This is a genomic window from Microcoleus sp. A2-C3 (assembly GCF_036706065.1).
In the GTDB taxonomy this organism is placed as follows: domain Bacteria; phylum Cyanobacteriota; class Cyanobacteriia; order Cyanobacteriales; family Microcoleaceae; genus Microcoleus.
Genome location: NZ_JAUBVX010000005.1, coordinates 115344 through 173014, shown reverse-complemented (window position 1 = coordinate 173014; position 57671 = coordinate 115344). Strand labels below are relative to the sequence as shown.

Annotated in this window: 48 protein-coding genes (2 of these 48 cut by a window edge); 30 read left to right on the top strand and 18 right to left on the bottom strand. The window is 47.2% G+C overall.

What is annotated here, in order from left to right:
* From ppsA to QUB66_RS05285, 4 genes are all read left to right on the top strand, one after another.
* Positions 1-2305, top strand: partial view of a phosphoenolpyruvate synthase gene (gene ppsA, locus QUB66_RS05300; protein ID WP_332966590.1) — the 3' portion only. Its footprint begins 173 nt before the window's first position; only the last 2305 of its 2478 coding nucleotides appear in the window; its start codon lies off the left edge, out of view; its stop codon occupies positions 2303-2305.
* A 384-nt stretch (positions 2306-2689) separates the two neighbouring features.
* Positions 2690-3010, top strand: coding sequence for a DUF6464 family protein (locus QUB66_RS05295; protein WP_265233356.1), 321 nt, complete (start codon positions 2690-2692; stop codon positions 3008-3010).
* Between the two features lie 1285 nt (positions 3011-4295).
* Positions 4296-10850 carry a DUF4347 domain-containing protein gene (locus QUB66_RS05290; RefSeq protein WP_332966592.1) on the top strand — a complete coding sequence of 2185 codons (6555 nt, stop codon included), beginning with the start codon at positions 4296-4298 and terminating at the stop codon, positions 10848-10850.
* A 396-nt stretch (positions 10851-11246) separates the two neighbouring features.
* Entirely contained in the window at positions 11247-12056 is an 810-nt protein-coding gene (locus tag QUB66_RS05285) for an AMIN domain-containing protein (RefSeq protein ID WP_332966594.1), read from the top strand.
* A gap of 34 nt (positions 12057-12090) precedes the next feature.
* Here the strand turns inward: QUB66_RS05285 and QUB66_RS05280 are convergent, their stop codons facing one another.
* The gene (locus tag QUB66_RS05280; RefSeq protein WP_265233353.1) at positions 12091-12690 is read right to left on the bottom strand and encodes a DUF3172 domain-containing protein; all 600 of its coding nucleotides are present in this window, start codon (positions 12688-12690) and stop codon (positions 12091-12093) included.
* A gap of 848 nt (positions 12691-13538) precedes the next feature.
* Here QUB66_RS05280 and clpS point away from each other — a divergent pair.
* On the top strand, positions 13539-13820 hold the full coding sequence (gene clpS, locus QUB66_RS05275; protein ID WP_265233352.1) for an ATP-dependent Clp protease adapter ClpS: 282 nt from the start codon (positions 13539-13541) through the stop codon (positions 13818-13820).
* Between the two features lie 252 nt (positions 13821-14072).
* On the opposite strand, the gene QUB66_RS05270 is transcribed toward clpS, so the two are convergent.
* On the bottom strand, positions 14073-14417 hold the full coding sequence (locus QUB66_RS05270; protein ID WP_332966596.1) for an RNA recognition motif domain-containing protein: 345 nt from the start codon (positions 14415-14417) through the stop codon (positions 14073-14075).
* A gap of 286 nt (positions 14418-14703) precedes the next feature.
* Positions 14704-15981: a hypothetical protein gene (locus QUB66_RS05265; protein WP_332966598.1), complete on the bottom strand. Its 1278-nt coding sequence runs from the start codon at positions 15979-15981 to the stop codon at positions 14704-14706.
* Between the two features lie 496 nt (positions 15982-16477).
* On the opposite strand from QUB66_RS05265, the gene QUB66_RS05260 reads away from it, so the two are divergent.
* Positions 16478-17860, top strand: a complete 1383-nt coding sequence (locus QUB66_RS05260; protein WP_332966600.1) for a UDP-N-acetylmuramoyl-tripeptide--D-alanyl-D-alanine ligase — start codon at positions 16478-16480, stop codon at positions 17858-17860.
* A 135-nt stretch (positions 17861-17995) separates the two neighbouring features.
* Positions 17996-18634 carry a Uma2 family endonuclease gene (locus tag QUB66_RS05255; RefSeq protein WP_332966602.1) on the top strand — a complete coding sequence of 213 codons (639 nt, stop codon included), beginning with the start codon at positions 17996-17998 and terminating at the stop codon, positions 18632-18634.
* Between the two features lie 93 nt (positions 18635-18727).
* Here QUB66_RS05255 and QUB66_RS05250 read toward each other — a convergent pair whose 3' ends face one another.
* Both QUB66_RS05250 and QUB66_RS05245 read right to left on the bottom strand, forming a co-directional pair.
* Entirely contained in the window at positions 18728-19669 is a 942-nt protein-coding gene (locus QUB66_RS05250; RefSeq protein ID WP_332966603.1) for a tetratricopeptide repeat protein, read from the bottom strand.
* A gap of 27 nt (positions 19670-19696) precedes the next feature.
* Entirely contained in the window at positions 19697-21061 is a 1365-nt protein-coding gene (locus tag QUB66_RS05245; RefSeq protein ID WP_332966604.1) for an NB-ARC domain-containing protein, read from the bottom strand.
* Between the two features lie 421 nt (positions 21062-21482).
* Here QUB66_RS05245 and QUB66_RS05240 point away from each other — a divergent pair, with 421 nt between their 5' ends.
* Positions 21483-22397 (top strand): PEP-CTERM sorting domain-containing protein, encoded by a 915-nt coding sequence (locus QUB66_RS05240; protein ID WP_332966605.1) that lies wholly within the window; start codon positions 21483-21485, stop codon positions 22395-22397.
* A gap of 34 nt (positions 22398-22431) precedes the next feature.
* On the opposite strand, the gene QUB66_RS05235 is transcribed toward QUB66_RS05240, so the two are convergent.
* The 6 genes from QUB66_RS05235 to rpsB all read right to left on the bottom strand — a co-directional run bounded on the left by QUB66_RS05235 (position 22432) and on the right by rpsB (position 31832).
* Positions 22432-23076: a Uma2 family endonuclease gene (locus QUB66_RS05235; protein ID WP_332966606.1), complete on the bottom strand. Its 645-nt coding sequence runs from the start codon at positions 23074-23076 to the stop codon at positions 22432-22434.
* 292 nt (positions 23077-23368) lie between these two features.
* Positions 23369-25453 carry an elongation factor G gene (gene fusA, locus QUB66_RS05230; protein ID WP_332966607.1) on the bottom strand — a complete coding sequence of 695 codons (2085 nt, stop codon included), beginning with the start codon at positions 25451-25453 and terminating at the stop codon, positions 23369-23371.
* 504 nt (positions 25454-25957) lie between these two features.
* A complete protein-coding gene (gene recG / locus QUB66_RS05225) occupies positions 25958-28444 on the bottom strand; it encodes an ATP-dependent DNA helicase RecG (protein ID WP_332966610.1) in 2487 nt (828 codons plus the stop codon).
* A 372-nt stretch (positions 28445-28816) separates the two neighbouring features.
* Positions 28817-29791: a hypothetical protein gene (locus tag QUB66_RS05220; protein WP_332966611.1), complete on the bottom strand. Its 975-nt coding sequence runs from the start codon at positions 29789-29791 to the stop codon at positions 28817-28819.
* Between the two features lie 220 nt (positions 29792-30011).
* Positions 30012-30674: a translation elongation factor Ts gene (gene tsf, locus QUB66_RS05215; protein ID WP_265233341.1), complete on the bottom strand. Its 663-nt coding sequence runs from the start codon at positions 30672-30674 to the stop codon at positions 30012-30014.
* Between the two features lie 327 nt (positions 30675-31001).
* Positions 31002-31832, bottom strand: coding sequence for a 30S ribosomal protein S2 (gene rpsB / locus QUB66_RS05210; protein WP_265233340.1), 831 nt, complete (start codon positions 31830-31832; stop codon positions 31002-31004).
* A gap of 614 nt (positions 31833-32446) precedes the next feature.
* Between rpsB and QUB66_RS05205 the strand changes: the two genes are divergently transcribed.
* The 5 genes from QUB66_RS05205 to QUB66_RS05185 all read left to right on the top strand — a co-directional run bounded on the left by QUB66_RS05205 (position 32447) and on the right by QUB66_RS05185 (position 37427).
* Positions 32447-34651, top strand: coding sequence for a cation:proton antiporter (locus tag QUB66_RS05205; RefSeq protein WP_265233339.1), 2205 nt, complete (start codon positions 32447-32449; stop codon positions 34649-34651).
* 89 nt (positions 34652-34740) lie between these two features.
* On the top strand, positions 34741-35301 hold the full coding sequence (locus QUB66_RS05200; RefSeq protein WP_332966614.1) for a hypothetical protein: 561 nt from the start codon (positions 34741-34743) through the stop codon (positions 35299-35301).
* 30 nt (positions 35302-35331) lie between these two features.
* Positions 35332-35487: a hypothetical protein gene (locus QUB66_RS05195; protein ID WP_265233337.1), complete on the top strand. Its 156-nt coding sequence runs from the start codon at positions 35332-35334 to the stop codon at positions 35485-35487.
* Positions 35488-35592: 105 nt separating this feature from the next.
* Positions 35593-36219: a DUF3038 domain-containing protein gene (locus QUB66_RS05190; RefSeq protein WP_332966616.1), complete on the top strand. Its 627-nt coding sequence runs from the start codon at positions 35593-35595 to the stop codon at positions 36217-36219.
* A gap of 2 nt (positions 36220-36221) precedes the next feature.
* Entirely contained in the window at positions 36222-37427 is a 1206-nt protein-coding gene (locus tag QUB66_RS05185; RefSeq protein WP_265233335.1) for a DUF4335 domain-containing protein, read from the top strand.
* Positions 37428-37609: 182 nt separating this feature from the next.
* On the opposite strand, the gene QUB66_RS05180 is transcribed toward QUB66_RS05185, so the two are convergent.
* The gene (locus tag QUB66_RS05180) at positions 37610-39688 is read right to left on the bottom strand and encodes an abortive infection protein (protein ID WP_332966617.1); all 2079 of its coding nucleotides are present in this window, start codon (positions 39686-39688) and stop codon (positions 37610-37612) included.
* 5 nt (positions 39689-39693) lie between these two features.
* Positions 39694-40365, bottom strand: coding sequence for a hypothetical protein (locus QUB66_RS05175; RefSeq protein ID WP_332966618.1), 672 nt, complete (start codon positions 40363-40365; stop codon positions 39694-39696).
* 356 nt (positions 40366-40721) lie between these two features.
* Here QUB66_RS05175 and QUB66_RS05170 point away from each other — a divergent pair, with 356 nt between their 5' ends.
* Positions 40722-41636, top strand: a complete 915-nt coding sequence (locus QUB66_RS05170) for an OmpA family protein (protein WP_332966619.1) — start codon at positions 40722-40724, stop codon at positions 41634-41636.
* A 251-nt stretch (positions 41637-41887) separates the two neighbouring features.
* Here QUB66_RS05170 and QUB66_RS05165 read toward each other — a convergent pair whose 3' ends face one another.
* On the bottom strand, positions 41888-42994 hold the full coding sequence (locus QUB66_RS05165) for an AI-2E family transporter (protein ID WP_332966620.1): 1107 nt from the start codon (positions 42992-42994) through the stop codon (positions 41888-41890).
* Positions 42995-43074: 80 nt separating this feature from the next.
* On the opposite strand from QUB66_RS05165, the gene QUB66_RS05160 reads away from it, so the two are divergent.
* Together QUB66_RS05160 and QUB66_RS05155 are read left to right on the top strand one after the other, a co-directional pair.
* On the top strand, positions 43075-43389 hold the full coding sequence (locus tag QUB66_RS05160) for a helix-turn-helix domain-containing protein (RefSeq protein WP_332966622.1): 315 nt from the start codon (positions 43075-43077) through the stop codon (positions 43387-43389).
* A 24-nt stretch (positions 43390-43413) separates the two neighbouring features.
* Positions 43414-44370, top strand: coding sequence for an alpha/beta fold hydrolase (locus QUB66_RS05155; protein WP_332966624.1), 957 nt, complete (start codon positions 43414-43416; stop codon positions 44368-44370).
* 40 nt (positions 44371-44410) lie between these two features.
* Here QUB66_RS05155 and QUB66_RS05150 read toward each other — a convergent pair whose 3' ends face one another.
* Positions 44411-44629: a hypothetical protein gene (locus QUB66_RS05150; RefSeq protein WP_332966625.1), complete on the bottom strand. Its 219-nt coding sequence runs from the start codon at positions 44627-44629 to the stop codon at positions 44411-44413.
* Positions 44630-44743: 114 nt separating this feature from the next.
* On the opposite strand from QUB66_RS05150, the gene QUB66_RS05145 reads away from it, so the two are divergent.
* Both QUB66_RS05145 and QUB66_RS05140 read left to right on the top strand, forming a co-directional pair.
* Positions 44744-44974 carry a DUF433 domain-containing protein gene (locus QUB66_RS05145; protein WP_332966627.1) on the top strand — a complete coding sequence of 77 codons (231 nt, stop codon included), beginning with the start codon at positions 44744-44746 and terminating at the stop codon, positions 44972-44974.
* Complete coding sequence (locus QUB66_RS05140) at positions 44971-45303, top strand: DUF5615 family PIN-like protein (RefSeq protein WP_332966628.1); 333 nt, start codon at positions 44971-44973, stop codon at positions 45301-45303. Before QUB66_RS05145 ends, QUB66_RS05140 begins: the two co-directional genes overlap by 4 nt.
* A gap of 103 nt (positions 45304-45406) precedes the next feature.
* On the opposite strand, the gene cysS is transcribed toward QUB66_RS05140, so the two are convergent.
* Together cysS and QUB66_RS05130 are read right to left on the bottom strand one after the other, a co-directional pair.
* Entirely contained in the window at positions 45407-46936 is a 1530-nt protein-coding gene (gene cysS, locus QUB66_RS05135; RefSeq protein ID WP_332966630.1) for a cysteine--tRNA ligase, read from the bottom strand.
* A gap of 71 nt (positions 46937-47007) precedes the next feature.
* Positions 47008-47583 (bottom strand): Uma2 family endonuclease, encoded by a 576-nt coding sequence (locus QUB66_RS05130; RefSeq protein WP_332966632.1) that lies wholly within the window; start codon positions 47581-47583, stop codon positions 47008-47010.
* Between the two features lie 128 nt (positions 47584-47711).
* On the opposite strand from QUB66_RS05130, the gene QUB66_RS05125 reads away from it, so the two are divergent.
* From QUB66_RS05125 to QUB66_RS05095, 7 genes are all read left to right on the top strand, one after another.
* On the top strand, positions 47712-48002 hold the full coding sequence (locus QUB66_RS05125) for a type II toxin-antitoxin system Phd/YefM family antitoxin (protein WP_265233325.1): 291 nt from the start codon (positions 47712-47714) through the stop codon (positions 48000-48002).
* 387 nt (positions 48003-48389) lie between these two features.
* Positions 48390-48668 (top strand): hypothetical protein, encoded by a 279-nt coding sequence (locus tag QUB66_RS05120; protein WP_265233324.1) that lies wholly within the window; start codon positions 48390-48392, stop codon positions 48666-48668.
* Between the two features lie 85 nt (positions 48669-48753).
* Positions 48754-50172: a DUF4912 domain-containing protein gene (locus QUB66_RS05115; RefSeq protein WP_265233323.1), complete on the top strand. Its 1419-nt coding sequence runs from the start codon at positions 48754-48756 to the stop codon at positions 50170-50172.
* Between the two features lie 129 nt (positions 50173-50301).
* Positions 50302-50538: a hypothetical protein gene (locus QUB66_RS05110; RefSeq protein ID WP_332966635.1), complete on the top strand. Its 237-nt coding sequence runs from the start codon at positions 50302-50304 to the stop codon at positions 50536-50538.
* A 181-nt stretch (positions 50539-50719) separates the two neighbouring features.
* On the top strand, positions 50720-52036 hold the full coding sequence (locus QUB66_RS05105; RefSeq protein ID WP_265233321.1) for an ABC transporter substrate-binding protein: 1317 nt from the start codon (positions 50720-50722) through the stop codon (positions 52034-52036).
* A gap of 181 nt (positions 52037-52217) precedes the next feature.
* Complete coding sequence (locus tag QUB66_RS05100) at positions 52218-53117, top strand: carbohydrate ABC transporter permease (RefSeq protein ID WP_265233423.1); 900 nt, start codon at positions 52218-52220, stop codon at positions 53115-53117.
* 80 nt (positions 53118-53197) lie between these two features.
* Positions 53198-54061, top strand: a complete 864-nt coding sequence (locus QUB66_RS05095) for a carbohydrate ABC transporter permease (RefSeq protein ID WP_332966702.1) — start codon at positions 53198-53200, stop codon at positions 54059-54061.
* Here QUB66_RS05095 and QUB66_RS05090 read toward each other — a convergent pair.
* Positions 54028-54216: a hypothetical protein gene (locus QUB66_RS05090; RefSeq protein ID WP_332966636.1), complete on the bottom strand. Its 189-nt coding sequence runs from the start codon at positions 54214-54216 to the stop codon at positions 54028-54030. The genes QUB66_RS05095 and QUB66_RS05090 overlap by 34 nt on opposite strands.
* Here QUB66_RS05090 and QUB66_RS05085 point away from each other — a divergent pair.
* The 5 genes from QUB66_RS05085 to QUB66_RS05065 form a co-directional block, all read left to right on the top strand.
* Complete coding sequence (locus QUB66_RS05085; protein ID WP_265233319.1) at positions 54215-55297, top strand: ABC transporter ATP-binding protein; 1083 nt, start codon at positions 54215-54217, stop codon at positions 55295-55297. The two genes, QUB66_RS05090 and QUB66_RS05085, sit on opposite strands and share 2 nt — an antisense overlap.
* Positions 55298-55627: 330 nt before the next feature.
* Positions 55628-55993, top strand: a complete 366-nt coding sequence (locus QUB66_RS05080; RefSeq protein WP_265233318.1) for a hypothetical protein — start codon at positions 55628-55630, stop codon at positions 55991-55993.
* Positions 55994-56212: 219 nt separating this feature from the next.
* Positions 56213-56653, top strand: a complete 441-nt coding sequence (locus QUB66_RS05075) for a DUF3574 domain-containing protein (RefSeq protein ID WP_265233317.1) — start codon at positions 56213-56215, stop codon at positions 56651-56653.
* 93 nt (positions 56654-56746) lie between these two features.
* On the top strand, positions 56747-57004 hold the full coding sequence (locus QUB66_RS05070) for a hypothetical protein (protein WP_265233316.1): 258 nt from the start codon (positions 56747-56749) through the stop codon (positions 57002-57004).
* A gap of 254 nt (positions 57005-57258) precedes the next feature.
* Positions 57259-57671: the 5' portion of a hypothetical protein gene (locus QUB66_RS05065; protein WP_265233315.1), read on the top strand. Its footprint extends 97 nt past the window's final position; only the first 413 of its 510 coding nucleotides appear in the window; the start codon lies at positions 57259-57261; its stop codon lies beyond the right edge, outside the window.

Here is a 57671-nt window from a genome sequence, read left to right as displayed (position 1 = left end):
CGGATTTGCAACTACAGCACACGCTTACCGCGACTTCATCGAATCAGCGGGTTTAGAAGCTAAATTGCGCGCAATTTTTGCCGATTTAGACGTAGAAAATCTCCAAAACCTGCGACAAAAAGGCAAGCAAGCGCGGGCATTGATTCTGGATACACAGTTTCCGCAAGACTTGCAAACGGCGATCGCCCATGCTTACGATCAACTGTGCGATCGCTACGGCGAGAATACAGACGTAGCAGTGCGTTCCTCCGCCACCGCCGAAGACTTACCAGACGCCAGTTTTGCGGGACAGCAAGAAACCTACCTCAACGTCCAAGCTTGCGCTGGCGTCCTCGAATGCTGTCACAAATGCTTCGCCTCCATATTCACCGACAGAGCGATTTCCTACCGCCAACAGCGGGGATTCGACCACTTTGAAGTCGCCTTATCTGTCGGCGTGCAAAAAATGGTGCGATCGGACTTAGCATCCTCCGGCGTCATGTTCAGCATCGACACCGAAACCGGATTCAAAAACGCCGTATTAGTCACCGCCGCCTACGGATTAGGCGAAAACGTCGTCCAAGGCGCAGTCAACCCCGACGAATACTTCGTCTTTAAACCAACATTAAAACAAGGTTTTCGCCCGATTTTAGACAAACGCCTCGGCAGCAAAACACTCAAAATGGTGTACGATATCGGCGGTTCTAAATACACCAAAAACGTATCGGTGATCGCAGCCGAAAAAAATAAATTTGCCATACAAGATGATGAAATTCTGCAACTAGCAGAGTGGGCAGTAGTCATAGAAGAACACTACTCCAAAGTGCGCGGGACTTATACCCCGATGGACATTGAGTGGGCAAAAGACGGCAATACAGGCGAATTGTTTATCGTCCAAGCGCGACCCGAAACAGTACAATCTCAAAAGTCGGCTACAGTTTTACGCAACTACAAATTGCAAGGTATCAGTGCAGTTTTAGCAAAAGGACGCGCCGTTGGCGAAGCCATCGGACAAGGAAAAGCCCGCGTGATTTTAGATGTTCACAGAATCGCTGAATTTCAATCAGGAGAAGTTCTTGTCACCAACAAAACAGACCCGGATTGGGAACCGATTATGAAAAAAGCAAGTGCGATCGTCACCAATTCTGGCGGCCGCACTTGTCACGCCGCGATCATCGCCAGAGAAATGGGAATTCCCGCCATTGTCGGCACCGGCGACGCCACCCAAATCTTGAAAAACCATCAAGAAATCACTGTTTCTTGTTCGGAAGGAGACGAAGGCAAAGTTTATGCCGGTTTGCTTCCTTTTGAAATTCAAGAAACTGCGATCGAGAATTTGCCCCGCACCCGCACTCAAATTTTAATGAATGTGGGAAATCCAGAAGAAGCTTTTGGTTTGTCAGCAATTCCTTGCGACGGCGTAGGCTTGGCGCGGCTGGAATTCATCATTGCCAATCACATTAAAGCACACCCGCTGGCACTGATTCACTTTGACGAATTAACCGATGAATCAGTCAAGGAAGAAATTGCAGAAATGACAGCGCTTTACCAACACAAACCCGATTTCTTCACCGACAAACTAGCCCACGGAATTGCCACAATTGCCGCCGCATTTTATCCAAATCCAGTCATCGTGCGGATGAGCGATTTCAAGAGCAACGAATATGCTAATCTTTTGGGAGGGCGGCAGTTTGAACCCAAGGAAGAAAACCCGATGATCGGGTGGCGCGGCGCTTCTCGTTATTATGACCCGAATTACCGCGAAGCTTATGCTTTGGAATGCGTTGCGTTGAAGCGAGTTCGCGACGAAATGGGCTTGACAAATGTGATTCCGATGATTCCGTTTTGTCGCACGCCGGAGGAAGGGCGAAAAGTGTTGGCCGAGATGGCGAAACACGGTTTAGTTAAGGGCGAAAATGGCTTGCAGGTGTATGTGATGTGCGAATTGCCCAGCAATGTCATATTTGCTGACGAATTTGCCCAGGTTTTTGACGGATTCTCGATCGGCTCCAACGACTTAACTCAGCTAACATTAGGATTAGACCGCGATTCTGCTTTAGTCGCGCATATCTTTGACGAACGCAATGAAGCTGTCAAGCGGATGATAGAAATTGCGATTAAAGCCGCCAAGAAGTACGATCGCAAAATAGGGATTTGTGGCCAAGCCCCCAGCGATTATCCTGAGTTTGCTCGGTTCTTAGTTGAGTTGGGAATTGATTCGATTAGTTTGAATCCCGATTCGGTTTTGAAGACTTTGTTGGATGTTGCTAAGGTGGAAGGTGCGGGTTCGTTGATGGATTTAGCGGGGGAGGTTGCTAAGGTTTAACCGTTTTTGTTGTTGATAGAAACCGGGTTTTTCAAACAATAGCTGCGCCATTTTCGGGCTTGGTTGTTTTTGATCTAGACCCGGTTTCTCATATCTAAATCTCTAAAATAACCGATCTTCCGTTTGTAGTGAGGACTAAAGTTATCCGATTTTTATGATGCCTAAACTCCTGACTACAAACTTATCCAGAACACCCCTCATCGGCGCCAACAGCGATCGACCTCCTCATGGATCGCCATAGATCGCCAGCAAACGGTTAACGCACAGGCATAGTTTGAGACTTTTCCGGGAACTTTTCTGATTTAAAACCGTCTCTTCGGGGATAATTTTCTGTTGCCGATCATCTAAATTAAAAAAAATATTCTCCACAAAAGCTCTGAAAATGTGTTTACAGTTCTCCTGATTATTTTCATAGGTTTAGCTCCGTCGCTGGTGTCTTTGTGGGTGATGCGCTCTGCCCAAAGTCAAGCCAGCGCCAGAATTGCGGCGGCACAACTTGCGGTAGCAAATAGACCGCTGCGAAATGAACTAGCAATGGGCGATCGCACTTACGTAGAAGGTCTCGGTTATCCGATCGGCGATATCACTTGCGAGTATAACGCCCGCTCTAATTACATTCGCTGCGCTGTCAATCCTGCTGGGCCCTGTCAAGATTGTCGGTACTACCAAGCCAGAACTCTTGACGTTCGCGGTGAAAAGATATAGGTTGTATTGGGGCTTGTATATACGCATATTTGCGGATGTAGTCATCAATAAGTTAATATATACTTACGTGTAAGGATTGTTGCTGGAGCTTGTTCAAAACGAGCCGCGCCCAAACTCAGCAATAAAAACCTAATCGAGCAGTATTGCTGGGTTACAGTTGCCGTAACTGGGGGATTACAGTCAGTGTTTTTCTAGTTGAGGACTTACGATCCGAAACCAGGTTTAGACGATAAACCTTGGTTGGGGGGCCAGAAATCTAGGAATAAATCAGGCTTATCGTCTCCTGAGCGTAACTCCTGCCCTTAAAAAAATTAGCGAATAAAAATCGCAAATAGCTGACAGGCAAATTTGCAAGTCGATTTCTCCAAAACATCATGAAAAATTCTGCACGAACAATTGTCCTTCTTGATTTACCTCAAACAAAAACCCGCTAGACTCTAAGTGTGACAATTTGAGAAGTTGCTGGTGGGCGACAATATTCTGTTTTTGCGATCGCAGCAAAGCAGTCTCAAACCTTGATTGTTGTCTCCAGACTACAATTCATAAATTTTTAAGACGCCTCGTCGATACAGGGTATGTATATTTCAATTAAATAACACCTCGGTCACTGCCGGCCAAATTATGTTACGGCCAGCACTCCCTAGTAATTTCCTCCCTAATAAAGGTCTGGTTGCTCTTGTGAACAGGGCTGGCGCACCAGAACCAAAGAAACGGGGTTTCGACTTCGCTCAACCAGTAGGCTTTTTACTGGTAGCGAGGGCTGGAACGAATTTTTTTCGTCCATAAAACCCTGTTTCTGCATCCAGAAATGGTGAAATTTCTCTGCAATTAAAGTGCATTAGACGATCTACAGAAAACCTCATCAAGTAAATTTTTGAGCATTTCTGTGATTATCTACGGCGGGATGTAAAACATCTGCGTGTAACAGATACACTCCTTAGCCCAAAGCCGAAGGCAAAATATCACTCGATAGATAGATTGTGGGGGTTTAAACTCTCAATCCTTAGCGCTTGCATCGGCGATCTTTGCAATGTTATCAAATAGCAAGATAGCACAGCTTTGTGATGGATAAAATTTGCCTATTCCTCTTTCTGGCAGTCAAGCACCAGAGCCTCAAGCTCTGCAATTAAACGTTGTAAAGAGGCGGCTTTTATTATCTTAAACTGGGCATATTATATACAATCAGTCAGGTCATTCTACCATGCGAACCATCTGTAACCAACCAATTTTCTCAACCCACAAAGCAGGTGACACCACCGCAAGCATTGCTACCAAAAAATCTCCAATGACAGCAACTGATCCTCATGAAAAACAAATAAAAAAAGTAAAAGCAGAGGAGTGTTTCCTGTCCAAAAAACCCGGTAGCAGTGCGGGAATTGGGCAGCCCCACAGAGAATTTTTGCTTTTCACCGAGTCGGTGGGAGCCGGGACTGTAAAAAATTTACTGTTCATCGATTCGAGAGTAGAGAACTGCGACAACTTGGCAAGAGGAGCAACAGCCGATACAGAGGTATTTGTACTAGATTCGACACGGGATGGAGTCGAGCAAATTACTAGAATTCTGGCTAATTGCAGAGATTTAGAAAGCCTTCAGATAGTGTCTCACGGTCGAGAAGCCCGAGTGCAACTAGGGTCGATCGAACTCAGCGGAGACAACTTAGAAACCTACAGCCATTTGTTGCAGCAGTGGGGAAAGGCCCTCAGCGAGAGAGGAGATATCTTGTTATTCGGGTGCAGCGTCGCAGCGGGAGAAAGCGGCAAAGCCTTCGTGCGGCGGCTGAACGAAATTACTGGTGCAGATATTGCAGCGAACGACGGCTTGACGGGGAGTGCGGCACTAGGCGGCGATTGGGAATTAAAATTTGCGATCGGGGAAATAAAAGCGAGCATTGCCATTGAAAAAGAAGTGCTCGAAGCATACACTTACGTGCTCGGCACATTAGTTAACGAAACTTTCAAGAACTCGACAGTGAAGGGGCCTTGGCTCTACCGAGGCACTAACGGGGTGCTGTACGATCCGACTAGCGGGATTCCAGCTAACTTGCAATCTATACCAGGCATCACTGGAGGAACAGTATCAGGCTTACTTCCGGCTTTAGGTGGGGATATTCCTGGCAATGGCGTTCTGCAATTAACTCCAGCATCACAAGACAGGCGGGAGGCTTTCGTCCTCTACAACAACCCCATTCCTTCAAGCGACGGTCTGATTGTCAGGTTTGATTTCTATTCCTACGGTTCCAATCGGCAAATTAATGAACCCGTGGGTTATTTTACTGGCAATCAGCCTGGGGACGGCATTGGTTTCTTCTTCATTAACGGTACTGCATCGCCAGACAAGCCAGGGGGTTATGGCGGTTCTCTGGGCTACGCTCAACGACTAGATGGAACCGTGGCCACACCCGGTATTGAGGGAGGTTATTTAGGCGTTGGCTTTGACGAGTTTGGCAATTATTCAGCACCGACGGAAGGGCGAGCTGGCCCGTCTCCCGATCCGGTTCCCGGCTCCTCCAATCCGCGTTTGGTGAGACCGGATTCAGTAACAATTAGAGGCAGGCAAGAGAATAATTACCCGTTTTTAACCCAAGCATTTGCTCCCTTGGGCATCGATAACATTCCTACCAGTATTGACTTCACCGAACCCAATTTTAACTTTAGCAATACGATCACGACCGATCGCACGGCAGCGAAAAGATCCGTTCAAGTTACACTGAATCCCTCTAACGATCGGGACAATCCCAATCGCCTCACCGTTGCCTTTGATACGGATCTTAACGGCAGCTACGAAACTACTCTGATCGACATTCGCAACTTGGCAATCACCAACGGAATCCCAATACCGCCTACTTTCAAATTTGGTTTTGGCAGTTCCACAGGAAGCGCCAACAACCTTCACGAACTTCAAAACCTGGTAGTTGAAACTGTCAATCCTCCTAGTATCTCGGCTGACGTTGTTACGATCAAGAATGGGCCGCAATCCGTCAAGCCTGGGGGTAGCATTACCTACACCATCACAACCACCAACAGGGGGACAGCGCCCGCTGAACAAGTCTTGGTTCTAGACCAAATACCAGAGGAATTAATTCCGTCATCATCAACAGTTCCTACTGTCATTGCCTCGAACAGCGGCACTTACTCAAACGTCACGCGGAATGTCACCTGGCCGAAAATTCCCGTTCTCAATGTCGGTCAAACCGTCACTTATACGCTGACAGTTGGTTTGCCACCTAATTTAGTTAGCGGCGGCACATTAACCAACGTTGCATCCAGCACTGCTGCGACTTTCGACCCCGATCTCAGCAACAACGACGGTTCAACGCCCATCAGTAGAGTTCTGACTACTGTCGCCGATAGAGTTGCCGACCTCGTTACTATCAAAAGTGGCCCTCTCACCAGTGCGATGGGGTCAACCGTCACCTACTCCCTGACCACCACCAACAACGGGCCTGACCCAGCCACTAACGTCACCATCAGTGACAGCATCATTCCGGGGTTAACAGGAGTGAGTATATCGGAGGGCGGTACTTACGACCCTGTTTCGGGCATTGTCACCTTCCCAGCAGTGACGACGCTGGAAAATGCAGGTACTCTCAGGCGAACCGTCAGCTTTGTCCCGCCAGTCACCCTTACCACCATCAGCAACACGGCTAAGAGTAGCTCAGCGACTCCCGACCCGATACTCACCAACAACAACGGCTCCGCAACGAACAAAGACGATACTCCAACCGGCTCGTCTGTTACCACCACACTCACTCCCAGCGCTGACATTGTTACCACCAAAAGTGGGCCCACAGCTACTAATGCTGGTGCCACAGTCAGCTACACGATCGCCACAGTCAACAATGGCCCTAGTCTCGCAGCAGGCGTCACCATCACTGACAGCATCATTCCGGGGTTAACGGGAGTCACGGCATCCGACGGGGGCATCTACGACCCAACGACAGGGATTATTAGCTTCGGCCCCGTGGCGATCGCCAACGCCCAGACAGTCACTCGGACGATCGGCTTTATCGCCCCACCCACCCTCACTGCCGTCCGCAACACGGCAAGAAGCACCTCAGTCACTCCCGACCCCACGCCGGGCAACAACGACGGTACAAACCCTAATTCCAGTGTTAACACTACGATCGGTGCTCTTGCTGACATTGTTACCACCAAAAGTGGGCCCACAGCTACTACTGCTGGTGCCACAGTCAGCTACACGATCGCCACAGTCAACAATGGCCCTAGTTCCGCAGAAGCCGTCACCATCACTGACAGCATCATTCCGGGGTTAACAGGAGTCACAGCATCCGAGGGTGGAACCTATGACTCAGTTACCGGGATTGTGACTTTCCCGGCTGTGGCGATCGCCAATGGCACTACAGTCAATCGGACGATCGGCTTTATCGCCCCAGCCAGCATCAGTGCCGTCGGCAACACGGCAAGAAGCAGCTCAGCTACTCCCGACCCCACCTCAAGCAACAACGACGGTACAAACCCTAATTCCAGTGTTAACACTACGATCGGCACAGTCCCCAGTCTTGCTAGTGCCGACATCGTTACCACTAAAAGCGGACTCACATCGGCAGAGCCGGGGCAATCTGTCACTTATACAATTACTACGGCAAACATCGGGCCTAGCGACGCGGCCAACGTCACCATCACCGACAGCATTGTTCCAGGTTTAACGGGAGTTTTGGCTTCCGAGGGGGGCACTTACGACCCAATCTCAGGAGTAGTTAATTTTCCGGCGATCGCCAGCGTGACCGTTGGTCAAAGCGTTACCCGTACCGTTACTTTAGCAGTCCCCAACAGTGGCAGCATCACCAATGTTTCCAGCAGCAAATCAACTACTCCCGACCTAAACCTCAGCAATAATGACGGCTCCTCTGCCGCCGCCAAAGTCACTACCGCCGTTTCTCTGGTTACTGTCACTGGTAGTGCAGACTTGGTGACTACCAAGACTGGCCTCACATCTACGACTGCTGGTAGTTCAGTTACTTATACTATAACTACCACCAACAATGGACCGAATGCTGCTGAAAACGTAGTGATTACTGAAAGCATCATTCCGGGTTTAACGGGAGTCAAGGTGTCCGATAACGGCACCTACGATCCAGTTACAGGGGTTGTCACCTTCCCAACTATTCCCAGTTTGGCTAGCGGCAGCAACACAAACCGCCAGGTAACTTTAGTTGTTCCAGCGATCGGCATCAAAAGTATATCCCAGAGCCGATCGACCACTTCCGACCCCAACCCCAACAACAACAACGGTTCCCAACCCGATGCCACTGTCATCACCACCGTCAGCTCGACCACTGAACCCGCCAACCTACCTCCGGTAGCGGACAACAGCAACACGACATTACCGCCCAACAGCACCATACCCATCAAGGGAATCAAAGGAACAGACCCAGACGGCACTGTGGTTTCCTTCACCATCAACACCCTGCCACCAACAAATCAAGGCGTCCTGTTCTTGGGCGACCCGGCTCAAGGAGGAGTGCCGGTCACGTCCGGTCAAGCCTTGACGCCAGATCAAATCAGCCAGTTGTTCTTCCAGTCGGCGGGCACTTTCACAGGGGCAAACTTTACCTACAGCGCCACGGACAACAGCGGTGGCATCAGTCCCGCCCCTGCGACAGTAAACCTGTTTCCGCCTAAAGTTGACCAACCGCCAGTAGCCAACAACTCCAGCGTTACTTTGTTGCCGGAAAGCAACGCCAAAATAACCGGATTGGGAGGAACAGACCACGACGGCACGGTTGTTTCCTTCACCATCAACACCCTGTTGCCACCCAATGAAGGTACATTGTTCTTGGGCGACCCAACCCAGGGCGGAGTCCCGGTTACACCCGGTCAAGTTTTGACGCCGGATCAAATTACCCAGTTGTTTTTTCAGTCTAGTAGCAGTTTCACAGGAGCCAAGTTCACCTATAGCGCTACGGACAACCTCGGCATTACAAGTCTGGGGGTTGCCACTGTGTGCGGTATTCTGCCAACACCCGGGCAAACAGAAACGCCGACTACGACGCCGACTACGACGCCGACTACGACGCCGACTACGACGCCTATTTTCGGCAGAGTTCCCGAACCGGATACTGGCTGCGGTTGCCAACCACTGCCCTTGCTGGCCCCGATCGCATTTATCCAACCCCAGACAGGGCAAATACTCAACTTCGACTCCAACGCCGTAGAACTCACCTACATCCAAAACACGATCCTCGGCACTCCCGGAAATGACTATTTAAGCGGGAACGACGCTAACGAACTGTTTCTTGCCGAAGCTGGGGATGACATTGTTTTAGGTGAAGGCGGCGCCGATATCGTCTTCGGAGACCAAGGGGCAGATTTCATCGCTGCCGATCAGGACAACGATATCGTTTACGCGGGCAAAGAAAATGATGTGGTGTTCGGCGGGAAACAAAACGATCGCATTTTTGGCGATCGCGGTGCGGACTTATTGTCTGGCGATCGCGGTGAGGATACGATCGTCGGCGACAACGGCAACGACATCAACCTCACGGGCAATGACGGCGACGTAATTTTCGGTGGCGAAGCAGGGGATGCGATCGCTGGTAATCAAGGCAACGACATTGTTTTCGCCGGCAAAGGCCCAGACATCGCCTACGGGGGCAAAGAGGGAGACGTAATTTTCGGCGATAAGGGCCGTGACAGCCTCTACGGCGACAGCGGGGACGATTCGCTGTTCGGCGGCGTCCTCAACTCCCTAGATAGCGACCCAGACGGGCAAGATTTGCTGTTTGGAGGCAATGGCAATGACTTACTATTCGGCCAAGAAGGTGACGATACTTTGCTCGGTGGTAACGGCCGGGATTTGGCCTATGGAGGCAAAGGGGGCGATCGCATTTTTGGCGAAACTGGTTCCGACACTCTCTACGGCAATCAAGGTTTTGATACCATCATCGGCGACTACGGTACTGCTGTTGCGACCACAATTGCCACATCTGAAGGCGACTTAATTTTCGGCAATGATAGTGGCGACATCATCGGCGGTGGTAGCGGTAACGACAGCATTTTTGCCGGCAAAGGCGATGATTTAGCTTACGGTGGCAAAGACAATGACTTGATTTGGGGCGAACTCGGTTCCGACACCCTTGTCGGCGACGAGGGAGACGATTCGCTTTACGGCGGCTTGCAAAACGAGTTAGTCAGCGATGCCAACGGCCGCGACTTGCTGTTTGGGGGCGACGGTAACGACTATCTCAACGGCGGTGAGAGTTCCGACTCTCTCGGCGGCGGTTTTGGTAACGATACTGTTCACGGCGGCAAGGATGACGATTTGGTGCACGGAGATGCCGGCGATGACTTGATGTACGGCGATGGTGGCAGCGATATTTTGTGCGGCGATGATGGCAATGATACCATTTTTGGCGATCGCGGGGAAAACGAGCGAGGCCCCGTGGGCGCAAACGGCCAGCAAGACTGCATCAACGGTGGCAGCGGCGACGACCTTTTATACGGCAATGAAGGCCAAGATACTCTCAACGGTGATGACGGTAACGACACTCTCTACGGAGGGAAAGATAGCGACATTCTCAACGGGGGTGCAGGGGATGACTGGCTATTTGGCGACGGCGGAGAGGATACTTTAATTGGAGCTAGTGGGAGCGATCGTTTTGTGTTAGATAGCAACAGTGGTATCGATACTGTCCTCAATTTTGAAGTAGGAATCGACAAGTTTGCTTTAGCTGGTGGCTTGAGTTTTGCTCAGTTGCAAATTAACTCCACGGCGAACGGCACCGTCCTGCAATTAGCCTCTACTGGTGAGGTTTTAGCTAATGTTTTTGGGGCTAACAATGCGATTACTGCTCTGGATTTTGTGACTGTTTCTCGGTAATACAAATCTCAGAAAGGTTAGTATTAAGGACTTTAGCCCTCTACTGAATGCGGGCTAAAGTTCTGACTACGCAACTAACTGCGCGATTCCAGTAATTTCCATTTAGTTAATTTTTTCATGTTAATTACTCCTGCTTCGGGCAACTACTACCAGTTTTAATTCGGGTGTTTGTGGCGCAATTATGCTAGTTTAAGGGGAAGGGGAAAAAATAATTATGAATGCGTATCTGTTGGCATTAGGTAATTTTTTTTTAACTGACAATTCCGAAATTACCAGAAAGAATTGGTTTAAAGCCTCTCCCTTTGAGGGAGAAATTAAAATAAGACTATTCATTGCTTCAATCCTCTTCCTACCAGGTAAAGTGCTGTCAACTGTCAACTGTCAACTGAACAATTAATGTTAAATCTCAACTTTCACCCAGCACCCATGCAATACCAAAAATTACCGCCGAAATTTTGGGCAGACTTACACAAATTGACTGCTAAGTGTATTTTACGCTCATGGTTCGGCTCTGTGTCGATCGCCCTGAGCATAGCAGCAGCCACCACAGTTGCGACTGTGCAAATCACACAGCAACCAGCCAATGCTTCTACAATCACCAGTTGGCAGTTCGATCCCGCCACAAATCAGCTAGAAATTACTCTCCCAGAGGGAACAACTCCCACCTATTCTCTACTCAACCCGTCTCAAATTGCTGTGGATTTGCCCAATACTACGATCGGCGTTGATGTCACTCAACTATACCCGCAAGGCAATGTGCATTCCGTGGGGGTGACTCAACTGCCATCAGGAAGCGCCAGAATTTTGGTAAATTTGGCTCCAGGAGTGGCTTTCAACGGTGAGCAAATTAAATTCCAAAGAGTCGGAGAAAATCGCTGGGTGTTGCGTCCATCGATCGAGCCTGCTTCCTATCAGGCAACTCTCGAAACGCCAGCACAGCCTGCAATACAAGTACCGCCTAATCAACCTCTGACAGATTCTAACTCAACTGCTGCGATCGCGCCTGTCCAACCAGCCTCGGCTGAGGTGATAACTTACGAGCAAAACTCTTTGCGGCAGTCAACTCCAAACGACCAAATCCGACCGATAAATGTGCCTTTAGTCAGGGTTCCGGTTAACCGACCCAAGGGGGTAGGTTCTGCCCCTGTACGCCGTCCTGCTGCGCCTGAACAGCGGATTATCGACTTTGGTGAACCGCTGCGCTAAAACTTGCTTTCAGTCGATAATCCGATCCTCGCCGTTAGAAATTTTGACCTTCTGTCGCTGGAGCTGTCGAACCCGGTTGGTTGAGGAACAAGTTTTTAGCGCCGTCGTTTTGGTAAATACAGTTAATTTCCGGTTGACCTTCCAGAGGGCCGGTGAAGCCAAAGGTGTTCATGCGATTTTTGCACTCGCGCACTTGATTTTGGTTGATCAGTTTTCTTTGTTCGAGAATTGCCCAGTTATTGGTTCGCAGGACGCATCCGGGACGCATACTCGGCTGGGAGATGTAGACGTTGAACGGGTTGAGGGTAACGAAGAGGCGCATATCAGTCACCATCGCGCTGGCTCCAAACTGCACGCACAGTTCCGGGTTCGGGGCGCTGCGATCGATAAATTCCCTGGATGCTACGTTTTCTGGGCTAATTGTCGCTGTGGAACTGAAGGCAATCCCAATCCCAATTCCCAGAATAAACACGGCTGTTAAAATCCCTAGGGTGGCGGAATTGAGGAAAGAGGGTTTGTTAGACTGAGGTTGTCGTCGCGATTGTCCGCCAAATGAGCCGGAGTCTTCGTCTCCTCGGAATGGGTCGCCACCGAATTTGTCTCTGTCGTTGTAGGAGTTAGGTTTACGTTTCATATAATGTTCAGTCCGTTCTGGGAAGTTAACAGGTAGTAGTTTTTTATTTTTAACCGATCTTGCCTTTCTATTATTATGGCGCTAGATAGGTCGCGGCTACGAGCCCAGGACGGCCGATCTGCGTTTGGTGTGGTTCACGGCGAGCGATCGACCAGGCTACAACCTTGCTTGAATTTGAAGATTTCAATAAAATAACTGAAAGTGAGATACTCTTGCACAGCGGAGCAATCCCGGCTCAAGATTATTGACCGAAATTAATGAGATACAAGCCCTATCATAAAAAATACTCGGTAAGTGGGAAACTCAGAGTCTTTAGACCTGAGAAGAAAACGACTCGGCGGTTTCAACCGCCTTGAATCTTTCTTGCCATTACCGCCTTGGAGTTACTTGGTTTGGTGTACTTTTGTAATGCACTTTCGACGGGACAGTTATCGTCTCAAACCTTGTAACCCTGTACGCATAATGTTTGCTCGATTAGAGCCTCCCTTGCGGGGTGATGTTCGCTTGTCGGTCAATGCTATCAGGGCTTGTTAGGCTAGCAGCACTGCTTCAGTGACCTTGAAACTGTTTAACCACTAGCGACAGGGCAGGGGACTAGCGTCGCATCCACAGGGTGTCGTGACCCAAATAACGTAGACCTCGAAGGTCTTAGGCTGGTCAGAATGGCTTACTTGATTTCTCTTGCAAGCCCAATCTCTTTAGAGTTGGGTTCCTGACAGTTCGACTTCTAGTGTTTTAGGTGCGAGCCTATCTGAGAAAGTTCTCTCTATGAACGAAGAATCCCCTCCCACGAACGGTAGGGGAGTGTCAAAAATTTTAACATCCTACAAGTCAGGAGGTATAGATTAGTGTCTGTCGAAATTATTCAAAAGCCTTCTACAGTCCGCAAGCTTGCACCACGCTACCGCGTGCTGCTGCACAATGATGATTTCAATCCGATGGAGTACGTGGTGCAGACTTTGATGGCGACGGTACCGAGTCTGACTCAGCCACAGGCTGTGAATGTGATGATGGAAGCCCACACTAATGGACTGGGATTGGTGATTGTTTGTGCTCTGGAACACGCTGAGTTTTATGCTGAAACGCTCAACAATCACGGATTGATCAGCAGCATCGAACCTGACGATTAAAACAGTAGAGGCACTCCCAGGGCTTCGCCCAGATTGTTTCTGACTCAAACCTCATCTTCATACCAAAAAGCCAGGGGTTAGTCCCCTGGCTTTTTGGTATATTTAATGCGGTCGATCGCGAGACTTAAAGAGTAAAGGTTGGGAGCAACCGGGCCGGAAATCTTTCGGACGGTGGTTCAAAGCTAGGTGGCCTCGATCCCCAATTTCAGCTCTCCAATCTCAAATCTCGATCCTCGGGAATTAATTAGGAAATTAATAACGTCCGCCGCCGCCGCCGCCGCCGCCACCGCCGCTGCGACCAAATTTGCCTGGGCCGCCGCCGCCCCGGTTGCCGCCGCCCCGGCCGCCTTCATCTTCGCGGGGCTTGGCTTTGTTAACTTTGAGATCGCGACCCATCCACTCTGCTCCGTCGAGAGCAGCAATTGCTGCATCTTCTTCGGCATCTGTTGACATTTCTACAAAACCAAAGCCGCGGGGGCGACTGGTTTCTCTGTCGGTAGGTAGATGTACTCGCTTAACGGTTCCGTATTCGGCGAAGACGGCGGTGATGTCTTCTTGGGTAACTTGATAGGATAAGTTACCGACGTATATCGACATGAGGAATAACTCCAAAAATTAGACAGTGCAAAGATTTCAGTTTCGGAGAGTCCCCTGCCGATACAGAAGGGCAAGTTTTTAAACAATTCTGTAGCAATGAACAAAGCCTGCAACCGAATCTGATACACTTGGGATTTTAACACAGAATAGCGTCTTTTGAGTAGCTTTTAGCAGTTAATTAAGTCGTTTTAATTCAATTTCCATTTTTTAGGGTATTCAGAAACCCGATTTTGACCTGTGATGTTTGGGGCAAGGTGGCATCTGAGAGAGTTGTGGCGCCGGCCGACTACCGCAGGAAAGATACGTCTAGATTGCCGAAATTGGTACTCAAAGCTAGATTCAGGTTTTCCAGGGCTTTGACTAACCACACCACGCCTTCTCTGGTAGAAAATTCGTAGTGACCGAACAAAATTGCCAACCGCTTTTCTAGGTAGGCCTTGACTTTGCTGCAAATTAGCACGATTTTCAGCAGCAAACCTGTGGTCTGGGTGGGCCCGATGTTTGAGATTAGGTCGATGAAGACGAAGTGGTTGGGGCGCGCAGGACTCTCTACTACTAAAAAGTTCAATAACTGGCTGCAAGTTCTGATCATTAAAAATTCGTTGAAGTTCTGAGCATCGTTGTGGGGAAAGGTATTTTGTAGTTTTTTATACAGTTTTTCGTTAAATTGACGTTTGCCGTAGCGATCGTCAGTGACGGAAGAAATTAGGTATTCGTACAAGTCGTCTTTAAAGGATCTGTAGGACACAGTTGTGCTGGTGTTCGCCATGAAGCGGCCCGCTAGCTGTCTGTAGGTATCGGCTCCTTCTACTTTTCCGACAAATTGCTTGAGGGCAAAGAATAATTCCGGGTCGCTCAACAGTGTCGGGTTTTTTATAGTTTGTATATTCCTACCGAAGGACATTGAGGTTTCTCGGCGGGCTGTTTGGGCTTTTCTCACTTGGTGAGCGACGTATTGTGAGAGGTCTATTTCAAATCGGTGTTGCTTTTGAGTTTGGATTTTTTTAATGATTTTTTGCTGTTCGTAGGTGCTGTCGTCGCTGAGGAGGCAGTGTTTGTAGAGGTAAGGGTATCGGGGAATTAAGGTTCCGAGGGCTAGGGTGGCGGGGGTTTTGCTGTTGCTGCTATCTTCATTGCTGTGAGTGATGACTTTGGCTAAGCGTTGGAGGGTGAGGTACTGTTCGCTTTCGGTAAATTGATTTACTAATTTGGGGATGGAGTGAGCCACCCGCGATCGACTGTATCCCAATATTTTGGGGGCTTCTTCAAACAGAGCGATCAATTCTGGGATGGCTGCTTGCTTGCTTGGGTATGTTTGCCAGCGGTTGATCAGGATGTGGCAGCAACGGTTGAGGATGTACTTGAATTCTTGTTGGGCGTATGGTGAGGCTGCTATTTTTTCTAGTGCTTCAGCGATGGTGCGATCGCCATATCCGTTACCGTGGATAAACAAAGTGCGAAAACGGTCAATGAGTTCGATCGGCTGTTCTACTTGTACCAACTCCAGCCAGTGGTTGTAAAGTAGCTGTTCTTCTTCTTGGCTCTGTCTGTTGTAGTCGTTCACTTTAGATTAACCCTCCAAGGATTGGGCAGGAGCTTTAAGCGCCATTGGCAGATGGGAATTGGCAGATGAAGCGCCTGAATTGACTCAACCGAGCTTCTCGCCTCCCCAGGCTTACGGGTGGAAGCGGTCAGCATCTTAAGCCGATCGATCTTTTTTACTTAGTTAAACTATTTGTCAACACCAGCATGACATGAATTGTTTGCAATTAGCAAGGCCTAAAATCACCACAAACTTTGTAAATTCTTGATAAAGATTGTGGGTGTGTTCTAAATAATTTCTGGGGGGTCAGAGGATTTATTATTACCAGTATCAAGGTCAATCCTAGTCAGTAGCGCGCACTTATACCATTGGGGATGGGAATGACTGATGACTCCCAGAGTTTAGATCGTGGGGAAAGCAGTTGCATTCTTTTTGGAACTGGTGTCAGTTAAATTGGATGTCGGGCGAGGTAGGATTAGCTGTGAAAATAATGATTTGAAATGTGAGTGCTGGTAATATGGTCTGTCGCGTAAGTGTCGCTCAACTTGCTGAAATTTTAACTGTACTTTTGCCTGCTTTGTCTGAGGACGTTCTGACAGCTTTAGGGACAGGTATTGCCACAGATACGCGCACCATTGAGGGGGGCGAAGTATTTTTAGCGCTGCGGGGAGACAATTTTGACGGGCATCAATTTGTGGCAAAAGCCCGTGATTTGGGGGCGATTGCGGCGGTAGTCGATCGCGATTGGCCGCTTGAATTGCCTGATTTTCCGCTGTTGCGGGTTGAGGATACTTTAAAAGCTTACCAGGCGATCGCCCGTTGGTGGCGCGACCAATTCAGTATACCGATAATTGCGGTTACTGGTTCTGTCGGTAAAACTACTGCCAAAGAATTAATTGCGGCGGTTTTGTCAACCAGTGGAAATGTTCTTAAAACTCAATTTAACTACAATAATGAAATTGGAGTCCCCAAAACTCTGTTAGAGCTTTCGCCATCACACAATTATGCTGTAATTGAAATGGGAATGCGCGGACTAGGCGAAATTGCGCTGCTGTCACAAATTGCGCGTCCTACTGTGGCCGTAATTACTAACGTAGGAACGGCGCATATCGGGCGATTGGGTTCGGAAGATGCGATCGCCCAAGCTAAGTGTGAATTGTTATCTGAAATGCCTGCTAATAGCATTGCTATTATCAATCACGATTCTGACAGATTAATCACAACTGCGGCGAAAGTTTGGCAGGGGAAAACTTTAAGTTACGGATTAGAAGGCGGGGATTTGTGCGGAGAATTAATTAATAATGATACCATGTCTGTAGAAGGTATAGAATTGCCGCTGCCATTGGCTGGACGACATAATGCTGTAAATTATTTGGCGGCTTTGGCAGTAGCTAAAGTTTTGGGTATTGATTGGGAAGTTTTACAGCAAGGTTTGTCTGTGCAGTTACCGGATGGACGGGCGCGCCGCTACGATTTACCGCAGGATGTTGTGGTTCTGGATGAGACTTATAATGCTGGTTTGGAGTCGATGTTGGCGGCGCTGAGATTGTTAGCGGATACTCCGGGAAAGCGCCGGATTGCGGTGTTGGGCACGATGAAGGAGTTGGGCGAAAGGGCGATCGAATTTCATCGACAAGTGGGAAATGCGGCGCGAGATTTAAACCTTGATGCTTTGTTTATTTTTGCGGATTTTGAGGAAGCGGCGGCGATGGCTGCGGGTGCGGCGGGTTTGCCTTTTGTGCAGGTGGAAGATATTACGGGGGAGGATTCTCACGCAGATTTAGGTAGGCATTTGATGGATTTTGTCGCTGCGGGCGATCGTATTTTATTTAAAGCTTCTCATTCGGTGGAGTTGAATCGAGTTGTCCAGAAGTTTCGCGCTGATTTTGGCGGTGAATAAGTTGTAATGTGGTTCGTAGTGAAGAATTCAGTCCGCATCAAATAAGAGAGGACTAAATTCCTCACTACGAACCTATGTTTTAGATGATATGATATACTTTAAAAGTGCGATCGCTCTCTTCACCCAAGTAGTGCCATGACTGCTAAAACTCTCAGTGCCCCCGAACAAATAGTCGAGCTATCGAATATCAGTTGGCAAACTTACGAAACTTTGCTTGCCGAACTCAGTCATAGGCGACTCCGGCTAATATATAATCGTGGAAATTTGGAAATTATGACACCTTCTCCTGAACATGAACATTTAAAAGAAGTATTGGGTCGATTTGTTGAAACCTTAGCAGAAGAATTAGATGTGAGAATTGAGCCTCTTGGTTCTACTACATTCAAACGTCCTGAACTTCTTGGTGTAGAACCAGACAAATGTTTTTACATCCAGAATGTTAGTGCAATTAAAGGCAAAAAAAGACTCGATATGAGTCAAGATCCGCCGCCGGATTTAGTGGTGGAAATTGATATTACCAGCAGATCCGACAGTACGTTGCAAATTTATGCCGAGCTGGGAGTGCCGGAAGTGTGGATTTACAATGGTTCGCGGCTCAGAATTAACAGATTGGAGAGTCAAGGGTATGTGGAGTGCGATCGCAGTTTAGCATTTCCAAGTGTAGCTATTCTGGAGATTGTCAGATTTCTGGAACAGGTGGGAACAATGGATTATTTAGAATTAGTTAAAGCATTTCGGAATTGGGTAAAAAGCCAAATTAATCAAAATCAATAAGTTTGAAGTAAAATTAAATAAAGTTTTCAGAAGTTTGTCATGGCCAGATGGAATTTTACTTAAGGCTTCTCATTATTACTGAAACCCTTAATTTTATTTCTTCTTACTTTTTCCTTTTGCTGCGTTTTTTTGGCTCAGTAGTTGCTCCCTAAAACGAGCTGCGCGATCGCGTATAGATGTGACTTCAGTACCGGCAACTTGCTCTGCTTCCGCAGCTAATTCGATCGCCTTTTCTTGATTGCCTTCCGCTTCAGCTAGCTCAGCTAGATTCAGCAGTACGCTAGCCATTGTATCAGGGCGGCTCATTTCCTGACAAAGTTGCAGGCATTCTTGATAATACTGTTTTGCTTTCTCGCCGTCTCCTTGCAGGAAGTGCCACCGCCCTAAATTAAGCAGCGGATCGGCTTGATAATAGCGATATTTATTTATTAAGGAACGGTATCTTTCTAAGGATAGATTAAGTTCGCGATAACTTGCAGGAAAGTCTTGCAGATCGAGATAATATTCTCCCAGAACATTAGGCAGTTCTGCTTCATGAAAAGCCCAGTTATCATTAGCAGATGCTACCGTGCAGTTAGCCGTTGCGATATCCAAAGCCAGACGGTAGTATTTCAAAGCTGAATCGAGCTTTCTTTGGCGGTGTGACAGCACACCTAAATAGCGCAGCAGGCGGCACTGTTGTTTTAGATTAGCGATCGACTCGTAGGTTTGTAGCGACTCCAGAAAATATTTCTCTGCTTTAGCAAATTCTTCCCATTCCATGCAAACCCATCCCAATTCGCTTAAAAGCTGTGCTTGTATCTCAGCATTTCCAACAGCTTTTGCCGATTTCAGCACAATATTTCCGCAATTAAAATAATCATTCCAGTATCCTAAAAACCACAACTGTTCACTGCTTTTTTCCCAAAGCTGATAAGCCCAATCAAATGAGCGATTGCTTTCCGAGTTTTGGCGGGAACACTTGATTTCAAACTGTCGCAATAAACTCAATACATTTACCCTTTCTTGAGGTATCTCCAGATCGATTTTAGCCACAATCACCTTTCCCAGTTGTTATTCAGTTTAAATACTGATCTCAAATTTCCATTTAACTATCTGTTCCAATTCTTGTAGGGATGGCTCCCACTTATCCACTAATTTACCGTGCAAACTGCGTCTCACCCAAGGATGCAAATTATATCGCTGATTTGCTTTTGCATCTAGTTCATCTTCAATTAAATACCACCGTCTCAATTCGCGCCGTGCTTGCTGGCATTCTAATTCCTCTACCCTTCCCGCACCTAGCAACTCTTCCCAAGTTACACCTGCATCAGAATTACCCATGTAACGGAGTACGTTCTTGCTGGAATTGCTAATTCGCTGCCATGCTGTTTGTAGGGAAAATTCATAAAATTTTTCTACATCTCCGCTAGCTGCTTCTAATGCTGATAATACGGGTTCTAATGCGCGATCTTCCAAAACGCGACCGATGATAAAATGCAAGGCTAGAGGAGCTCCGCGAGATAAATGATGGACGCGAGCGAGTTGTGCTGGACTTGCTTGTAACAGCGCCTGAATGTTTTTATATTTTGCTTCATCCTGCAATAAATTATATGAAGAGGCTGTGTTTAGGCCTTCAATTTCAATCAATCCTACGAAGGGAGCGTTAGTTTTCAGGCGGCTGGTTAAAAGCACCCGACTGGGATTCAGCATTTCCACCAGATTTGTCACAATCTCCTCGACTTGCGAAGTTTCGGCATTGTCTAATACTATCAGCCGTTTTTCTTCTTTAAGGCGCTGGCAAACTCGTTCTGTGGGACATTTATCTAGCTGATGAGCTATTTCATGGAGAAACCTATTCCAATTAAGCACCTCATTTCGTTCTGACTGGGTAATGCAACTGTCTATCAATTCAGTGTCTCTTGCTTTTACCCAAAGCACGTCCGCAAAAAGATTTCTATTGCGTGCTATTTTGGCAACTTGACTGGCAACTTCTGTTTTGCCGTACCCCGCACCGCCAGTCAGAGAAAGTATCGGCGCTTCTTGCAAATCGGTGAGGCGATCGAGAATTTGTTCTATGAGGCGATCGCGTCCCCACACCCGCCTGCATCGAGTTCCTTGTGTTGGTGTATCCGGGTTTGATTCTGGTGTAGCAGCAATCTCGCCAACCTCAACCGAAGTAACCTCTCTAACTAATTCCGGCTTGTAACGGCGAAATAAATCTCTCAAATCACCTCTTTTTGAAGCATATTTATTAGTTTCATCTGAGAGTCTAAATTTTTTACAGATTGCTCTAATGTGTTGCTTAACTGTATTATCGTCAATTTTTAAAGATTGGGCGATCGCTTGATCGCTCTCGCCCTCCAGAAACGGCCCTAAGACTCGCTGTTGTTGGGGAGTTAACCCGTTCAAGACCCTGGTAAACTTCTCCTGACTTATCTGATTCATCGCTAGTACCTTGCACAAATGTGTACTTACGAGAATTTTTGCACATTTAGAGTCATGTGTAGCTGTGTACTGAAATACTTAAGAGCAAATAAGAACAGGATTTGCGCCCCGAGAGCCATAAACCCGGTGTCTGAGTAGATACTTTACTGCCAAACCCGATATTTTTCCTAGAAACCGGGTTTCTCTGCATAAGTCCTGGGGAAGGCGATCGCCCGCATTGCCCTTTCCACTCTAGGTAGCTAAACTCTCGCTGCTTGCGTACTTCAACTCCGAGAAACCGGGTTTTTTCGCAGATTGAGGGTTTGAACCGAGTAGGCACGAGAAAAACCCCGTTTCTGCCCACCCGCGCGCAAGTTTTATCTTCCCCTTGCATTCTCTGTTGGTTCGAGCAATTATCCGTATACTTGAGAGGACATCTACCGTGAATATCTTCAAAACTGCAATTCTTCTCGCTGCTACGACAGCAACCATTTTCTTTGGAACTACTGCCAAACAAACGGCTGTTGCTGGAACTTTAACTCTGGGGTGGAATTATGCGATCGACCCCAGCAACGACAGTCTTGGAGGCAGCGAATATGAAATCTACGGTATGGCTGTCAAAGATGATTTGACCACCAATAGTATTTGGGTAGCTATTAGTGCTAATATGCCTCTAACGGGAATAAATACTGGCCCTACTCTTGAGGGACTGCCAGTTAGCAATGGCAATATTGGTTGGGGAGATTTGTTCTTTGATTTCTCAGGCAAGGGAAACTATAAAGCTGCCAACGATACTAATAGCTTATTTGGCATTCGCTTTGCTCCCAACAATGATTCAAAAATGCCCGGAATAGGTGTTTACAGCGGCGTGAATGCCACCAGCGTGGTTACAGAAAATGCAGGTTGGTGGAATCTACACAATCACCATGCCGGGTTGCAGAATAAGACTGGTTTTGAGGCTGGAATGGGCGATTTAGCCTGGAACGATCCTTATTACAGTGCCTACAGCAGCCCAACAGATTTTTATCGATCGGACAATCACATTCCCAATGTAATTGCATCAGGAAAGAAAGTTGGTGACATTACGATGGTTGGCGATGCAGAATTGGCGGCTGCTGGACTTGCTCTCGGCGTACTTCCGGCGCGCGGCAGCCAAACTATCGGGTTTAAGTTCGATAAATCTCTGCTGCCAGTTGGAAGTTATGCTGCTTCTTTAATTCTTGAATGCAACAATGATGCTATGGCTATTATCGGAGAGACTGAAGCAGTACCGGAACCTTCTTCGATATTGGCGACATTGTTAGGATTTGGCGCTATAGTTGCGTGGCGCAAGCGCCCGCAAAAGTTAGCGGTGTGATTTTGCGGTTAGGGCGATCTGCGCGATCGCCCTTCTATTCCCCTTGCTGTATTTGACTCCTCACCCACTGTCGGAACAAGCGAATCAAAGCATTTTCCTTGGTAGTCCTCCTCAATTCCAAAAACCGCAGCATCTCCACTTGCGACAAAAAAGGAAAAGTCGGAGAAACATCTCTTTCTACATATTCCTGTGCTTCCAACTGATAAATTATTAAACGATTTCCGTCGTAGCGCCAAACTTCCGGTACGCCTAAACTTGCATATAAAGAAAGGCGATCGATCGAACTACTCGTAACGTCAATTTCCACAACTAAATCTGGTGGCGGATCTTGATTGAGATCGATTTGTTCTTTGTTCCAAACCACGTCCTCATTTTCGATATAGTAGCACTGATCCGGTTCTAAACCGCGAGCCAAATCCTCGCGCCTGCAAGTTAGAGAACCCAAACTGCAAATTTCAACATTCAATTCATCACTCACGCTTTCTACAAAACGTCCCAAGATTTTTTTGTACTTTTCGTGGGGTGCTGATGGAGTCATAATTTCTAAGTTTCCGCGATCGTAAGTCAGGCGAATTCCTCTCTGTTGGGCTAACTCATTCAGCAGGGATTCATAAGTTTTCCAGCTAATGTTTTTTAGCAGAATTCCGGGTGTTGGGGTTTGAATCAGGGTGGCTGTCATGGCTACCTGCCTGGTTTTGAATTATTAGTTGTATTTTAGCAAATATAAATTTTCTGCCGATCGCACGCAACCGCAAATAAACGCAAATCAACGCAGATAATTTTAACAGTCGTGGACGCACCAAAATCAAAGAAACCGGGTTTTTTTACGAAATCCTTCGCCGCAGCGATGAGATTAGGGAAAAAACCCGGTTTCTGGCTATCTTTTCGTGGAGTACGTAGGCGCAAGCCGGGGCGAAGCCATCCCACTATTCGTAGGCGCAAGCCGGGGCGAAGCCATCGCACTTAACACACTACTTAGCAGCTTGGCGCTCTTTCGCATCCTTGATCACTTCCTCAGCAATGTTGCTCGGACAAGGAGAATAGTGCGAGAAAGACATCGAAAACTGACCGCGCCCGGATGTCATGGTACGCAAATCGCCAATATAACCAAACATTTCGCTCAAGGGCACGTCGGCCTTAATCCGCGCTCCTGTTTGTCCGGTTTCCTGAGATTTCATCATCCCCCGGCGGCGGTTGAGGTCGCCGATGACATCACCCATGTGATCGTCTGGGGTGAAGACATCGACATTCATGATCGGTTCGAGCAACTGAGGCCCAGCTTTCGGCACCGATTGGCGGTAGGCGGCTTTGGCTGCAATTTCAAAAGCCATTGCTGAAGAGTCAACCGGGTGGAAACCTCCATCAACTAGGGTGAATTTCAAGTCTAAGCAAGGGAAACCAGCCAAGACGCCCACATCGATGCAGCTTTGGAAGCCTTTTTGCACCGCTGGCCAATACTCTCTCGGTACGCTACCGCCAGTTACTTTTGACTCGAACACGAAGCCGCTACCGACTTCACCGGGTTCGACGATATAGCCGATTTTCGCAAATTGACCTGAACCACCAGATTGTTTCTTGTGGACGTAGTTGTCTTCGAGGCGTTTGGTGATCGACTCGCGGTAGGCTACTTGTGGTTCGCCAACTTCTACCTCGACACCGTGGGTGCGTCTGAGAATGTCCACTTTGATGTCGAGGTGCAGTTCGCCCATGCCCTTGAGAATGGTTTCGCCGCTTTCTTCGTCTGTCACCATGTGGAAGGATGGATCTTCTTGCACCATTTTCGTGAGCGCTGCTCCCATCTTTTCTTCGCCTCCTTTGAGTTTCGGTTTGACCGAAATGGAGATGACTGGTTCTGGGAAAACCATTGGCTCTAGGGTTGCGGGATTTTTGGGGTCGCAGATGGTGTGTCCGGTGCGGACGTTCTTCATGCCCACAATCGCTATAATGTCGCCTGCTTGAGCCGAGTCAATTTCTTCGCGAGAGTTGGCGTGCATTTCTACCAAACGGCTGATGCGCTCGGTCTTGCCTGTGGCGGTGTTGAGTACGGTGTCGCCTTTGGATATCTTACCGGAGTACAAGCGGGTAAAGGTTAAAGCTCCGAAGCGATCGTCCATAATTTTAAATGCCAGGGCGCGCAATGGGCCTTCTGGATCGACGATCGCGAAATTGCCTGTTTCCTCGCCATCGAGATCAACTTCTGGCTGTGGCGAGACTTCCATCGGATTCGGCAGGTAGTCAACGACTGCATTGAGCACCAACTGCACGCACTTGTTCTTAAACGACGAGCCGCAGTAAGTCGGGAAAAATGCCATGTCGCGAGTACCCTTGCGGATGCACCGCTTGAGGTCTTCGATACTCGGCTCGTTTCCTTCGAGGTACTGTTCCATCAGGTGATCGTCCTGCTCGACGGCAAGTTCGATCAACTGTTCGCGGTATTTCTCAACATCATCCACCATATCGGCTGGAACATCGGTAATTTCGTAGTTCAGCGGATCGCCAGAATCATCCCAGATCCAGGCTTTGCGGGTCAGCAAATCTACCGCGCCGCAAAACTTTTCTTCAATGCCGATCGGCAAAACCATTACCATTGGTTTAGCTGCGAGGACTTTATCGACTTGCTTGACAACTCGGTAAAAATCTGCACCCGTGCGATCGAGCTTATTGATGTAGACAATACGAGCAACTTTAGAATCGTTAGCGTAGCGCCAGTTAGTTTCAGATTGCGGTTCAACTCCACCCGAACCGCAGAATACACCGATGCCACCATCGAGAACCTTCAGCGAACGGTAAACCTCGATCGTAAAATCGACGTGTCCTGGAGTATCAATGATGTTGAGCTGATGCTCGTTCCAGAAGCAGGTGGTAGCAGCGGATTGAATCGTAATCCCGCGCTCTTGCTCCTGTTCCATGAAGTCAGTCGTCGCCGCGCCTTCGTGAACTTCACCGATTTTGTGGATTTTGCCTGTCAGTTTCAGGATTCTTTCAGTTGTGGTGGTCTTGCCAGCATCTACGTGGGCGAAGATGCCAATATTTCGATAACGAGTGAGATCTTTCATAATTAGCGTTGAGATTAAATGCGACGAACCGTCGGCGACCAACTGCAAGCTTGACAAGCGAGGAATTAATGCTGCCTTACCAGCCAGTGCGGGCTGGATTTCTTTTTCCCTGTTTTTGGCAGGACTATTTTAATTTTGACACTTCTCCGTCATTCCTGCGAAGGATTCTTGGGTGAATAAGTGCCCCAACCCGGATAATTCATAAAAATAACCCAGAGAAGATCCGGCGGTTGAAACCGCGTCTACACAAACACTCACGCGCCGACGCGGGTTGAAGACCGGGCGGTTGAAACCGCGTCTACACAAACTTGCACCTGCCTCCGCAGGTTGAAGAATGGGCAATTAAAATTACGTTATTTTATTCAGTCCGCGGAGGCAGGTTGAAGAACGGGCAGTTAAAATTGCATTATTTTATTCAGTCCGCGGAGGCGGACTTCGTTTTTGTAGACGCGGTTTCAACCGCCGTCTCAGAGAAGAGAAGACCGAGCGGTTTCAACCGTACATCTAAGTCAAAATCGAGCCACTCATCATCCGGCGATATCTCCGATCCAATTCATCCCGAACCACCGGCCACTGATTCAAACTTTCATCATTCTCAATTACCATTTGAGCCGCCGCCCTCGCCAACTCCAAAACCTCCTGATCCTCCACCAAACTCGCCAAAGCAAAATCCGGTAAACCCGACTGCCGCATTCCCAAAACCTGACCAGGCCCGCGCAATCTCATATCCATTTCTGCAATGAAAAAGCCATCTTGAGATTGTTCTAAAACCTTCATTCTCTGCATAGCTTCCGCAGTCTTGGAACCGGGCATTAACAAACAATAAGAACGGCTTTTGCCCCGACCAACTCGACCCCGCAACTGGTGCAATTGCGACAGTCCAAAACGCTCCGAATTTTCAATCATCATTACCGTTGCATTCGGCACGTCCACTCCCACTTCAACCACAGTCGTAGATACTAAAATATCAGTTTCTTTGTCCCGAAACTTAGTAATTGCCTCATCTTTGTCAGCACTGCTCATCCTACCGTGGAGCAAACCCACCTTAAATTCAGGAAATATACTTTTTTCGAGTTTCTCTTTTTCCTCAATTGCCGATCGCACATCCAACTTTTCCGACTCCTCCACCAGAGGCAGCACCACATAAACCTGACGGCCGCTCGCCACTTCCCGGCGAATCAGATCGTAAGCTTGGATGCGTTCTTTGGCAGATAGAACAGTCGTTTGAATCGGCTGCCTGCCGGGGGGAAGTTCATCAATTTGACTCACGTCTAAATCGCCGTGGAGCGTCAGCGCCAGCGTCCGGGGAATGGGAGTTGCGGTCATCGTCAAAACGTGGGGAGATTCACCTTTTTGCTGCAATTTAGCGCGCTGCTGCACACCGAATCTGTGCTGTTCATCAATTACTGCCAAACCCAATTTATGGAAATTTACCGTATCTTGAATCAGCGCGTGAGTTCCCACTAAAACAGGTAATTCTCCGGTTTCTAACTGGCTGTGAATTTCCCGGCGCTTTGCTACCTTTGTTGAACCAGTTAACAGTTCGACAGACAAGTGCATCAAATTAAACCAACCTACCAATTTGCGGTAATGCTGTTCTGCTAAAACTTCTGTTGGTGCCATTAAAGCGGCTTGATAACCGGATTGAATTGCTGCTAGCATTGCGACTACGGCGACTACGGTTTTGCCCGCGCCGACATCGCCTTGTACTAATCTGTTCATCGGTTGCGGCGAAGCTAAATCGTTGAGGATGTCGTTAATTACTCTTTCTTGAGCATTTGTCAACGCAAAAGGCAATATTTGGTAAAAATCTGCGATTAATTTACCACTAGGAAGGATGACTGCACTAGCTTGAGCTTTTCTTTGGGTTTGGCGACGCTTTAAAAGTCCTAATTGTAGGTAGAAAAATTCGTCAAAAACTAAGCGGCGGCGGGCGGCGGATAGACAATCGCGATCGAGCGGGAAGTGAATATTTGCCACCGCATCGGCTAAACCCATTAAGCCGTAACGATCGCGCAAATCCTCCGGTAGTGATTCCGACAACAGTTTCGCGGCGGGAATTGCAGCTAAGATCGATCGTCTCACGGAACCCGCATCCACCCCTTCCGTCAGCGGATAAACTGGTATCAGGCGGCCGACTTTCATAGATTCGATCGCACCGCCGGAATCGTCTAATACTTCTAACTCAGGATTTTCTAAAGTAATCCCATATTTACCCTGTTTCACCAACCCCGAAGCAGCGACTACCGCACCAGTACAATACTCGCGCTTTTTGAATTCTTGCCAGCCGCGATTACTGTAGCGAGGGCCTGCAAAAAAGCGACTAATTTTAATTTCTCCGGTACTGTCTTTTAAAATTACTTCTAATATCGTTAACTTCTTATTTTTCGGGCTAGAAAAGCAATTGCAGCGCTTTACTTCGGCGATTAAAGTGACTGTTTCCCCAGCTACTAACTCGCGAATTCGTACTTGCTTTGCATAGTCGATGTGGTTGCGGGGATAGTAGTAAAGCAAGTCGTATACGGTGTCTAAACCGAGTTTTAGCAAGCGGTTGCCGTTGGCGGGGCCGATGCCGGTCACGCGCGTTAACGGTTGGTCAAGGGTCAGGCTGGCTGCTGGGGGTGCTGTATTCAGGGGTGCGGTTCGGGGGGCAGAAACGGCTGGGATGATTGTATGAAGAGCGTTTTGTTCGATCGGGTGCTGGGTTTTTTCTTCCCAAACTTGCTCCATTTGTCTGAGAAAACTGACCGTAATCAAGAGCAAATGCTGGCGCTGTTCGAGATCCTTCTGAGGGTAGATGTCAAATTCAGCAGCTAGTTGTCTAGCTCGATCGCGCGAAGAACCCGCCACAGCGCCTGCAAGCTGTCTCAAGCTGAGGCCCAGAAACTCGCTGAAGCGGTATTGACTGCCCTGAAGGTCGTTAAATCCGCGATCGGCTTCTACTGAAAGAGCTTTTTGCAATCGCTGCCATTCTGGTCGATCGATAGTCATATCAATTTATAAAAGAAGGAAGAAGGAAGAAGAAAGAAGGAAGAAGGAATAAAAGCTTATGTTTCAGGAATTTAACAAGGTTGTTACAGTCTTGGCGGTTGTCATAACTTTTGTTTAAAAGAGCTCCTACCAAAAAAAGTATAGCACCGAGAACTGAGAAACCCAGTTTATCTAATAAACCTGGTTTCTCAACACCCTAAAAGCTTTAGGTTTTTCCCCTCAAACCTCGAACCTGCATCCGTTAAATCCCGTACATTGCTGGTTGCCGAACTTCCTTCTTCCCTCGAAGCTCTTCCTTATGTCAACTGACAACTGACAACTGACAACTGTCAACTGTCAACTGTCAACTGTCAACTGTCAACTGACAACTGACTAATCTTCAAACCAACTCGATCGCCAAGCCGACTCAGCCTCCACCACCGCCATTTCCCGCTGCTTTTTCTGGTAATCGCGGCCGAGGGAGTTCAATTTTACAGAGAGGTTGCGAATTTGCTGGCGCCAAGCCGAGGTTCCCGCATCAGCAAACTCTATTTCCGACAACCGCAGTTTAATCGCTGTAATGTGCAAAGCATTAGTACCCGGTCTTTTTTTCAAGTTTGGCGGTGCTGGTGAGCTATCTGTTTCAATGATTAAGTTTAATAAGTTAGGTGGGCCCGCCACGCTGTCGCCGGACAATTCAGCACCAGAAGCAGCTTCTAGAACCTGTTCTGGCAATTGACTGGGCAAGATTCCCGACTTTTGCAGCAAGCGGTTGGTATCGCGAGAAAGCAGTTTGATCATCTGGGCGATCGACTTTTCAATACTATTTTGCCAGCGCGCCAAACTTTCGGGAGAATTGGCAGTTGGCACCTGGTAATTTGCCACTGAAAATAAATATTTAATGGCGGAAAGTTGTTTGTTTTCCTCTTCTTCCTCTTCTTCCTCTTCTTCCTCTTCTTCCTCTTCTTCCTCTTCTTCCTCTTCTTCCTCTTCTTCCTCTTCTTCTTCCTCTTTTTCCTCTTTTTCCTCTTCTTCCTCTTCTTCCTCTTCGTGTTTGTCTAAGTCCTCTTCCTCTTCCTCTGCTTCTGATGCAGTCACCAGCGATCGCAATTTTTCCTCCGACGCCGCAGCCAAAAGCCTTACAGACTGCTGCATTTTCTGCCGCCCGTCGAAGGACAACTTGAGAAACGACTCAGGCACCGCTTGAGTGCAAAGGTGATAACAAGCCAAAATTAACTGCTGCCGCACCGCTTGTCCCAACGCAGTTAAATAACCCTCGTAGGTACTGCGAAACTCTAAATTTAAGACTGCTAAGGCCTCTTCGAGTCCTGCCAAATCTTGCTCTATGCGCTCTCTTGCTCCCACCATATCTCCCGTATAAAATTAAAATAGGACGTATAAAATTAAAATAGAACGATCGGCAAAAAACCCGGTTTCTGCCACAAATTGTCTGACTCAAAGAGTGAATTCTGGTTAGAAACCGGGTTTTTAGTACGCAGTGTATGAGTTCTGCAAAAATTAAAAATTAAAAATGCAAAAAATTAGCTTTTCACATTTTTAATTTTTAGTTCTAAATTTTAATTTCCGATTAGCTAACAGCACCGATTTGGGCTGCAACTTCATCGGCAAAGTTAGCTTCTACTTTCTCAATGCCTTCGCCGAGCACAAAACGCACGAAGCGGCGCACTTCGACCTTTTCGCCGATTTGGGCGATCGTTTGTTTCACCAACTCTTCCACCGAGATATTCTGATCTCTAATAAAAGGCTGATCCATCAAAGATAACTCTTTCAAACGCTTATCAATCCGCCCTTGAACAATCTTTTCTTTGATGTTTTCTGGCTTGTTGCCCAAGTCATCCTTGCCCATTTCAATTGCCTTTTCGCGATCGACAATTTCGGCGGGGATATCTTCAACTTTCACGTATTCCACATTTGGGCAAGCTGCAATTTGCATCGCAATATTCCGCACCAAAGCTTGGAAATCTTCGCGGCGGGCGACAAAATCGGTTTCGCAGTTAACTTCCACTAAGACACCGACGCGGCCGCCAGTGTGAATGTAGCTGCCTACAATACCTTCAGAGGCAACTCTTCCACCTTTTTTGCCTGCCGAAGCCAGACCTTTTTTCCGCAGCCACTCAATTGATATTTCGACATCGCCATCGTTTTCAACGAGGGCTTTTTTGCAGTCCATCATGCCCGCGCCAGTTTTGTCGCGCAGTTCTTTAACAAGTTTTGCAGATATGTCCGCCATCTTCTTTAAGTTCCCAATCAAAATTAGTTATTAGTCATTAGTCATTAGTCATTAGTCGTTAGTCATTAGTCATTAGTCATTAGTCTTAATGTTAATGATTAGACAAGAGTTAAGAAATAGCAAGTCAGCCTTCTGGCGGATTTGGTACCTGTAGCACCTGAATTAATTTTGGCGCTAACACTGCGGAATGCTTTTGTCAGAAATCTACTAATGACCGAGACTAATGCCATTTACAATTAAAAATTAAAAATGTCCAATTAAAAATTATTATTTTTAATTTTCAATCTTTAATTTTTAATTGCCTGGTGTCAGATGCCGATCGCAATACTAGCTTTCGGTTTCTGCGCCTTCAGCGTCGGCTGCTTCGTCGGGATCTACATAATTGGGGTCATCCAATTCTTCGATTTCGACATCGTATTCAGCGCCTTCGTAACCACCTTCGTAGTCGTAGTCTTCGTCACCTTCGCCGACTTGCTGACCGTGACGACCTTCGTAGATGGCATCAGCCAACTTGCCGACAATCAGTTTGATCGATCGAATAGCATCATCATTTGCTGGAATCGCAATGTCAACCAAATCTGGGTCACAGTTGGTATCCAACAGAGAGACGATCGGAATTCCCAGCTTTTGGCATTCCAACACAGCATTATACTCGCGGCGTTGGTCTACCAGCACCACTCCGTCAGGAATCTTACGCATAGTTTTGATTCCGCCCAGATACTTCTGGAGTTTGGCCATTTCTCGGCGCAACACTGAAGCTTCTTTTTTCGGCAGCAAATCTAGAGCGCCGATTTCCTCGCGGCGTTCCAAATCCTTGAGGCGTTCCACGCGGGACTTAATCGTCGTCCAGTTGGTGAGCATTCCCCCCAGCCAGCGCTGGTTGACGTAGTAAGCACCGCAGCGTTGAGCTTCTTGGGCTACAATCCCCGCAGCTTGGCGCTTTGTACCCACGAACAAAAACTTTTTACCTTTTTCCGAGGCCACTCTCATGTACTCGTAGGCTTCTTCCATAAGCTGAGCGGTTTGCACGAGGTCGATGATGTGAACCCCGTTGCGCTCTGTAAAAATGTAGGGAGCCATTTTCGGATTCCACCGACGGGTTTGGTGTCCGAAGTGAACCCCTGACTCTAACATTTGAGCCAAACTAACTACTGGCATTGTATTTTTAACTCCTGTATTCGGGTTAATCCTCCACCCGGTAGTATTTCTGAGGGTTTGCGCCCTTGAAACACCCGAAAACCCGGATGTGCGAATTTAAACAACTTTTCTAGTCTATCACAGGGCTTACCACTTTTTCTGACTATCTTAGATCCGTAGGGTTGGGCTGCCGGTGCGCGCCCGCTTGAGTGAGATGCGGGTGCGTAGATTGGGTGCGGGGGCGCACGCTACGGTTAGAGTGACTAGCAAGCGCATCTTAATAAACCCAAAATTCAGGTTTGAGGTTGTCAAAGCCTTTGTTAGCCTGTGAGACAATGGCGTTGGTGCGTGTCTTGTGCCTTATAGTTCGATCGAGCTTGTATTCATTTTGTTCGATCGGTAATTCTGCCAGCTTTACCAGAAAGAATTGGTTTAAAGCCGGAACCCTTCTAAGGAGAAATTAAAAGCAGACTATTTATTACCCCAATCCTCTTCCTTATTTTGTCAAGTGCTGTCAACCCTTATCCCTTGCGAGCGGGCAAGCTGTCAACTGTCAACTGTCAACTGTCAACTGTCAACTGTCAACTGAATGCCGTCCCTTCTCGATCCGCAAAAACCCCAAAGCTAAAAACGCCATGCCCATCCCCATTCTCGTCCTGCTGGAAGTTCTAATTGTGATCGCACTTTCCCGACTTGTCGGCTTAGGATTTCGAGCGATCAAACAACCTCAAGTCATTGGAGAAATTGTAGCAGGAATTATGCTAGGGCCTTCTCTTTTCGGTTTGGTCGCACCAGATTTAGCAACAGCACTTTTTCCAGCCGAAGCCGTTCCCTTCCTCAACGTGCTGTCTGAGGTGGGGCTGATATTTTTCATGTTCTTGATTGGTTTAGAACTGAATCCCAAGTATCTCAAAAACAATTTAGATATAGCGATATTAACTTCCCACGTCAGCATTTTAGTGCCGTTTTCCCTGGGCAGCATCCTAGCACTGCTGCTGTATCCGATCGTTTCAAATAATAGCGTTTCATTTACAGCCTTTGCCCTATTTTTAGGCGCTGCGATGTCAATTACTGCCTTTCCAGTGCTGGCCAGAATTATTACAGAACACAACTTGCAAAATACAAAATTAGGGACGCTAGCCCTAACTTGCGCTGCTGTAGACGATGTGACGGCGTGGTGTTTGTTAGCGGTGGCGATCGCAGTTACGCGCACTAACTCGATGATCGGCGCTTTGCCGACCATTATTGAATCTATAATTTACATCGGTTTTATGTTGACTGTAGTGCGCTGGTTCTTGCAGCGGCTTTCCAAGCACTACAACCGTACGGGTAGATTAACGCAGTTAGTGCTGGCGGGAATTTACATGGGAGTTGTAGCTTCTGCCTTAATTACTGAATTGATCGGCATTCATTTAATCTTCGGTGCATTTTTGCTTGGTGTGGCTATGCCAAAAAATGCCGGACTCACCAGAGAATTAGCTGAAAAAACCGAAGATTTTGTCCTGATATTTCTGCTGCCAATCTTTTTTGCTTACAGCGGTTTGCGTACTCAAATCGGTCTGCTCAACAGTCCCGAATTGTGGCTGCTGTGCGCCGCAGTTTTAGGAGTAGCAATTATTGGAAAATATGTCGGCACTTACGTTGCTGCTAGAGTTTGTGGCATTAGCAATCGCGAAGCTTCGGCGCTTGGTTGGATGATGAATACTCGCGGTTTGACTGAACTAATTGTGCTGAATATCGGTCTGTCTCTGGGTGTAATTTCGCCGCTATTGTTTACGATGTTGGTGATTATGGCTTTAGTCACAACTTTTATGACTTCGCCACTGTTGGAGTGGACTTATCCAAAACGATTAATTCGGTTAGATATCTCAGAAGTGAGTTCGGAGGATTCAGAATTAAAAGATTCGCCAATGGCTGGAGAAAGCGCAGAAATCAACAATAAATTGCTGCCAACTTATCGAATTTTAGTGCCTGTTGCTAATCCTAGTACGCAGAAAGGTTTGCTGCAACTGGCGATCGCCCTGGCGCAGCCTGCGGCGGGTACGGGTGGTAGTGATTTGCAGTCGGCGGCGGTTCATCCTCTGAGTTTGATTGAATTAAATGAGGATTATGCCTTTCAAAGTACGCCCGCAGAAGCCGATCGCATTATCCAGGAACGCCGCTCGAAATTATCAGAATTGATTGAGAGTTTGGAATTGCCGGATGCGAGAAAATTCGTGCATCCCATTATTCGGGTTACTAAGGATGTGGCGCGGGAAACGGCGCAAATCGCGGAAATCGATCGCGCGGATTTGATTTTGGTAGGATGGCACAGGCCTACTTTTAGCAGCAACCGTTTGGGAGGACGTGTCGGCCAAATTCTCAGCAGCGCTAAGGTGGATGTAGCAATTTTTGTGGACAGAGGCCGGGAACAGTTGAATAATTTGTTAGTGCCTTATGCGGCAAATATTCATGATGATTTGGGGTTGGAATTGGCGCTGAGACTGTTAGTTAATAGCGAAGAACGCCGTTTGACGGTGCTGCGGGTGGCGGTTGAGGGGGAAGAGGGAAATGAGCTGAGTTACGAGTTTCAGCGAGTGATGGAGCAGTTGCCGGCTGAGGTGCGATCGCGCATTGAAACTCCGATTGTGGAGGCTGCTGAGCCAATTCAAGCGGTGATTGCTGCTTCTGCTAATGCTGATTTGACGATTGCGGGTACGAGTCGGGAGTGGGGAATTGAACGCCAAACTTTGGGACAGTATACTGATGAGTTGGCGGTGCAGTGTCATTCTTCGCTGCTGATTGCACGGTGTTACGTTAAAGTGCGATCGCACTTAGCGTCGGTACTCACTCAAGGGTAGTTTGTTGACTGTTGACTGTTGACTGTTGACTGTTGACTGTTGACTGTTGACTGTTGACTGTTAACTGTTGTCATTGGAAGCAATGCCCAATGCCCAATGCCCAATCCCCAATCCCCAATTCCCAATTCCCAATTCCCCAAATTATGATTAATTTAAATTTCAAGTTGTTATCATTTTATGGTATTTCGATCGCCTTGGTTGCCGTGCTGTTTAAGGTAGTAACTGCTTACGGAGAAACAAATTTAAAGGCTCCTCCGGCAATTGCTGGAAGTTATCGCTTTGATGCTAAAAATTTGCCCGATTGCCTGAAATCTGATGCTTTGGTATTGACAATTGAGCAATCGGGTGTTTATTTGAGCGGTCATTTGCGATCGGGTAACAGCGAGGCCGATCGGGAAAAAATAGCCGAGGAGAAACCTTCTCTAGTTGGGAAATGGGAAAATCAAGGGTTGAGTTTGTCGGGTGCGGTTCCTAATTTAGAGGGTTGCAGCGACTCCACAGCGATCGGTCAAAACAGTTCTGTTAAACTGCGAGGGATTGTGGACGGAGAAAGCCTCAAGGGAAAAATTAGTCTGACGGATCGGGCGGCGGCTAGTGATTTTACGGCTCAAAGAGAAGTGGCGGCGAAACCCCAGAAGCAGGAACATTGATCGATCGCCATCGGGAATCGAGAATCGGGAATGGGTAATTGTCAAATTCTTTGTCTCTCTCCGACTCTCCGCTTCTGGCGTGGCGAAGCAAGGAATCAAAAAGCTCCGGCGGCGGGGGCGGGGGAGTGGACGATCGAACTCCCGCCACCGGAACTCGCCTGCGACGGTCGGTTGCTGGTAGATTGATAAATATACTTAAAAGTGAATGATAAAAATAAAGTATCTCTGAGAAGTCCTTGGTTCAGAATTTGTCATGCCAAAGACCCCGCATAACCGTATAGTTTGTTTGGAATGGATGTTGCCGTGATCTTAATGCCGTCAGAAACTTCGCTTACCGAGTCAAACCCGTTGATTTTAGACAGTTTGCCAGACTTGTCGCCGAACGATGGCGGGTGTCCCCGCCGGGCTAGATTGCAAATTGATTTGATGTTGCTGGCGATCGAGGCCTTGTATCTCGGAGGTGCTGAAGAAATGCTGGCAGTGTCGAAGGAGTTGGAATTGGAGTCAATTATCAAAAATCGGGTTGCCTTTTGGCTGATGCGCAATACTAACCCGCTGAGACGCTATACCCAGCGCCGCTCCCTGACTGTTGTGGAGGCAAAGGCGCTGGTGGCGATCGCCTGTAATATGGCGCGCAAGTTAACTGCGACAATTCGGCAGTTGCTGCTAGATTCGCAGCAGTTGCGATCGAGAAATATGCCCCTCAACCAGAACTTGGTGCTTTTCGAGTATTTAGAACGTTTTCGAGCTCACTTTCGATCGCGCATGAACCCCAAGCGATCGGTAGTTGTAGCTTATGATTCCGACGAAAAGCTGGACGAACTAGCTTTAAACTTGTTGAGCAAACTGCTATTTTGTACAGGAACAGCCGGAATGCAGCGCTTCTGGGTTAGCCTGTTTGATGGAGAAGTGGAGTAACAATGACTATTAGGCGTCAGTACAGTCTGCCAAATTGCACCCTAGTTCTAGAAGGGTTGAGCGATGGATCGGCAGCCAGCCAGTTAGAGACACGGCCAGTGCTTTCCATACTAATGAGTGCTGAATGCTATGTGACAGGGATTGGAGAGCCCCTGACAGGGGGACGAGAGTTTTTTGAAAGCTTAGTGAGGGCCGTCAGTAGCTACGCTCAAGAATTTATGAGCGGAGTCCATTATCCCGATCGCTACGGCCCGAATTTGAGCATGGTACAGTTCCACAGAATTGATGGGAATTCGCACCGTTTGACCGTTCTACCCGCCTCCACAGGCAGCACCACCCAAATAGATCAAAAAACAGAACTGTCGGCGGTCGTAGATTTGACGACGGTACAGCTATTTGACTTGGTAGAGGCGATCGACCAATTTTTTGCCGACACTCAGACGCTACCGGAATTGTCGCTGCAATTAACCCCAATTTCCAAGCGTTATATCAAGTCTGCCGAACCTTTGGCGCAGCGGAGTTTGCCCGCGGTGGTGGGGGTGTCGAGTTTGGCTTTAGCGGCAATGGCGTTTTTCTTGGTACCAGTCCCCGAAGTCCAGCGCCCCAGAGATCCGGTACCACAGCCCAATGCTGCCGGCCAGAATCTGGGAACGCCCAATCCGGGTGGTTCAGGTTCGCCGAATCCCAATCCCACACCTGCGGCTGACGGTTTGCTACCTGGGGATAAAACTCCGAAAGCTGAATCGAGTTCACCAACTCCGAGCACTTCGCCGCAGTCGGACACTTCACCCTTGGCCACACCGCAGTCGAGCATTTCACCCTTGTCCACACCGCAGTCGAGCATTTCACCGGAAAGCACGCCCAGTCCTGTTTCCGAAGGTTCGCCCAGCCCTGGGGCAGCAGCCGTGCCGATTACAGATGCGGCAGAAATTGAGGTGTTGAAGGGTAAACTTTCCCAACAAATTGACGGAGTTTTGAAGAATCAGCGTGCTGTTGATGCGGAGTTGGTTTATCGGGTGAGTGTGGGTAAAGACGGCGCGATTGTCGGTTATAAGTCGGAAAATTCGGCAGCAGTCGCGAGATCCGCGGATGCGCCGTTGTCGGAGTTGCTTTACAAACCGGTTGGCACCAGGCCACCTGCGGAACCGCTGGCTGATTTCCGAGTAGTTTTTGCACCGGGTGGCACTGTGGCAGTCACTCCTTGGTAATGGTTGACTGTTGACTGTTGATTGTTGACTGTTGACTGTTAACGGTTGACTGTTAACGGTTGACTGTTGACTGATACCAAATCCCGCTTAAATGCTCCCTCAATCTCTTAGTCTGCGGAGGCAGACTTGGTTTTTCTAGTAGCGATTTCAATCGCCGAATCATCTACAAACCGATTGCTGATTCAAATTCCTGTCGGTGCGATCGGCTCAATGTCTGGGTCAAATCCTCCGACTTGATTTGTGCGAATTATCCACAAAAATGCTCCCTGTTTTAAGAGAATTTTGGCAATTTCATCTTGAGTTCGCTTGGGTAGCATTGTTCGGTAACTAATCGCAGCTTTGATCAAGTTCACGATACCAGCAAAAAAAGTTTTTTTCAGTTCCGAATCAATCCCCGCCAATCTCGTATTTTTGCGCCAATCTGGACGGACAATACCAAGGGGAATTAATACTTTTTCTAAACTCTCTCCCAAAGCTACTAACTGATGAAATCTTTCGGTTTGTGCGTGGGTAGGATTTGTTTTTAGCCAGTCTTGAATTTGAGAATTTGACTCAACTTCGGCAGTAATTTTTTTAATTGTCGCGTAAATTGCCTGACTGGAATCTTGGACGCAAGAAGTTGCTGGCGTGACTAAAGTTGCACCGGTGCCGTCTCCGCTGCGGTAGCGCGCCATCATAATATCTAGTTGCTGGTTTAATTCGGTTAAAGGCGACAAAATGATGCCGTCAAAGTCGTAGTCGTAACACACACAGTCTAATTTACAAATAATATCGCACACCGGGCGATCGCCCAACCAGCCGCGCTGCAAGTCTCCCATGTAACTTTGCCATTTGCTCGAACCTGCCACAATTCCATCGGGGTTGTGGGCATAAACTTGTTTGTATTCTATGTCAAAACGTAGTTCGCTGGTAAAGCGATCGCGCACAACTTTTGCTACTCCAAAAGCAAAATGTCCGGTGACAATTCCCAGCGGTGCCGATTCGCCTTTTTTGCCACCGATACCGCCGAAACAGTGAATCACGATGCCGATGTCTCCTTCTTGCCAAGGGGAGATTGCAGTGTTTTCTGTAGCGTCATTTGGCGATAACAATACTCTTTTTGCTTGTCCTTTTTCAGCGGTGGTATTTTGCCAGTTTTCGCTGCTTAAATAAGCCAGAGATTTTTTCAGTCCGAAATGTGTTTCATCCGGTGTTAATTGGGCAATTTTGCGGGGCTCGATTGCTTGCACTACAAAAATACTGTCTTCGTCTCTTTCGCCGTAAATGTACCAGCCGTCTGGATTTAATGGCGATTGTTCGATCAGGTGATTGGTAGACCTCGCTATGCCATTTTTATCTGGCTGTACTTGCGGAATCCGAATGATTTCGGCCGCGCCGTCAAATTGTTGGGATGTTTTGCTGAAATGCCGGACAATAAATTTGTCGCTGTCGGGTTTTTGGCGCTGTAAAATTGAGACCAATGCACACAAACGTCCGATAATTTGTACTGGTTCGCGATCGATAATTAGTTCTTGCCGATCGCTGCTGCTGTCGTTGATGACAATCACTGGCCTGCGTAGCATCACAGTCACGCTGTCTTCGCGTCTGCTACCTGCTAGAGTTTCTAGAGGGCCGACATTTCGCCAACCGTTCAATCTATCTGGATGAATATTGCCTGATTTTTGACTTTTTTGAGTTTGCTTAGTGAAACTGATATCTTGACTGACGGCGTGGACAAAAAACTGTACTTGACGATTTGTACTCCACTTCAACAATGCTATTTTTCCAATAAAACTTTGATATTTTTTTGGTGCATTTATTACTTCAAAAAATACTGATCCATAGGTCTCGCGCTGTTCGCTTAATGGTAAAATTAAGCGCCCATGCCAAAGTGCGATCGGGTTGTATAGATAGGCAACTGCTGCTGAATCTTCGCAGACGATCTCTGGCTCAAGCGGTTCTGAAATCTCGCTTTCTCCTCCCCAAAAAGCCGCTGTATAACTTGCATCATTTTCAACAAACTGCGGCTCTAAAAAAACGTTTTTAGCTGCGGCAAAATTGGCAGTTGAGTATCGCGATCTTTTGGCTAATTTTGCTCTAAAAGAATGGCGATTTTCCTCCAAATTATCCTGCAACCAATTGATAAAAATCCGAATACAAATAAAAACTGTTAGACCGAAAACAACAGCCAAAACAGTCAGCAGCAGAGTCAAAATAAATTGCTCGAAAAATTGACCTGCAAGTAAAAGAATTGTGGGTCTGATCGAAGAAGATGCCGCCATAATATCTAAAAACGAGTTTTAGGTTCGATCCAGTCTGTGCTGGCTTGAGTGCCGAAAACTAGGGGTTTGTCTTCGCTGACAGATACTGTTTGGCCGGTCGTATCGACGGCGCAAAGAGGCCAAGATCGATCGCCCAAATTGCCGGCACGGAACAGAACTTGTCCGGGACAAACTTGACTCCAACCCAACAATACAGCATGAGTGTAAAGACTGCGAGCCGGAGCAACGGTATAAGTGTAATTATCATTTTTATCCCAAATGACCGCGTAGTCGGACATATCGGAAGAGTTGAACAGCGCTTCAAATTCGCGGGCGAGAACGCGGGAACCGTCTTGATTCCAAGAAACAGGCACTAAAATGGCGATCGTCCCGGACATATCTGTGTCATCGCTAGCATACATTCCGCTTTCCGCCAGCGGCGAAGCAGCCGCCACCGTTTGCAGTTCCCCGGTTTTGAGATTTTCCACAAACATGACGCTACTAACCCGACACTCGGCTAATTCCGGCTGTACTTGCAACTCAATTCGACTGTAAGCCGCGTATTGGCCGTTAGTTGAAACTAAGGAAGGACTGCGATAGTAACGGAGGCCCGTGCCGCTAGTTGAACTAACCTTAGCGTGAGTGTCACTAATCCATTCCCAAGGAACGGGATAGGCGCTATTTAAAGGGTCGGTCATCGGTTTTTTGTCCAGAAGGTCTACAGTATTATCTAACAGATTTAGGCTTACACGCGGGGGACTAGAAATCCGGTTTCTCAGCAGATGCTGCGCGGCTAAACCCCAGATTTCTAGAAACCGGATTTCTTTTTTAGATTAGACATCTTGCAAAAGTCCTTTTAATTAAATTTTAGGACGGGCTAGAAGCCCATCCCACAAGAAAGAAAGATTTTTGTGGGATGGGCCGGAGATCCCGTCCCAGCTACTTTTGCAATCTTGTCTATTTGAGATTGGAGAAAAAATCTCAAATCTCAAATCTCAAATCAGATAGGATAGTATCGAAATTAATCTGGTATGTGCACCGAGAGGGAGGTAACATGACGCGAACTTCTAAACAAATACCTTCAATCCCCCCGACTCGCGCCTCCAAGTCGCGGGGAAAAGGCTTGCTTGTACTGTCGCTGATATTTCGATTGCTGCTGCTGGGAGTAGGCAGCGGTTTTGCGTGGGTTTTGGGGATGGCGATCGCCCAAATTTACCCCTCACGCGCCACGGAAATGCCGATCGCCGAGAGATTGCTGCGCCTAACTCAAAATTTGACCCCCAGCCCGAAACGCGCACCAGCAAGGCCAATTCCGGCGCTTCCAACACCAACCGTTACACCCACTCCCCAGTCAAAAGTTAGCCCAGCCCAAAGAGAGAAATTGCAAGGAGATTTGAGACAGTTGCAGGGCGAGCTCAACGCGCTAATTGGGCGCACAGCGGCTTTAGAGAGTCAGTTGGGTAGCAGTCGCCCGACGGAAACTTTGGAAAAGCGGTTGCAGTTGATGTCGCGGGAATTGGCTGCAACCGCAACTGCAACCGCTTCTCCTCTGGCTTTACCCACATTAAGCCCTGGAAATGCCAACGCGCAGCCGCAGAATGCGAAAAATCCGTTTGGAGGGGATGGGCTGATGGTAACTCTCCCCAGCGATGTTTTGTTTGATACGGGCAGCATTTCTCTGCGGGCTGGAACCAGTGCGATTTTGGACAATTTGGTGGCGGAGTTGCGCAGTTCTGAGGGGGCGACGGTGCGGGTTGCGGGCCACACTGACGACGTGGGGGAAGAGGCGGAAAATCGCAATGTCTCGTTGGCGCGGGCTCAGGCTGTGGTGCAGTATTTGTCTGGTGTCCTCGGTCAGAGTTATCATTGGGTGGCGATCGGCTACGGGGAAAGTCGCCCTTCGGTAGATAATAGTTCTGATATCAATCGGCAGCGCAACCGCCGCATTGAAGTGGCAATTAGTCATTAGTCATTGGGCATTGGGCATTGGGCATTGGGCATTGGGCATTGGGCATTGGGTATTGGGCATTAGTCATTAGTCATTAGTCATTAGTCATTAGTCATTGGTCATTAGTTAGCGGGCTTCTAGATACTAGACTTATTTCCTAAGTCTTTGATTGATAGATCGACCGCAGATATGAGCGGATAAACACAGATCAACGCAGATGATTTCAATATAGTTTGTGAATTCTGACAATTCAAGTCTACTGTGTTGAATGTTCAAGGTGTTATAGACGGTAAGTCAGAATTATTTTTAGCTTGATTTATTGTCTCTCGATGTTCACTCCTCAGCTTCGGTTTTAAATACAAGTTCTCAACTAAAGCCGCCACTCCCGCAAACCAAGGCGGCACAATTATTGCGCCGATAATTCCCAATACTTGCACGCCTCCCAAAACAGACAGCAATTGATATAAAGGATGCACGCCAACCGAGGAACCAACCAGCAACGGATCTAGTACGTAAGTTTCTAAGTTTTGGATAAATACAAATAAGAGCAATACCCACAAAAGTATCCAGCCGCCTTTAGCTAACGCTACGATTAATGCTGGTACTGCGCCCAAAACTGGGCCGATGAAGGGAATCAGATTTGTCACACCTGCGATCGCACCCAAGCCTAAAGCAAATTCCGGCATTCCCAAAACGCTCAAACCTGTGGTAATAAATATCCCTAAAATCCCCGAAACTAACACCCGTCCCCGAATATAACTCCCCATTCTTTGACCGATGGGAGTTGCTTGGGCGGCTAATCTTTCATCCCAAGGTTTCGGGAAAAACTGCACCAAACTTTTAATTAATGTGTCGCTATCGGCTACCATGTAACCGGAAATAAATAATGCTAAAACTAAACTGAAGAAGCCGCCGAGAATGCCTCTTGTTAAACTGTACGATCGCAAAACCAGTTGTTGGCTAGATCTAATCAGCCAATTCGTCAGCGATTGAGTGTCTACAAACTGACCAACCAAGGTTGGGGCATCGTCGGTTAGGCCACTCAATAGATTAGTTGCTAAGGTTTTCAGGCTTTCAGCGTAAACTGGTAACAGTCGCACGAGTAACTGGATTTGTTCGATGATTGTCGGGCCGATTAACACTACAGTCCCGCTGAATCCGCCGATCAGAGTTAGATAAACCAGAATCACCGCCAGCCAGCGGGGGAGGCGCATGGTTTCGGCCCAATTGACGATCGGGACGATCGAAGCGGCGAGCACGACTGATATCATCAGAATTACTAGCAGGCTGCGTAATTGCCACAGCAGCACTAGCAGCAAGGACGATGCTACAATGAGCAGCAAGTTTGGTATAGAAATGGTAATCCGCTGTTCTGACATGATTGAGTAATTATATTGTTGCCGAATCTGTTACCCTTGATGTTATAATAAACTATACGATATAAATTATAAATAAGACAATGAAAGTGCTTTCAAGCAGTGGGAATGTTTTTGCGGACTTAGGGTTCCCGAATCCTGATGAACTATTGATTAAGGCAGAACTAGCTCATCAAATCAGTGAGTTAATCTCGGAACGCAAAGTAACCCAGATTGAAGCAGCAAAGATTTTAGGAATCACTCAACCCCAGATATCAGCATTGATGCGCGGTAAATTATCAGACTTCTCTATAGAAAGCCTATTTCGTTTTATCAACGCACTCGGCAGCAATGTAGAGATTCGTATTGCCCACTCCCAACCAAATGTCCAAGGTCAAACTCGCATTGTCCTAGCATAGTACATAAAAAATTAAAAAACTTATATGCAACCGCAATATTCAACCTCACAATTATCCCCCAGTTTGTCTATAAAATCACCAACGCTGTTTTATGAATGGCAAAATTATCGCTGTGCTTACGATGTTTACAACCCAAATACTGCAAGCGAAAATAGTATCCCTTTGTTATTAATCCATCCCGTAGGAGTTGGATTGTCAAGAGTATTTTGGCAGAGATTTTGCGAAGATTGGTACAAATCGGGCAACACAAATCCGATTTACAACCCCGATCTTTTGGGATGCGGTGATTGCGAAATGCCTGCTGTGGCTTGCTATCCTGACGATTGGGCGGCACAGTTGCAGTTTTTCTTGGAGACTGTAGTAAAAAAACCTGCGATCGTCCTCGTGCAAGGTGCTTTACTGTGTGTAGCCTTGGAATTAGCAAAAATCCAGCAGGAAAGCAACTCTAATTTAATACACGGATTAGTCCTCGCCGGGCCTCCAGCTTGGGCGGTGATGAACAAACATTCGACAGACAGACAGCAAAGAATCGTCTGGAATTTGTTAGATTCTCCCTTGGGAAACGCTTTTTATCGCTACGCCAGACGCGCTGAATTTTTGCGATCTTTTTCTGTTAAACAACTGTTTGGCGATGCGGCAAAAGTTGACAGCGAATGGTTGGAGGCTTTGCAGGCTGGGGCGGCAAATCCTGACAGCCGCCACGCAGTTTACTCGTTTTTAGCCGGGTTTTGGCGCAAGGATTACAGCGGTACAATTCAAAAATTTGAACATCCCGTACTCGTTGTCATGGGGGAAAAAGCCTCAAGCATCAGTCAATCGGGTAAAGAGGAAAAACCAGAGGAAAGATTAGCGCAATATTTGGCTAACTTTTCCAAGGCAGAGGGTTTATTAATGCCGGGGCGCAATGTTTTGCCCTATGAATCCACCACAGAATTTGTCGCGGCTGTTGCCGAGTTTGTGGATAAGTTAAATAAAAATTAAATCTATCTGTGGAGTTTTTATCTAATAATAACTGACACAGTTAATCGTCCAAAGAATGACGTAATGTTGCAATAACATCCTCGGCTGACTCGTGTCGAAATTTGCCTGTACGGAAATCCGCTAAGGTTTGTTGAGCATCCGCAGCTATTTCGGCGCGGATTCTCTGGCGGTGACGGTTTTGCAGGGTTTTTATCAACATTTCCTGCTGTTCATAGGACAGTTGCAAAGCAGTTTCTAGCACTTGGTTGAGGGTATTCATAAAGCTAGGCTATTACCTCTGATGCTTGAACAAATGGCGAAGTTTACTAAATTGTATCGCTTATTCCAAAATTAGGCTAAACTTAAAGAAAAGTGTACTCAACTCGGTCTTGTCATGAGCTATCGCAACATCATTACGATCGAACCAGGTAAACGCGGTGGAAAGCCTTGCATCAGGCGAATGCGAATTACCGTTTATGATGTGTTGGGTTGGCTGGCTGCGGGAATGTCTCATGCAGAAATTATCGACGATTTTCCAGAGTTGACGGAGGAAGACATTAGAGCGTGTTTAGAATTCGCTGCTGACCGAGAACGCTGTCTGATTGCCGTGGTAGGTGGCGTTTGAAACTGCTGTTTGACCAAAACTTAAGCCGGAAACTGGTAACTCGACTTGCAGATATTTTTCCTAACTCTAGTCATGTTCAGTTCCACAATCTAACCGAAATAGATGATAGCGAGATTTGGGAGTTTGCAAAGGCTCAAGGCTTTTGTATTGTAACGCAGGATGCGGACTTTGCTGAACGAAGCCGTCTTTACGGATCACCTCCAAAAGTGATTTGGCTGCGATGCGGTAATGCACCGACAAGTAAGGTGGAAACAATCTTTCGGTCGGGAGTTGAAACAATTCAAGAATTTATTGGCAACACCGCATTAGATTGTCTTGAACTTTACTAATGGGAGTTTTTAACCGCAGATATCAGCAGATGAACACAGATGAACGCGGATGGAATTTCATCCGCGTTCATCCGCGTTCATCTGCGGTTGCAAACTCTAAATTTTAACCGCGATGCCAAATTGTTGTACCATCTTTTTGATCTATCAAAGTAATGCCCCGATCCTTGAGTTCATCACGAATGCGATCGCCCTCAGCAAAATCCCTAGCTATCCGCGCATCCTTCCGCCGCTGAATCATCACTTCAATCTCAGCATCACTCAAACCATCAACAGCATCATTGCTGTCAGCTTCCGGCTGAACTTCCAACCCCAAAACCCCCGCCAAACTCACCAAAGTCAGCCAATGAAGCTGCAACAATTCCGGCGAAGTGTCAGTTTTGCCTTGATGCACCAAAATATTGCTTTCCTTACCCAATTCCTTAGCCAATTCAAACAAAACAGCCAAAGCAGCCGGAGTATTGAAATCATTATCCATCGCTGCTTGGAATTCCTGCACAGCTTTGGTATCTTGTCCGGTTTTCTCAACATCCCAATTCAGTTTATCGGCATATCGGAACCCAAAAAGCAAGCCTTCGTTGATCGTATTCCAGCCATTTCTAGCAGAGGCGATCGCCTCTTCAGTAAAATCAATCTGACTGCGATACTGCGCCATAAACACAAACAGCCTCACCGCCATCGGTTCCACCGCTTTTGACTTATCACTCTTACTCCCCCCCTTAGCAAGGGGGGGCTGGGGGGGGTCAGATTCAATTTCTCCCGACCAATTCCCCTCCAACAAATCGCGAATAGTAATAAAATTGTGCAAAGACTTCGACATCTTTCTGCCGTTGACAGTCACAAAAGCATTGTGCATCCAATAATTAGCCAGAGACTTGCCAGTCGCGGCTTCAGATTGAGCAATTTCGTTTTCGTGGTGCGGAAAAATCAAATCGGAACCGCCGCAGTGAATATCAATAGTTTCGCCCAAGCAATCGCGCACCATCGCTGAACATTCAATGTGCCATCCGGGGCGACCTTTTCCCCAAGATGATTCCCAAAAAGGTTCACCGGGTTTAGCGCTTTTCCACAGGGCAAAATCAGAGGAATCTTGCTTTTTTTGAGCTTCTATTTCGGCATTTTCTAATCTACCACTAGCCCCTGCTGCCATTTCTTCTAACTTGCGGCCGGAAAATTTTCCGTAATCGGAAAACTTTTTAACGCTGTAGTAAACGTCGCCGCTGGAAGCATAAGCAAAGCCTTTGTTTTCTAATTCGTGAATCAGCCGTTTGATGCCGTCCATTGAGTGTGTGGCGCGGGGATATTCATCAGCCCTGAGAATATTTAGCTTATCCATGTCGGCCAAATATGCCTTGATGAAGCGTTCGGCTACGGCTTCCATTGTGGAATTTGTTTCGCGGGCGCGGTTGAGAATTTTGTCGTCAATATCTGTAAAATTCTGAACGTAGCGCACATCGTATCCGCGCCACATCAAATATCGGCGCACCATATCCCAAACAATGTAGGCGCGGGCGTGGCCGACGTGGCAGTAATCGTACACCGTAACGCCGCAACAGTATATCCGCACCTTTGAGGGTTCGAGGGGCTCGAAAGGTGATTCGCGGCGGGTCAAGCTGTTGTAAAGCGTTAGGGGCATGGGATTTTGGATTTGGGATTAATGTACTGCTCTAATTTATTATATTGCGGTTGGTGAATCTTTCGGTGTCGCTACCAAACATCTGTTAAATCTAAGACAAATCCCGGTAACACATCTTCCCCGGATAAAGTCCTGGGACGATCTAATATTTCCACATCCTGATTTTGTCTGTATATCTCGACTTTCTGGTTTTTGCGATCGATTAACCAACCCAAACGAGCTCCATTTGCGATGTATTCTCGCATTTTTTCTCGCAATGGTTCCATGTTGTCGGACTTAGATCGCAATTCTACAACAAAGTCTGGACAAAGGGGAGCAAAGCCTTCTTGTTCTTTGGGTGTGAGAGTTTGCCACCGTTCTAATTTAACCCAGGAAGCGTCTGGGGAGCGATCGGCACCATTGGGCAGTTTAAAACCGCTAGAAGAGTCAAATACTACTCCTAGCTTGGTTTGGCGATTCCACAGCCAGAGTTGTCCTGACATATCTTGGTTTCGATAGCCTGTATCGCTTCCTGTGGGTGCCATAATGATTAATTCTCCTGTAGCAGTTCTCTCTAGCCTTAAGTCACGGTTGACGGCCGCAATTTGCTGGAACTGTTCGTGAGTTACTTTGAAGGTCTGGGGAATGGTAATGGTAGTTTTGAGCATACTGTGCGGCCTCGCGATCGGCTATTACCTATTCTATTATATCACAGTCTTTTTTTACTATCAAAATTTGATTAACAAACTCCGCAAATACCATATAACATTGAATTAGATGCTAATTTAATGTTATTATGATAAACCTTTCAAGAGACATACATTCTCTCACCGATTTCAAACGTAATACGACTGAGTTTGTTCAGCGCCTCAAGCAAACAAAACATCCTTTAGTTCTAACTGTCAATGGGAAAGCAGAGTTAGTTGTTCAAGATGCTGAATCCTATCAGAAACTTTTAGATGCGGTTGAGTTATTGGAGACTTTAAAGGGAATTAAACTGGGTTTGGAACAAATGGATCGAGGCCAAGGGCAAAAAGTAGAAGATTTTTTTAATCAACTGTTTGATCAGCTAGACAATCCGCAATGAATCAGAAATATCAAGCTATGCCATTTCTCTGAAGTCTTGCTACAACATAATTTTTGGGTTTGTTTATACTCGGCGGCTATGGCACTGGTGCGTCGCTACTCGAAAAGTCGATTTTTATGCAAGGGATTGTGAATGGCGACGCACCCTACAGCTACTCCCAGACTCATCAACAAACCCTTGAAACGGAACTATCCCAAAGGAAATCGCCCCCTGGGAGCATTTTGTCATGAAACCTTGACATTTTGTTCGTGATAGAGCCCCATAAGCATTCTATTGTCATCAAATTTTGACATATTGATCCCCAGATGCCCCAAAATGCGTATAAGTACCCATGATTGAGGCAAAAGACCCCTTGACCCGATCGCAAGTTGTCTGCAACATTGAGTCATGACAAAGCGATCCCAAAGAAATGCTTTGATTGAGCAACTCTGGGAGTCAAATAGCGCGTGTGCTGCCGGCACAGCGTTGCTAGCAGCACCGATCGCACTCGCAAAATCGATCTTGTCAATCAAGAATCGACAGATAAAGCTTTATTTAGATCCGACGGTGCGCGCAGAAGCCCAAAAAGTCACAAACCCCGATCGCAATTGGGGACAAGACAAGCTAAAAACCAGCAAGGCTTCAAAGGTTGGAGAGATCCAGAAGCTCGATAATATTTGCATTTAAAAGAGTTTCTAGCTCGAAAAGTCAACACATTTGTGTTGAAACGAAAAATCTAACCCGCCATCCCAAATTAGAGGAGAACAAACTCATGGCAAAAGAACGCCCACCATTAGAAGAGATGACTTTGCGACAACTCCGCAGAGTTGCTAGCGAATGTGGAGTGTCTCGCTACAGCCGGATGCGGAAATCGCAACTTCTGGCATCAATTCAAGAAATTCAGCGCAACAAATTTTCATACAGTCCATCTCGCAAACTAGAGGCACAAGAAGCAGTGGAAGCAGCAAAGTTTGAACTCGGTCAAGAAGATAGAACAGGCGGTTCCTTGTCGTCTGTAGATGAAGGTTTAGCAGATTTGCCCAACGGCTACGGCGAAAGTCGAGTTGTTTTGATGCCCCGCGATCCAGAATGGGCCTACACTTATTGGGACATCTCGAACGATCGCAAACAAGAATTGCGCCGCCAAGGCGGACAGCAACTCGCCCTGCGGATCTACGACGTGACAGATGTTAACCTCGACATCCAAAGCCCCCACAGCATTCAAGAATATCCCTGCGACGAACTGGCGCGGGAATGGTACGTGCCAATCCCAGTCAGCGATCGGGATTATGCGATCGACATCGGCTACCGCTGTGCAGACGGCCGCTGGTTGGTATTAGCGCGATCGGCCGAAGTCCGAGTCCCGCCCATCTATCCCAGCGACTGGATTGAAGACAAATTCATCACCCTCGAATGGGAAGAAGACTTAGCGGGCAAAACCTTCGCCGAACTGGTTCCCCCTGCCAAGAAAATCGCACAAACCAACGGCGCGAGTGTTGGTTACAGCACCGGCAACGCCATCTACGAACAAATCTTCGGCATGGCAGAATCGGCAGAATCCATGCGTGTAGATGGTTCCATCTTCGGTTCCATGCAGCACGTCGCGGGTTCCATGCAGCACGTCGCCGGTTCCATCCAGCAAGTCGGCATTCACGAACAAGCTTTGAGTTCCTACGTATTCCCCTCCGGCGTTGGAATGTGGGCTGGGGCGGGGATGTCCGGCCTCACCATGTCCGGTGTCGGAATGTCCGGTGTCGGAATGTCCGGCCTCACCGCGTCGGGTGTCGGTATGTCCGGTGTCGGAATGTCCGGCCTCACCATGTCCGGTGTCGGGATGTCCGGCCTCACCATGTCGGGTTTCGGTATGTCCGGTGTCGGTATGTCGGGAGTTGGCTTTGCCGCCCCGATGCGCCCCCGCCAGTTCTGGTTAGTTGCTGACGCTGAACTGATAGTTTACGGCGCTACCGAACCAGACGCCACCGTCTATGTAGGCGGACAGCCGATTAAACTCAATGCTGACGGTACTTTCCGCTTCCAGATGTCTTTCCAAGACGGCTTAATCGACTATCCGATTTTTGCAGTAGCAGCAGACGGCGAACAAAACCGCGCTGTCCACATGAAATTCGAGCGCGAAACCCCAGAACGCCACACCAATACCAAGGAAGATGCTGTTGTGGAGTGGTTGGGCTAACAGTAATGGTCGATCGCGATCCGGGTAGCTGTGCAGGTTTGTGCCAATTTTTTAACCATCACAAGGCATAGCCTGAGCAGATCATGATTTGTTAAGGTTAATCCCAGACAACAACCCATAACACCCCCTATGCACCGTTCTCCTGTTTTGAGGAGCGGTGTTTTTTGTATCCGAAGGAAGAGGGAAGAAGGAAGAAGGAAGAAGGAAGAAGAATTATTGATTTGTAGGGTGCGTGAGGGCGAGAAATCTTTAAATCCAGACCCCAATACTATCACTCACGCACCGCCCCAACGATTGAATCATGCCCATGCCAAATGCCAGCGGAAACGATATTTGATAATGCTCTCAATATCTGTCTGTAGATAGATGTTGATTCAACTCGCGAGCTATCTCGTTAAATCAAAATTTGCACTCTTCACTCAACGATTATTAAGTAAGCTAAAGTTTACTTAAATTTTTATTGCACAAACTCGCTAAATCTCGTGAAACAAAAGAAAGCAAGTTATGAAATCAATAAGGCGCTCGCACAGCCACTTCTCAAAAGCCAATGCCAAAAATAAATTCTCCGCCCCAGCGAAGGCAAAAACACCCCCGTCTTTTAGCTTTATTCGCCGTCACATTAGCCGCCGTCTTGTTTGTATTCATTCTGCCCGCACTGACTAAACAGCCCGTCGTGCTCACCATGTTAATGCAAGGCCAAGACATTGTTAACTGGAAACCATTTGTCAAAGAATTTGAACAGAAAAACCCCGATATTCGCATCAATCTCGTAGAAGGGCCATTTGACACAAACCTGGTAGAAAATCTTTATACATCTGCCTTTCTTTTAGGCGACTCGCCCTACGACATTATCAACATGGATATTGTTTGGGTTCCCAAATTTGCCGCCGCAGGTTGGGTAATGGATTTAACAGACAGAATTTCCCCCGCACAACTTTCAAAGTTCATCCCAGGTAACGTCGAAGGCGGGCGGTATCGAGGCAAACTTTACCGAATTCCCCACGCTTCCGATGCCGGAATGCTTTATTACCGCAAAGACATTTTAAAACAAGCGGGAATTCCAGCGCCGAAAACCTTTGAAGAAATGGTAAAAATCTCTCAAAATTTGCAGAAACAGGGAAAAATAACTTGGGGTTATTTGTGGCAAGGCAAACAATACGAGGGAGTATCTGCGATGTTTGTCGAAGTGCTCTCCGGTTTCGGTGGCTTTTGGGCTAACCCTCAAACTTTTGAAGTTGGGTTAGATCAACCGGAGGCAATTAAAGCAGTGGAATTTCTCAAAAATACGATCGCCTCCGGCATTTCTCCACCCGGTGTTACTACCTACGGCGAAGAAGAAACTAGGCTGTTGTTTCAAAATGGGAAAGCGCTGTTTTTGCGAAATTGGCCCTATGTTTGGAAGCTAGCAAATGCTGAGGGATCTAAGGTGAGAGGCAAAATTGCGATCGAGCCAATGCTCAGCAGTATCGGTAAAACAGGCGGTTCCTGCTTGGGCGGCTGGGGCTGGGGAATCGCCAAAACTTCAAAACATCCAGAACAAGCGTGGAAAGCAATTAAATACCTTACTAGCGAAGAAACCCAGCGTAAATTTATTTTAGAAACAGGTTTAGTTCCCAGTTACAAATCTCTATTTACAGACAAAGAAATAGTCGCAAAATATCCCCACTACCCGCAACTGCTAAAAGTAGTGGAACAGCCAGTTTTGCGCCCGCCCATCGCACAATACGCTCAAGCTTCTGATATTTTGCAGCGCTATTTGAGTTCTGCTTTTACCGGGAGAATGAGTGCAGAACAAGCAATGAAAGCAGCAGCTAGCGAAACTCGCAATTTATTAGGCAGTTTGAAACCAGCCAAAGCTTCGTAAGTTTGACATCTTGCCTCTGTCAGAAACAGGGAAGATGCCTGTTCCACAAAGAGTGAATTTTTTTATTGTGGGGTGGGCATCTTGCCCGCCCGAACAGGCAAGATGCCTGTTCCACAAAAAGTTAATTCAATTGTGGGGCGTTGCTCCTAGCCCGCCCAAAAATAAATTAAAGGTGAGAAATATGCAATTAGACAAGATGCGACAGCGCGAACAACAAACCGGATGGATATTAGTAGCACCAGCATTGATAATTCTGCTGCTAGTATTTGCTTACCCAATATTGCGTGCTTTTTGGCTGAGTTTATTTACCCAAAATCTCGGTACTGAATTAAAACTGGTTTTTTCTGGTTTTGCTAACTACAGTCGAATTGTAGGTGACGGGCGTTTCTGGCAAACTTTAGGGAATACCGCAGTATTTACTAGCGCTTCCGTTGTGCTGGAATTAATTCTCGGCATGGGTATTGCTTTAGTTTTGAATCAATCTTTCACAGGGCGTGGCATTGTCCGCACAATTTCCCTGCTGCCTTGGGCGCTACCAACTGCACTGATGGGAGTAGCTTGGGCGTGGATTTTTAACGACCAATACGGCGTAATTAATGATATTTTGCTACGCTTGGGATTGATTAAAAATAGTATTAGCTGGCTGGGAGATCCGACTTTGGCAATGATGGCAGTGATTACAGCGGATGTGTGGAAAACTACGCCCTTTGTCAGCTTGCTTTTGCTAGCAGGATTGCAATCGATTCCCGGTGATTTGTACGAAGCCCACGCGATTGACGGCGCGAGTAGCTGGCAGAGTTTCCGTCAAGTTACATTGCCGCTGTTGATGCCCCAAATTGTGATTGCTTTGCTGTTTCGATTTGCCCAAGCTTTCGGCATTTTTGACTTGATTCAGGTGATGACGGGAGGGGGGCCGGCGGGGGCGACGGAGACGGTTTCTATCTACATTTACAGCACGGTAATGAGGTATTTAGACTTTGGGTACGGGGCGGCTTTGGTGGTGTGTACTTTTTTGCTGTTAGTGGCCGCAGTTGCGATCGCCGCTTATCTATTATCCAGAGCCCGCGCCAGTCAATTGTAGATTTGTCGCCCGCACACCCCAAAAAAATCAATCTAAATGCCGAATAGCCGATCGCTTTCCTTTCATTGGTACAAAAAATTATGTCGATCGCCCGCGAACACCCCAGAAAAAAAACATTTAACATCCGGCAATTAATCTTGCCCATCTCAGCGATATTAATTGTCGCATATTTCCTCGCACCCATCATCTGGCAGGTACTGACATCTTTCAAAGTAAATGCAGATATTTCAGCAATTCCCAACGTCTACATACCCAAACGAATTACTTTCGAGCATTACATCTCCTTGTTCCAGCGCCGCCCGTTTGCACTTTACATTTTAAATAGCGCTTTTGTTTCCATTACTTCCACATTTCTGTGTTTAGCTGTAGGCGCGCCCGCAGCTTACGCTTTAGCTCGGTTGCGGCTGTGGGGCGAGAGAATCATTTTGGCAATTGTGACGATTGTGACGCTATTTCCGGCAGTGCTGCTATTTTTGGGTTTGTTGGAAATAGTCAAAGCTTTGAGTTTAGGAAATAATTATTTAGCCTTGATTATTCCTTACACAGCTATCAATTTGCCCTTGACAATTTTGGTAATGCGGAGTTTCTTTCAACAATTACCAAAAGATTTAGAAGATGCGGCTAAAGTTGACGGATACAACACTTTTCAAATGCTGTGGCAAATCGTGCTACCGATGACATTTCCCGCCTTAGTCACAACCGGGATTTTGACATTTATTTCAGCTTGGAACGAGTTTATATTTGCCCTGACATTTATAACTCACGAATCCATGAAAACAATTCCCGTTGCTACGGCTCAACTCAGCGGTGTGTCAGTCTTTGAGATTCCCTATGGCCCGATCGCAGCAGCCACAGTTTTAGGAACCTTACCCTTGGTTTTGCTAGTTTTGGTGTTCCAGCGGCGCATAGTTCAAGGTTTAACAGCCGGGGCAGTCAAAGGATGATTTGTAACTCTAAATAATCCTAGCATCCTAAACACTTCCTCTTCCCTTCTTTCCTTCTTCCTTCTTCCTTCTTCCTTCTTCCTTCTTCCTCTTCCCTTCTTTCCTTCTTCCTTCTTCCTTCTTCCTTCTTCCTTCTTCCTTCTTATAAAAATCATGGCAAAACTGCAACTAAAAAACCTCAATAAAACCTACAGCCCCAAAGTTGTACCAGTAAAAGACATTAGCTTAGAAGTCAGCGAGGGCGAATTTCTGACATTGCTGGGGCCCTCTGGGTGCGGCAAATCTACCACACTGCGGTTGATTGCAGGATTGGAACAGCCGACTCGCGGCGAGATTAGAATTGGCGATCGCGATGTGACATATCTCAGACCGGGCGATCGGGATATTGCAATGGTTTTTCAAAGTTACGCGCTATATCCGCACATGACAGTATACGAGAATATGGCATCGAGCCTCAAACTTCGCAAAATCTCCTCCGGCGAAATCAATCGGTTAGTGACAGAAGTTGCAGCATCCCTCGGATTGACCGAATTAGCCGATCGCAAACCCGGTAAATTATCAGGCGGACAGCGGCAGAGAGTAGCCCTAGGACGCGCCTTAGTCCGCCAACCTGAAGTATTTTTGCTCGACGAACCTTTGAGCAATCTAGACGCATTATTGCGAGAAAAAGTTAGGGCCGAACTCAAACAATTATTTTCATCCCAAAAAGCCCCTGTAGTCTACGTTACTCACGACCAAACCGAAGCAATGACACTTTCAACAAAAGTCGCAGTTCTTAATAATGGCAGCGTGCAACAACTAGATCCGCCACACTTAATTTATAACCGTCCTGCCAATCAGTTTGTAGCGGGTTTTGTGGGCAGCCCGCAAATGAATTTGCTAGTGCTTAAATGCCAGGGCAATTTTGCAATGTTGGGCGATTCTGGGGTTCCTTTGCCAAATCTGCCCACTGTCCCACCAGAAATCGTCTTGGGAATTCGCCCCGAACACCTCAGCTTTGCAGATGCAGAGACTGGCAAGATGCCCAATCCAGAAGCAATTAAAGGTGAGGTTTATTTAGTGGAAAACTTGGGAATGCAAAATTTAGTTAGTGTCCGAGTTAAGGGTTTGGAGCCAGTAACTGTGCGGGTTTTGCTGCCAAATGACCGCCAGTGGAGTTCAGAAATTGTCGAATTGGTGTTTCCGCCTCACTTGCTGCACTGGTTTGATGTCAAAACTGGCGATCGCTTGCAATAATAATTTGCCATATATAACATGATTGATTGAAAATAGTCTAACCCTGTGCTGAAAAATAGATTTTCTGCTTCTAATTAAGTTATGACTTTAGTAAGAGGTAGAAGTGTTTTGCTGCTGTTAACGTGATACTTGTGTTTGAAAAAACTAATTGACTGACACATTGGTTGAGTGTTTACCAGATTCATCGCTTACCTATGACTCTATTGATGTGGCTAATGGCAAGTGGCAGTTAAGTTTGGCTTGCCCTAGCGCTAGCTGATTCTAGAGCGAGTCAATTAGATGAAAAAATGTTGAAAATTATCACCAATTAACTTAGGGAGTATTACCGAGATGAATTTGATTTCTACAGCTATCGCTCGCATCAGTTCCCTGCTTAAGGGCTTTCAAATCAAGAGTTTTTTGAGTGTTGTTCTAGTCGGTTTTATGCTGCTGACGGCAAATGTTGATTCTGGAAGTAACAAAGCTTATGGGACGCAACTGGGTTCAAACGCGGAGCTAAACAATCCCGAAAGACCCCAAACAACTCGGGAATGGAGGAAAGAAGCTCGCGAAACCTCTGACTCTCCGGGCGAAAGATTTCAGAAGATTGGGCAAGAGGCGGGAGCAGCCGTGAAAGAATTCGGGGAGATGTACCAAGACACTGCTGATAGAAGTATCCGCGAATTGAAGGATAATACCCCAGACGCCAGCAAGTAGACGATCGCAAATAAACTACGACTGACGCTCAAAAACCCAGTTTCTCATGAGAAACTGGGTTTTTGAGTTGGCATAATTTTATGTTAAATTATATCGCGAACGATAGCATCCGTATTGTGCGATCGTTGGGACGGTGCGTGAGCGTCAATACTCTCAGAGTAGAGATTTGAAGATTTATCGCACTCACCCACCCTACTACTTATTTGTGAAAATAATGACATGAAGAACAAACATCTTAACAGTCTTTGCTTGGCCAGCCTGCTGTTGATCGTGCCTGTTTGTCCGGGGACAATTGCCCGCGCTCAAATTCCCGAAACTTCCGATACTAACGCCAGCCCAAAAACCTTCCTCAAAGATGAACTGTATTTTGGCTTAAATAAACCCGGAGGCGAGACAATTGCTGAATCAGAGTGGCAGGATTTTGTCAAGGAAGTTATTACCCCTAGTTTTCGGGAAGGACTAACGGTATTAGACGGCTCCGGGCAGTTTCTTAACAGTTCGGGAATTCTGATTCGAGAAAAGTCTAAAATAGTTATTTTGATTCATGAAAACAGCCAGAAAAATAATCGAGCTATTCAGGAAATTATCGAAAATTATAAGCGCAGATTTCAGCAGGAGTCAGTGCTGCGGACGACCAGCGAAGTTAAGGTTTCTTTCTGATTCGCTCATCCAATCAGCGTATTTATGATATTATTCGTAGTAATCAAGGTCATACCTTCAAAGATAAGTAGGGTGCAATGAAAATCATAATTTGTGGGTATCGATCGCACACTGCAAAAAATCGCCAGAAAAACCAGCCCGGGAGAAAACAAAAATATGACCAACGATGGCAACCCCAAAGCCCAAACGCCGGATAACGAGGATTTGAAAAAAAAATTGGACGGTATAGGGAAAGCTTTGATTGTGAGCGTGGCTTGGTCTTACGCAGAGGCTTTGGAGCGAACGAAACGCGCTGAAAAAGAACAGAAATCTACGCCCGAATCTCAACCAGAATCTCAACCAGAATCTTAGACATCCGCCGCTGCGAAAACAGCGCGATTGCTTTGCTCTAAAGACAAGCAATTGCTAACGCATCGGCGAACCATCACAATCATCGCGAACGAGCAGATTGGAGGCGACTTTTTCGGCAAATCCCCCAAATTGCAGCGGTTTGTATGCAATGTTACCTAAATAAATTTTATTTCCCAAAAGGGATTCAAATTAAACAAAGTACGGTTTTACGGCTACAGTGTACAAAACAAACAACCAATTTTGATATCGGTCTCATGTCTAATTCAAAAATGATTGGTAAAGCGATCGCAGGTGGCATTTGCTTCGGCATCCTAGCCAGCTTAAACGCCACGCCAGGCCCCGCATCCGCAGCAGCACCAACAATTGCTGAAGCAGCAGCTCCGGCAGCTAGCAACCTCGACAAGCAACTCCTAGGTCAATGGCAAGGCACAGTCCCATCCGGTCAGTCTTTCACCTTCGTCTTTGCCCCAGAAGGCAAATTGTTCCTCATGGCTAAAGGCCCCGACGGAGCTGCCCGCGCCAAAGAAATGAGGTACAAAGTTAATCTCGGTGAAAAACCGATGCACTTGGATGTCGGCCTCAGCAGCACAGAAACCGTTGAAACTGTTTTTGAGTTAACTCCTGAAGGTCAAATGCGCCTTCAGTTGCAAGGCACGAATCCCGGACA

Bases quoted from the DNA above. Each gene is read 5' to 3' on its own strand.
- QUB66_RS05155 (WP_332966624.1), top strand. From the start codon at position 43,414: ATGCAACCGCAATATTCAACCTCACAATTATCCCCCAGTTTGTCTATA.
- QUB66_RS05180 (WP_332966617.1), bottom strand. From the start codon at position 39,688: ATGGCGGCATCTTCTTCGATCAGACCCACAATTCTTTTACTTGCAGGT.
- QUB66_RS05160 (WP_332966622.1), top strand. From the start codon at position 43,075: ATGAAAGTGCTTTCAAGCAGTGGGAATGTTTTTGCGGACTTAGGGTTC.
- QUB66_RS05085 (WP_265233319.1), top strand. From the start codon at position 54,215: ATGGCAAAACTGCAACTAAAAAACCTCAATAAAACCTACAGCCCCAAA.
- QUB66_RS05170 (WP_332966619.1), top strand. From the start codon at position 40,722: ATGACGCGAACTTCTAAACAAATACCTTCAATCCCCCCGACTCGCGCC.
- QUB66_RS05150 (WP_332966625.1), bottom strand. From the start codon at position 44,629: ATGAATACCCTCAACCAAGTGCTAGAAACTGCTTTGCAACTGTCCTAT.
- QUB66_RS05255 (WP_332966602.1), top strand. From the start codon at position 17,996: ATGACTGCTAAAACTCTCAGTGCCCCCGAACAAATAGTCGAGCTATCG.
- QUB66_RS05290 (WP_332966592.1), top strand. From the start codon at position 4,296: ATGACAGCAACTGATCCTCATGAAAAACAAATAAAAAAAGTAAAAGCA.
- QUB66_RS05205 (WP_265233339.1), top strand. From the start codon at position 32,447: ATGCCCATCCCCATTCTCGTCCTGCTGGAAGTTCTAATTGTGATCGCA.
- QUB66_RS05195 (WP_265233337.1), top strand. From the start codon at position 35,332: ATGGGTAATTGTCAAATTCTTTGTCTCTCTCCGACTCTCCGCTTCTGG.
- QUB66_RS05125 (WP_265233325.1), top strand. From the start codon at position 47,712: ATGATAAACCTTTCAAGAGACATACATTCTCTCACCGATTTCAAACGT.
- QUB66_RS05095 (WP_332966702.1), top strand. From the start codon at position 53,198: ATGTCGATCGCCCGCGAACACCCCAGAAAAAAAACATTTAACATCCGG.
- cysS (WP_332966630.1), bottom strand. From the start codon at position 46,936: ATGCCCCTAACGCTTTACAACAGCTTGACCCGCCGCGAATCACCTTTC.
- QUB66_RS05165 (WP_332966620.1), bottom strand. From the start codon at position 42,994: ATGTCAGAACAGCGGATTACCATTTCTATACCAAACTTGCTGCTCATT.
- QUB66_RS05285 (WP_332966594.1), top strand. From the start codon at position 11,247: ATGTTAAATCTCAACTTTCACCCAGCACCCATGCAATACCAAAAATTA.
- QUB66_RS05075 (WP_265233317.1), top strand. From the start codon at position 56,213: ATGAAGAACAAACATCTTAACAGTCTTTGCTTGGCCAGCCTGCTGTTG.
- QUB66_RS05190 (WP_332966616.1), top strand. From the start codon at position 35,593: ATGGATGTTGCCGTGATCTTAATGCCGTCAGAAACTTCGCTTACCGAG.
- QUB66_RS05145 (WP_332966627.1), top strand. From the start codon at position 44,744: ATGAGCTATCGCAACATCATTACGATCGAACCAGGTAAACGCGGTGGA.
- QUB66_RS05120 (WP_265233324.1), top strand. From the start codon at position 48,390: ATGACAAAGCGATCCCAAAGAAATGCTTTGATTGAGCAACTCTGGGAG.
- QUB66_RS05080 (WP_265233318.1), top strand. From the start codon at position 55,628: ATGAATTTGATTTCTACAGCTATCGCTCGCATCAGTTCCCTGCTTAAG.
- QUB66_RS05185 (WP_265233335.1), top strand. From the start codon at position 36,222: ATGACTATTAGGCGTCAGTACAGTCTGCCAAATTGCACCCTAGTTCTA.
- QUB66_RS05245 (WP_332966604.1), bottom strand. From the start codon at position 21,061: ATGAATCAGATAAGTCAGGAGAAGTTTACCAGGGTCTTGAACGGGTTA.
- QUB66_RS05100 (WP_265233423.1), top strand. From the start codon at position 52,218: ATGCAATTAGACAAGATGCGACAGCGCGAACAACAAACCGGATGGATA.
- QUB66_RS05105 (WP_265233321.1), top strand. From the start codon at position 50,720: ATGCCAAAAATAAATTCTCCGCCCCAGCGAAGGCAAAAACACCCCCGT.
- QUB66_RS05130 (WP_332966632.1), bottom strand. From the start codon at position 47,583: ATGCTCAAAACTACCATTACCATTCCCCAGACCTTCAAAGTAACTCAC.
- QUB66_RS05175 (WP_332966618.1), bottom strand. From the start codon at position 40,365: ATGACCGACCCTTTAAATAGCGCCTATCCCGTTCCTTGGGAATGGATT.
- QUB66_RS05090 (WP_332966636.1), bottom strand. From the start codon at position 54,216: ATGATTTTTATAAGAAGGAAGAAGGAAGAAGGAAGAAGGAAGAAGGAA.
- QUB66_RS05260 (WP_332966600.1), top strand. From the start codon at position 16,478: ATGGTCTGTCGCGTAAGTGTCGCTCAACTTGCTGAAATTTTAACTGTA.
- recG (WP_332966610.1), bottom strand. From the start codon at position 28,444: ATGACTATCGATCGACCAGAATGGCAGCGATTGCAAAAAGCTCTTTCA.
- QUB66_RS05220 (WP_332966611.1), bottom strand. From the start codon at position 29,791: ATGGTGGGAGCAAGAGAGCGCATAGAGCAAGATTTGGCAGGACTCGAA.
- QUB66_RS05235 (WP_332966606.1), bottom strand. From the start codon at position 23,076: ATGACAGCCACCCTGATTCAAACCCCAACACCCGGAATTCTGCTAAAA.
- QUB66_RS05110 (WP_332966635.1), top strand. From the start codon at position 50,302: ATGCACCGTTCTCCTGTTTTGAGGAGCGGTGTTTTTTGTATCCGAAGG.
- QUB66_RS05280 (WP_265233353.1), bottom strand. From the start codon at position 12,690: ATGAAACGTAAACCTAACTCCTACAACGACAGAGACAAATTCGGTGGC.
- QUB66_RS05270 (WP_332966596.1), bottom strand. From the start codon at position 14,417: ATGTCGATATACGTCGGTAACTTATCCTATCAAGTTACCCAAGAAGAC.
- rpsB (WP_265233340.1), bottom strand. From the start codon at position 31,832: ATGCCAGTAGTTAGTTTGGCTCAAATGTTAGAGTCAGGGGTTCACTTC.
- QUB66_RS05115 (WP_265233323.1), top strand. From the start codon at position 48,754: ATGGCAAAAGAACGCCCACCATTAGAAGAGATGACTTTGCGACAACTC.
- tsf (WP_265233341.1), bottom strand. From the start codon at position 30,674: ATGGCGGACATATCTGCAAAACTTGTTAAAGAACTGCGCGACAAAACT.
- QUB66_RS05200 (WP_332966614.1), top strand. From the start codon at position 34,741: ATGCCCAATGCCCAATCCCCAATCCCCAATTCCCAATTCCCAATTCCC.
- fusA (WP_332966607.1), bottom strand. From the start codon at position 25,453: ATGAAAGATCTCACTCGTTATCGAAATATTGGCATCTTCGCCCACGTA.